This is a genomic window from Enterovibrio norvegicus FF-33 (genome assembly GCF_000286835.2).
In the GTDB taxonomy this organism is placed as follows: domain Bacteria; phylum Pseudomonadota; class Gammaproteobacteria; order Enterobacterales; family Vibrionaceae; genus Enterovibrio; species Enterovibrio norvegicus_A.
In genome coordinates, this window is sequence record NZ_AJYD02000038.1 from 453,795 (window position 1) to 511,465 (window position 57,671).

Sequence of the window (57,671 nt, forward strand, 5' to 3'; positions counted from 1 at the left end):
CATAACAGGCGCATATCAAACCACCCAATACCGCTTAAACCATTGTATTCACGATGTTTTGAAAAACACCGAACCGAAATTGCGTCCTGTTGATAGCCTTGTTAGCGCAAGATTCGATTGTTCGCGGCTTGCCGCCAACCACCCTTTTGAACAAAAAGAATGACTTAAACACAAACCAAATGACTTGAGTGAACCACCAAGAAAAAGCCCTTTGATTTGAATTCTGCGCTTCAACCGATAAAACAAACACTTTAACCAACAGACGATTTGAAATCTAAAGTCAGACCCATTTAAACCACCTGCTATAAAAAGCAGGTTTAGCTACCAAACTTCGTACCAAGTACATCAAGAAAGAACAGGCAGCTAACGTCGTTTTAAGGGGCGAAAAACATTAGCTTCACGTACAAAAGCCACCTTAAACGCCAAAAGTTGATTTAACAAAATTTGCGGAGATGTTTTGCGTCCGCCTTGAAAGCCTTTGTTATAAAGCTGCCACCCAATCCAATTGATTAGCCACATCTCGCCTTTTGCCTTTGCAAACAGCCCGCAGGATGCTTGGTCTTTTCTGGCCATTGATGGCTTGTTTGCAACACTTTCAATGGTGAGCGGCGATCCAAAACCAAACCGCTTTTTTGTTGAGAAAACCACTGTGGTTTGGCGCTCAAAGTCGCTGCTTACATGTAAGTAAAATTACAGCGTATAACATTTTAATAGACATCAAAGTGGTGCATTTAAACACCCCAACATGTCCCATAATTACGGATGCCCACTTTTCCTTAGTGAGCAACATATTGTTTTCAAAAACCTTATCGCGCACATCTCAAAGTTGGCAAGAGGAAACACCCCAAAACGGCGTCGGTGAATATTATGCACCGTCATTAGCTAAACTGGATGCATTCACAGTATCCAAAAGGCAGTAAAACAACAATGACGTCCCCCTTTCTTCAAATGATAAGCGAGAAAATGTATGTTCAACGCTACGCGAAGCGGACCATACAAGCGTACCTTCATTGGATCTCAACTTACATCCGGTTTCATCAAATGCGTCACCCTTCAACAATGGGCGATAAAGAAGTCGAAGAGTTCCTCAATGATCTCGTGAACAAAAAAGATGTAGCGGCAAACACACAAGCGCTGGCTCTAAACGCCTTGGCCTTTCTTTACAAAGAAATTCTTGATAGCCCACTGTCACTAAAGCTGAATTTCGTTTCAAGCCAAAAAAAGCAAAAGCTTCCTGAAGTGCTCACACACAGTGAAATAAAACGCTTTTTAGATTGCTGCCCGCCCACGCACCATCTCGCCTGCTCGCTCATGTATGGCAGCGGTTTACGCCTGATGGAAGCGGTGCGTCTGCGCGTAAAAGACGTTGATTTTGATTTTCGCTGCATCAAAGTTATCGATGGTAAAGGCGGCAAGAACCGTGTCGTCACACTCGCCCCCGAGCTATTCAATGCCCTTCGTGCTCAAATTCAACACGTCGATTACGTACTAAGCCTTGATAATAAAAATCCGAGTTTCTCTGGCGTTTGGATGCCACATCGACTCAGGGAGAAATACCAAACTCAATCTCGTGCACTGCCGTGGCAATATCTGTTCCCTTCGCAAAAACTCAGTGAAGACCCAGAAAACGGCCTTGTGCGTCGCCATCATATTGACGAAAAGCAAATTCAACGCGCCGTGAGATCAACCACCAAATTGGCCGACATACAAAAGCACGTCACGCCGCACACGTTAAGGCATTCATTCGCGACGCACTTACTGCAATCAGGGGCAGATATTCGTACAGTCCAAGCACAGCTAGGTCATTCTGACGTGCGAACCACACAAATCTATACGCATATTCTACAGAACGGTGCGCAGGGTGTGACCAGCCCACTCTCTCGTATATAGCCCTGTATTTTGCCACGCTACCGCCCCTGAATAGACCTTCAGTAATGGGAAGTTAGACAATGTAATAATGTTATCGCCATGTGAGTAAGAATGGAGCACAGGAAAGTATTTTTGCAGGGAAGGTCTTGAACATGAGACACGCTGTTAATGTTGACTCAGTAAGCCTTTGCGTTGACAGGTAATGATTATAGAAAGAAGCCGCAACACTCGCTGCGGCTTTGACACTAAATATTGATGGCGTTAACCGTCCATCTCAGCGATTTTCACTTTCCACGTATCCGGGCCAATTTGGTGCGCGTTGTCACCGCGTGAGTCAACGGCTACGGTCACTGGCATGTCCACAACGTCGAATTCGTATATTGCTTCCATACCCAAATCTTCAAACGCGACAACGCGCGCTTTCTTGATGGCTTTTGAAACAAGGTATGCAGCGCCGCCAACGGCCATCAAATAGACCGCTTTATGCTGCTTGATAGATTCAACCGTCGCGGGGCCGCGCTCGGCTTTACCGATCATGCCAATAAGGCCAGTATCACCCAGCATCATCTCGGTGAACTTATCCATGCGCGTTGAGGTTGTTGGGCCTGCCGGGCCTACCGCTTCGTCGCCCACTGCGTCAACAGGGCCAACGTAATAGATGAAGCGACCATTAAAGTCGACGCCTTCTGGCAAGCCTTCACCGTTGTTCAACATTTCTTGAATACGTTTATGCGCGGCATCGCGACCGGTTAAGATCTTGCCAGACAGAAGCACAGTTTCCCCAGTTTTCCACTCTTGGATATCATCTTTACTGATGTTATCTAGGTTAACGCGACGCACGTTGTCGCCCACTTCCCATGTCACTTCTGGCCATTCTTCTAGCTTTGGTGGCACCAATTCCGCAGGGCCTGAGCCGTCAAGGGTGAAATGCACGTGGCGCGTTGCCGCACAGTTCGGGATCAAACAAACGGGTTTAGACGCCGCATGGGTCGGGGCGGTTTTGATCTTCACATCAACCACGGTGGTCAAGCCACCAAGGCCTTGTGCGCCAATACCGAGTCGATTTACACGGTCAAAAATATCTAAACGAAGTTCTTCTTCCGCATTTTGCGGGCCGCGATCGATAAGCTCTTGAATGTCGATGTGTTCCATCAACGATTCTTTCGCCAGTACTGCCGCTTTCTCAGCCGTACCGCCAATGCCTATACCCAGCATACCCGGTGGACACCAACCCGCCCCCATGGTTGGCAGCGTTTTTTCTACCCACGCCGCTACATCGTCAGAAGGGTTCAGCATTACCATTTTGGTTTTGTTTTCTGAACCGCCGCCCTTGGCTGCAATTTGAATTTCTACCGTGTTACCTGGCACCATATTGATGTGCACAACCGCTGGCGTATTGTCTTTAGTATTAAGACGTTTGCCTGCAGGGTCAGCAACCACAGACGCACGCAGAGGGTTATCGGAATTGTTGTAAGCGCGGCGTACACCTTCATCGACCATTTGCTGCACGGTCATGTCGCCTTCCCACTGAACATTCATACCAATGTTCACGAAACACGTTACGATGCCGGTGTCCTGACAAATAGGACGTTTTCCTTCAGCGGACATACGCGAGTTGATTAGAATTTGCGCGATGGCGTCTTTAGCTGCTTGGCTTTGCTCTTTGTTGTAGGCCTTTTCAAGGGCTTGAACAAAATCGATAGGGTGATAGTAAGAAATATACTGCAGGGCGTCAGCGACACTGTCGATAACGTCTTCCTTACGAATGAAGGTCATAGTTGCCTCTTTCATTGTTATGATTCCTTGGCGCTGCTTACTCGCTTATTGGTGCGGGCTAAACAGAGCTTCCAGTAAAGCGTTCTTATAGTCAAAGCGTAGGCCGCTTTTGGGGGAGCGACCTAACTGTATCTTTGTATGTGTCAAACACATGATAGACAGGCATCATGCCCGAAACCGTTCGTGTGTTTTGCTTTCCACGTTGTGCTAAATGCAAAAACTGCCTGTTGGCGGCTTGAGTATAAACCCCGCGAATATGATACTCTTACGACCCAATCAGCGCCAATTGACGCATCAATGCCGATCACAAAAACACGAAAATGACAGAATCCAGACGAACGCCTATCTCTTTGCAGTTTCTTGAGTACTCTCCGTCAGCGCTCACGTCCTTATTTTCTCGAATCGAACATTTGCCTTGGGCCATGCTGCTGCAATCTGCTGCGCAGTCACACCCCGACAATCGATTCGACATTCTCGTTGCCGATCCCATTGCCACTTTGTGCAACGAAAACGGCATTAACCTAATTCGCTATCGTGATGGACGAACATCTGCCAGCGAGACAGATCCGTTTGAAGAACTTCACGCACTGCAAACAGCACTGCTTCCGAAACTTGACCATATCGCCCCTTGGCCTTTCTTAGGCGGCGCGTTAGGGTATTTCAGTTACGATTTAGGGCGTCAGGTCGAAACACTGCCAGCATTAGCCATGCGGGATATCGATATCCCCGATCTAGCAATCGGCATTTATGATTGGGCGATCATTGCTGATCATCAGGAAAAGAAAATGGTTGTCATTCAGCCTGCAGGTGAGCAGCGTTTGGTTTGGCTGAATAAACAATGTGCGCCTGAGCAACAAGACTTTACGCTTGAAGGCCAATGGCAAGCGAACATGACGCCGCAAAGCTATACCGAGAAGTTCAATTGCGTACAGGCATACCTCACATCCGGGGACTGCTATCAAATTAACTTAGCACAACGTTTTGAAGCCCCTTATCTTGGCAGCGAATGGGAAGCGTATCAGCGTCTTGCCCACATTAATGGGGCGCCATTTTCTGGGTTTATGCGCATGGAAGACAGCGCCATTCTTTCTGTGTCGCCAGAACGTTTCTTGCAACTGCATGACCAAGCCATCGAAACCAAACCGATTAAAGGGACGCGTCCTCGAAGCGACGACCCAAAAGTAGATGCAGATAACATCCACTGCTTACAACATGCAGAGAAAGATCGCGCAGAAAACCTGATGATCGTCGACCTACTTCGTAATGATATTGGCCGTGTTGCCTCGCCAGGTTCAGTAAATGTGCCTAAACTTTTTAATATTGAGACATTCCCAGCCGTTCACCACATGGTCAGTACCGTAACGGGAACGCTCTCGGAAGGAAAACATGCCACGGATTTGCTCCGCGCGTGCTTCCCTGGCGGTTCCATTACCGGCGCACCAAAGGTCAGAGCAATGGAAATCATTGAAGAACTCGAACCTCACCGTCGAAGCATTTATTGTGGCAGCATGGGATATATCAGCCGTTGCGGCACGATGGACACAAGCATCACGATTCGCACGCTTGTTTGTCATAAACAACGTATCTATGCATGGGCAGGCGGTGGCGTTGTTGCAGACAGTGAAGCCGCATCGGAATATCAAGAAACATTAGACAAACTCAGCAAAATCCTGCCGACCTTGTCTAAGTAAAATAGCTTTCGTCAGTATGGTCTTCCCATACGTAGCCTTCATACACAGTATTGGCAAACACAGTCTTAGCAAGCACCTAGGAAGTACGCATGGAAAATGCAGCAAGGATGAACAGTACAATCACGTTGAATCAATCTGCTATTTTGGCGCCTCAGACGCGCCAAAGCCCCATGCGCCCCCTTTCTCGAAACTGGCTGGTTCAACGCTTTAGCCTCAGCCCCAGCCACAATTACGACGAGCGCGTGATACAACGCGCCACCGACGCCATGAAACGCCAGGTAGGGAGTGAGTTACGCCCTGCAGCCGTGATGATTGCGCTGGCAGAGAGAAACGGTGAATTGCATGTCTTGCTAACCAAGCGCGCCACGCATTTGAAGCATCACCCCGGCCAAATTAGTTTCCCTGGCGGCAAAGTCGAAAATTCAGACCAAGACATCGTTGAAACGGCGATCAGAGAAATGGAAGAAGAGATCGGTGTCTGCACAAATCGCGATGATCTTCTCGGCTGTTTGGCGTCATTACCTACCGTGAGTGGGTATCTCGTCACACCGGTTATAGCTTTTGTTGATCCTTCTTACACCCCCGTCATCGATTCCAACGAAGTCGATACGCTCTTTGAAGTACCACTCGCTCAGTTTTTGAGACGAAAAGCCATTCGCAAGCAACCCTTCCTCGTTCGCGGGAATACCTACGATATCTATGCCATGAGCTACCAAGAACACCTGATTTGGGGGGTCACCGCACAAATCCTTCATGCGCTCAGTCGGCAACTTTCTCTAAACTAATTTTGATTTAATAAACTATTTTTAGTGTGTTTAAACATAGTTTTTAAACCATAAAAATTGATAACGGGGTCAGATCAATTAAATTCGTTGCACGAATTATTATTGCTACAAAAAGTGATCCTCATCACTTTATAGTCTGCAAAAATGTAAATAATACGCATCAAATTCAGATCCGTTCCGTATTATTTTGGTGACTAATTGATGAATACTCACTCCACCGTAACTTCCAGCGCAGACAAAATGAAGTGGTCAGCGCAAGACACAACTTGGATGCTATCGCTGTTCGGAACAGCTGTAGGTGCAGGTATCCTCTTTCTTCCAATCAATGCAGGCTTAAACGGATTCTGGCCGCTGGTTGCTCTCGCTGTTCTGGTAGGTCCTATGACTTATCTGGCTCACCGTGGTTTGGCACGTTTTGTACTGTCATCTAAAAAACCAGGTAGCGACATTACTGAAGTTGTTGAAGAGCACTTCGGCGCGACAGCGGGTAAACTCATCACTTTGCTATACTTTTTCGCGATTTACCCAATCGTTCTGATTTACGGCGTTGGTATTACCAACACGGTTGACTCTTTCATGGTTAACCAGCTAGGCATGGAATCACTTCCACGCGCTGTACTTTCAATTGTTCTTATCCTTGGCATGATGTCTGTCATGCTGGCGGGTGAGAAACTGATGTTGAAAGTGACTCAGTTCTTGGTTTACCCGCTAGTGACCATCCTACTGTTCATGTCTGTTTACCTTATCCCTGATTGGAACATGTCTGCACTGCAGCAAGTGCCTTCAGCCGGTGACTTCATGACCACCATCTGGATTTCTATTCCTGTATTGGTCTTCGCGTTTAACCACAGCCCTGCAATTTCTGCATTCTCTATGGCACAAACGCGCAACTACGGTGACGACGCAGAACGTAAAGCGAAACAAATCCTGATTCGCACGTCTGGTATGTTGCTTGGCTTCGTTATGCTGTTCGTGTTCTCTTGCGTACTAAGCCTAACGCCTGCTGACCTTGCAGAAGCAAAAGCTCAAAACTTGGCGGTTCTGTCTTACCTTGCGAACAAGCACGACAGCCCATTCATTTCTTACTTGGGTCCTGTTGTTGCTTTCGTTGCTATCGTCTCTTCTTTCTTCGGTCACTACATGGGTGCACGTGAAGGTCTGAACGGTCTCATCATCAAGCAACTGCGTTCACGCAACAAAACAGTTAACTTGAAGAAAATCGACATGTTCACCGTGACGTTCGTTATCATCACTAGCTGGATTGTAGCAACCATCAACCCAAGCATTCTGGGCATGATCGAGTCACTGGGTGGCCCAATCATCGCAACGATTCTGTTCATCATGCCGATGTACGCAATCAAGAAAGTACCCGCGATGCAGAAGTTCGGTGGCAAGGCGAGCAACATCTTCGTCACCTTCATGGGTCTAGTAGCAATTTCAGCGATTATGTACAGTTTCGTATCGTAATAAATCGTGTAGAATAGCCACGAATTATAGAGCAGGATGCTTTTCACGCATCTTGCTCTTTTTGCTTTCTAAATCAGTAACCCCAGACTTCCCCTACGGTACTGATTTACGTCGCCTCCATGGATGGATAAACGAAAAACTAAATCCAAATGTTCGCTTTGTGTAAAACGCGGGCATTGACTGAGGTATGACTAATGATCAGCGTTTTTGACATCTTCAAGATCGGTGTAGGCCCTTCAAGCTCTCACACTGTCGGCCCAATGAAAGCCGGCAAATCTTTCATCGACGATTTGCGTAGCAAAGAAATGCTCCGTGACACCACCAAAATCACCGTTGATGTCTATGGCTCACTCTCTCTTACAGGTAAAGGCCACCATACCGATGTCGCGATCATCATGGGTTTGGCGGGCAACACCCCTGAACATGTAGATATCGATAGCATTCCGGGCTTTATCGCACGCGTTGAAGAAACCGAACGTATGCCGGTTGGCATGCATTGCCATACGGTGGATTTCCCACGTGAAGGCGGCATGAACTTCCACAACACCAATTTGCCATTGCACGAAAACGGCATGCAAATTCATGCGTGGAACGGCGAAGAGAAGATCTACACCAAAACGTATTACTCTATCGGCGGTGGTTTCATCGTTGATGAAGAAAACTTCGGCAAAGAAGACGCTAACAAAATCAAAGTCCCTTACGATTTCAACAGCGCTGAAGAACTGCTGAGTCATTGTAAAGAAACCGGATTGTCGATCAGTGCCGTTGTCATGGCTAACATGCACGCCATGCACTCTGAAGAAGAGATCCAAACCTATTTCGGTAACATTTGGCGCACCATGCGCGAGTGTTTAGATCGCGGCATGAGCAACGAAGGTGTTCTACCTGGCCCTCTGCGCGTTCCACGTCGTGCTGCAGCGTTGCGTCAACAGCTTATCTCGTCTGAGAAATTCTCAAACGATCCGATGGCAGTGATTGACTGGGTAAACATGTTCGCGTTTGCAGTTAACGAAGAAAACGCAGCGGGCGGTCGCGTAGTCACTGCACCAACAAACGGCGCATGTGGCATCATCCCTGCGGTTTTGGCGTACTACGACAAGTTCATCCAGAACGTTGGCCCACGTGAATATATTCGCTACTTTGCAGTAACTGGCGCGATTGGTGGCCTTTACAAGCAAAACGCGTCTATTTCAGGTGCGGAAGTTGGTTGTCAGGGTGAAGTGGGTGTTGCTTGTTCTATGGCTGCAGCCGGTCTTGCTGAACTGATGGGCGGTAGCGCACAACAGGTGTGTATTGCTGCTGAAATCGGCATGGAACACAACCTTGGTCTCACGTGTGACCCTGTCGCTGGTCAGGTACAGGTTCCTTGCATCGAACGTAACGGCATTGCTGCAATGAAAGCAATCAACTCAACGCGTATGGCGCTTCGCCGTTCGTCTGAGCCTCGTGTTTCTTTGGACAAGGTTATTGAGACCATGCTGGAAACCGGCAAAGACATGAACGCGAAATACCGCGAAACGTCTCAAGGCGGTCTAGCCATTAAAGTGATTTGCTAACACTCTCAGATCTGCCAACGCGCGTATTGCTAGGCTGAATGAAACAAGAAAACCGCCAATTTGGCGGTTTTCTTTTATTAATGGTAAACGTTTAATGTCTCTCGCTTTATATACCTGAGTGACCTCGATATACAGAATCACCCGCATGTTGAGGTGACTCGGGTATAAATCTACTCTCACGCAATCGCGAGCAGCCCCTCTTCTCTCACCACATGTTTCTCAGCCGCATCAATCGCTCGGTATAAACGCATTTTCGTTGCGCTTAACCCCAGCCCCAATACATTGCTGATCTCTTCCAACGACAAGTCATGCTCAAACCGGAGCACAAGAATTTCCTGCGCCGTTTTCGCTAACGATTTCACCGTATGTGAAATGCCATCTTCTGTTGTGACCGGACATTTTTCTTCACTGCCCGCTTCTTCTTGTGTCTCGTCGGAGACAAAGCGCTGTGCATGAGTCGCGCGCTTTTTTAAATAGCTTCTGCACTGGTTGTCTGCAATTGCATATAGCCAGCTTCTGAATGCTGCTTCGCCGCGGTAGGCATGGATGTAGCGGTAACTCCGCACTAAGGTTTCCTGCAATACGTCATCCGCATCATAAGGACACCCCAACCAAGCCATGCATCGACGATGTAATGGTGACAAATAGCAAGCGACCAGCTGGTCAAAGTAATTGCGGGCTAAGGGATGCCCCGCCTGAATCTTGTCTATTTGTTCACGCTCACTGTTCACACAGGTTGAATCCACTGAATGCATGTTAATACCCTCCTGGTATTCGGTGGTGAACACAACCTAGCCAATGCGGGATCAACAATCAAACGCTGTTTTCTATTCAGGCGTATCTAAAAAAACATACAAAAAACCGACAGGTCTAACCACCTTTAATGAACACTGTTTTATTTTCAGTGACTTACTGATGTCTATATAGAACGACGTTCAATTACACTAAAGAATGTAGGTATTTATCATGTCTCATTAATTCTCACGGGTGGAACACAATATTAGAATCGAACACTGGTCAGACCATAAATTCAACCCTTCTAAATACTGACAAAATGCTGGAAATGGGGAGAAAGCATAAGAAAAAGGTTAGAGGGGACAATCAAGTGTTGAGGGGGAAAGACGCGAAGTTCTTGGTCAATGAGACATTCTTCAGGCATTAAAAAACCCGCTCAATGAGCGGGTTCTTCGAAACGTATTAACGTCTGCCGTTACGCGGCAACTTGCTGTTCTTGTGTTTCCGTCGCTTTCACTGGTTTAGTGATAACTGACAGAACAACCGCAACACCCAGCATAACGGCACAAACAGTGTAAGCCATCACGTAGTTACCGGTCATGTCTACTGCTGTTGCAGCAACAACAGGACCAATGAAGCCACTCACACCCCAAGCAGTGTAAAGCACGCCATAGTTACCACCGTAGTTTTTCAAACCGTAGTAATCAGCAGTGATAGATGGGAATACCGCCAGAAGCGTACCGTAACCAACACCGGCAACAGCAGCGCCAACCATCAGGGTGAACTCAGTGTTGTAGGTTGCAAACATCATCATGTTGATGCCTTGCATGATGAACGCCAGCATCAGGGTTTTTAGACCGCCGATTTTGTCAGACAAGATACCTGCTGCAACACGGCCACCAGAGTTAAAGATAGCCAGAACAACAACCAGGAAGGCCACTTGCGTCAAATCAGATTGGTTGATCGCGATAGAGGTAATGTTACCAATGACCATCAGACCCGCAGAAGACGCCAATGCGTACATCAGCCACAGTGAGTAAAACTGTGGCGTCTTAACCATCTCACGCCAACCTACGTTCATATCACCCGCGCCTTTCTTAGCCACGTAGCCAGCAGGTGCTTCTGGGGTGTAATCCGCAGGTGGGTTGTTAATAGTGCAAGCCAATGGCACAGCAAGAACCAAAATACCCACACCGAGGATCAAGAAACTGGTGTTAACACCGTAGTTAGTGATCAGAGTCGATGTCAGTGGCGCAAGGTAAACCGCAGCCAAACCAAAACCCGCAGCAATCAGGCCATTAACCAGACCTTTCTTCGAAGGGTGGAACCACTTCATTGCAGCAGGAGCAAGACACGCGTAACCGAAGCCGATACCACAACCTGTGATAACACCAAAGCTCAGCAGTAGCGTCATTGGCGTGGTAGCAAAGCTAGAAACGATCATGCCGATACCAACCATAACAACACCCAAGATCAACACTTTACGTGGACCCATACGGTCTTGAAGGTTACCCGCTACCAACAAAGAAATGGCGAAACAGATGGTTGCAACGGTGTAAGGCATTGATGCATCGGCGTTTGACCAACCCTGCTCTACCAAAGACTGTTTGAAAACAGACCATGCGTACAGAATACCAATACACATATTGATAAAGAAACCGGCAGCAAGAACGCCCGTAGCTTTGTTCAGTTTTTTCATGTTACAACTCAATAAAATCACGACTAAAAGGTGTCGCTGGAAAAACCCAAGTTCCAAGACCTAACTGCGTCACCTATAACAACAACCAAACCGTGTTAACGCTATGACTAATAAAGACATACGGCTAAAAATGGTTCAATTCCATAAATTATTTTTGGCATTTCTCAAATCGAGTGAGAACAACCAAAGCGCGCGGAGTCTATCAGGGATTCATAACGTGATCAAAATCTACTTTTATTTAACGCGAAAAAAGATTTTCGAATGATGAAGAAGTAGACAAGAAATGTAACATAGACAGCTTTATTACGATGCGTAAAATAGATATAAGCCATTGTTATAATTAAATTTACATGAAAAATATCTTGTTACACCCTGACACATGTTAATGCCATTCGCACATAAAGTTACCGTATCGTAACAAGCAAAATGACTACTTAACGGCGAAGCCTTTACTGTGTAAAAAATCACGCATAAATGGGCGTGATTCTTTGTCCAACGTAGCTGAAATCTGTTCACTCCAGCTCATCGTTCTATTGCCACCTGTGCGCGTTGAATAGTATTCACGAACCACGTCGTCATATTCGGCTAAGCGTGTTTTATCCATCGGCTGATATTTATCTTCGTGGACCATCAAATCAACAGGCAAACGGGGTTTAACTTCTGGGTCTTGCGCCGGATAACCTAAACACAAACCAAACAAAGGGACGACTTGTTCAGGAAGTTTAAGAAGATCACTGACTTTGTCAGGATTATTACGAAGCCCACCAATATATACGCCTCCCAACCCCATCGACTCTGCAGCAACCAATGCATTTTGCGCCATTAGCGCAGCATCCACCGCCCCGATTAACATTTGCTCCGCAAATCCGACTTTGGCATCCGGCTTTATCTGTAAGTGGCGATGGTAATCCGCACAGAAAACAAAGAATTCAGCCGCCTCCATCACATAGGCTTGATTGCCCGCATACTCAGCAAGCAAGCGACGTTTCTCTTTATCTACGACTCGAATGATGCTGGTGCACTGAATGAAACTCGATGTCGATGCTGCACGCGCACAGTCAATAATCGTGCAACGCTGTTCATCTGAAATTGGCGTGCTCTCAAATTGACGAATCGAACGATGGGCTAAAAGCGTCTCTATGGCAGCATTCATGTTCTCATCCTTATCATTAGGGTCGGTATTATTCTAATCCGGTTCGGTCCTTACTATACCCAAACACGCACCTCAACATGCTTGTTTACGTATACCTGCGTGTTTCTCGCCATCGAACGGTCAAAATTTCATTGATAGCTTTCTCCGATTGGAATAAAAGTTAAAACCTTCTTTTATCTTACAATCGCATCAGGCATAGTTTGCACAAGTCAGATGATGAAGCCGCATGGATGTGTTTGGCACCATCACTAAAAGTTTATAAATAATAGGATCGTAGATTATGTTCGTAGTTATTTTTGGTCGTCCTGGTTGCCCATTCTGTGTGCGCGCGAAAGATCTGGCAGACAAATTGAAAGAAGAACGTGATGATTTCAACTACCGCTATGTTGATATCCACGCGGAAGGCATCAGCAAAGCCGACCTAGAGCAAACCGTCGGTAAGCCTGTTGATACAGTGCCACAGATTTTCGTAGACCAAGATCACGTCGGCGGCTTTACTGAGTTCGAAGCCTATGCAAAAGCAAACCTAGGCCTGTACGACTAATCAATCGACACGCTTCTGGCTGAGCAACCTCAAAATGCTCCGCTATATCGCTTTCAAAAGCCAGCCACGCGCTGGCTTTTTCTTGTTCAAAATCAGCGAAATAACCACACACCTCTTTCACCTCACACTATTCTGTTCAAATTCTGACAAGCACCTGAAATAAAATGCCATTTTTCTCACAACTTTAAATTACATTTGATGGCAAATGCGTATAATGCCCGCCAAGAAATCCCCCTTCCTCCCGCTGCGGATAATGGTTCAGTGAACATAGACGTCAACAACCTGCTCGTTCAAAACGATATACTCCTCCTATTCGTCGTACTGGCGATTGGCCTTGGTATCGGAAAAATCCGAATCGGTAGCTTTCAATTTGGAAACTCTATTGGCGTGCTGGTCACCGCACTTAGCTTTGGGCATGCAGGTTTCTCTTTTAGCCCTGAAGCACTGAATATCGGCTTTATGCTGTTTATCTTTTGCGTGGGCATTGAAGCGGGGCCGAACTTTTTCGGGATCTTCTTCCGTGACGGTAAATCCTATTTAGTCCTCGCTCTGACGGTATTGATCGCGTCGGTAGGCATCACCTTATTGATGCGTTATCAATTCGGTTTAGACAGCAGTATCGCAACAGGCATGATGGCAGGGGCGTTGACAGCAACACCCGTTTTAGTTGGCGCAAAAGACGCACTGAATGCGGGACTTGCAGGGGTCAATTACTCACCGCAAGAAATAGCCGCCATGATTGATAACCTAAGTGTTGGCTATGCCTTGGCCTATTTGGTGGGTTTGGTTAGCCTCATCGTGCTTGCCAACCTAATGCCGAAATTGCAAAAAGAAAACCTCGAACATTCTGCGCAACAAATCGCCATGGAACGTGGTTTGGGGGGCTCGTCACAGCGTAAAGTCTATTTGCCTATTATTCGCGCCTACCGTGTCGGCCCCGAACTCATTAACTGGGTCGATGGGCGTAACTTGCGTGAACTCGGTATTTACCGCCAAACAGGTTGTTACATCGAACGCATTCGCCGCAATGGCATATTGGCCAACCCTGATGGTGATGCCATTTTGCAAGAAGGTGATGAAATCGCGCTAGTGGGCTACCCCGATAGCCACGCACGTCTTGATCCTTCTTTCCGAAACGGCAAAGAGGTATTCGACCGCGACTTGCTCGACCTTCGCGTAGTGGAAGAAGAGATTGTGGTGAAAAATGACGCCATCATCGGCAAGCGCCTGTCAGATCTGAATCTGTCAGAATACGGCTGCTTCTTAAACCGTGTCGTACGCGCACAAATTGAAATGCCCATGGACCACAATATTTTGCTATCAAAAGGTGATGTATTGCAGGTCAGCGGAGAAAAACGACGCGTACTGGGTTTAGCGGAGCGAATCGGCTTTATCTCTATTCATAGCCAGGTTTCGGACATGCTGGCGTTCTGCTCGTTTTTCATATTCGGTTTGATTTTCGGTCTAGTCACGATGACTTTCGGCCAAATGACACTAGGTCTGGGTAATGCGTCAGGCTTACTTATCGCAGGTATTTTGCTTGGCTTCCTTCGTGCCAACCACCCAACCTTTGGTTATGTGCCGCAAGGGGCAATCAACATGGTGAAAGAGCTTGGCCTGATGACCTTCATGGTCGGCGTGGGCCTAAGCGCGGGTGGCAACCTTTGGGAATACCTCCAACAAATGGGTTTCACCATTATGTTAGGCGCATTGGCCATCAGTGTTATTCCAGTGATTCTCGCCTATCTTGTAGGCGCCTATATCCTAAAAATGAACCGTGCTTTGTTGTTCGGGGCGATCATCGGTGCGCGTACCTGCGCACCTGCGATGGACATGATCAACCAACATGCTCGCAGTACCATTCCTGCACTAGGTTATGCTGGCACTTATGCCATTGCGAACGTTCTACTGACATTTGCAGGTACCCTGCTCGTCATACTCACCTAATTCGCTCGCATTCTCAGCCTGCGAGTCAGCTCAGATTCAGCGAACAGCGTTACACTGTTCGCTGGGTCGGCTATCAATTCTCACGCATTTCCCTGCTGACCCTTAATCTGTTGCCAAATATAGCTCTAGAGCAAAACGACGAACGGCATTGCCATGCTTCGTTTTGCCGCGAATAAAAAAGGTGCCTCGTTATGCGAATCCTGATTGTCGAAGATGACCCCTTGTTGAGTCATCACCTGAAAACAGAACTGCAAGCGCTTGGCAATCAAGCACATTGCGCCGCTACTGCCACCGAAGGCCTCTATATGGCCAAGGACTATCCGAACGATATTGCGATTGTCGACCTAGGTTTACCTGACCGTGATGGTGTTAGTCTCATCAAAGACATTCGCCATGCAGGTATTCGTATGCCCATTCTCGTGCTCACTGGTCGCGCTAACTGGCAAGACAAAGTATCAGCGCTAGACGCTGGCGGGGACGATTACCTAGTCAAGCCCTTCCAGAAAGAAGAGCTAGTTGCGCGTTTGAACGCACTAGTGCGTCGCAGCGCAGGCTTTATCAAACCGGAAATCAAAGCAGATAAAATCGTTGTCGACTTGCTGGCCAAGAAAGTAACCGTCGACGAAACGCCGCTCGACTTGACGGCCTTCGAATATGATTTACTCGAATATCTTGTCCGCCATAACCGTCAAGTGGTTTCTAAGCAGCGACTGCTTGACGTGCTTTATCAAGATCAAGAAGGCGACCCAAATACCATTGAAGTCATGATGAGTCGTTTGCGCAAGAAGCTAACACAAGCAGGACAAGACAACCCCATTTCCACCATTCGTGGTCAAGGGTACATTTTTGAAGTGCAGGTCAACTAACCGTCACACAACATAAAGCGGCGCGTGTTAAACAAACATCTTGAGGATACTCGGATATATGGCCACCAAAATAACACCACCGATCCATAAACGGGTCATTTCTACGTCAATCGCTATTATTCTGGTGTTTTCTTTGGCGTTTGGATTGTTGCTCAATCAACTCTACATCAATAGCTATATTGCGATCTATTCCGCCGATTTAGTCTCCGCCGTCCCTAATATTTTTAGTGAATTACGACGAGATAGAATTTTAGATCTCGATAAAGACGATCCATCAGATACGTTGTTAGCAAAGGATGCTAACTCAAATTATCTTGCATTTATCTGCGAAAAAGACCAACGCATGTTCTGGATGTCATCGGAAGCAAAACGCGACGGCATGGGCGATATCTGCGCCCATATCCCTTATGAAATGGGTGAGCCCGATCTTATCACCTATCGCGACAAGCCTTATGTGGTCCATTTCATCTCAGATGCAACCTACAACGACAGCAAACACTTCTTTTTACTGCGGGAAGTCTCGACACAACTTAACAGCTTGTCAGCGCTAAAACGTAAAACTTGGCTTTATGTTGCCTTGCTGTTTATAGGTGCAACGGGTTTACTTTATGCAGCATCCTACTGGAGCTTCAGCCCACTGCGTAAACTCGCTGATGAACTCAATGAAATTGCAGAGTCTCGACGGGAAAAACTCGACCAAGATTACCCCTCTGAACTTGAAGACGTGACGGAAGCGCTAAACCGAATGATCACACTTCGCAAAGAGCAAACGCTTCGTTATCGCCATGCCATGGATGATCTTGCACACAGTTTAAAAAGTCGCCTAGCGGCCACCAATGCGCTTTTGGATGACTCTACACTAGCGCGTGATGCGATGAGTAAACGCATCGTCGAACAAGTCAGCCAAATGGATGACATGGTGCAGTATCAACTAAAACGTGCCTTGTTAGGTCAACAAGGTCTCGTGCGAGAAAGTACTTTATTGCAACCTCAAGTTGATAGCCTGACGGGCATGTTCATCAAAATCTATAATGACAAATCTGTCACTGTTACTACTGAGTTTACAGGGTTACCTTCCCTGCCACTGAACAAAGACGATCTGACTGAATTACTGGGTAACTTATTGGAGAATGCATTTCGATATTGCATCAGCCAAGTTCGTATTCGAACGATGGAAACCTCTGACAGTTATCTGCTGATCATCGAAGATGATGGCCCTGGCGTAGCTGATGCGTTCCGCGATTCCATCTTTCAGCGCGGCGTGCGGGCTGATCAATTGAATCCAGGCACAGGTATTGGTCTTGCCGTGTGTGATGACATTGTCCAAAGCTATGAAGGCTCAATCACTGTCAGCACATCAGATCTTGAAGGTGCCGCATTTTCTCTGTCGTTTCCAAAGCATCATTAATATGGATCGAGATAGTCTGCTTTACGTTCTAGGTTCTAGTCGCTAGCTTCATACAAAAAAAGGCCGCATCATCATGCGGCCTTTCTTGTTGAATCTCGGTTTAGTTCTAAATGCGCTGTTAATCTGCGTTCAACAGATCATCTTTCGCCGCCAGTAAATACTGATACATCGACCAATACGTCAAACCCGTTGCAACATACAGTGCTGCGTAACCAATATAGGTAATGATTTCATTGTCATGCCAAAGCAGCATGGTCAGCGCAAACATTTGAGCTGCTGTCTTGAATTTACCCACCCACGAAACTGCAACGCTAGCGCGTTTACCCAGCTCTGCCATCCATTCTCGCAATGCTGAAATGATCACTTCTCGCGCAATCATAGTCGCAGCAGGAATTGTCACCCAGAACGAATGGTAATGCTCTGCAATAAGGACCAATGCAATCGCCACCATCACCTTGTCTGCAACAGGGTCAAGAAACGCACCAAACCGCGTGGTTTGGTTGAGCGTTCTCGCCAGAAAGCCATCAAGCCAATCAGTGAAGCCCGCGATAACAAAAATAAGTGCAGCAGCAAACGCCGACCACTCATAGGGTAAGTAAAACGCGACAACAAAAACGGGAATTAATGCGATGCGTAGTAGAGTCAGGATAATGGGGATATTCAGTCGCATACTTGTAATAATTTGTGAGTGTCGGCGTTATGGTGCTTGAAAGTCACTGCTGTTGCAATGAGGAATGAATTTTCTCTGCCAAAACTCGGCTAATTCCTGGCACTTTGGCTATTTCTTCAACAGATGCTCGCTTAAGTTCCTGAATTCCGCCCAAGTATTTAAGCAAAGCTTGTCGACGCTTCGGCCCAACACCTTCGATTTCTTGCAACACACTGCTTTTTCGCACTTTCGCGCGCTTGGCTCTGTGTCCAGAAATCGCATGGTTATGACTTTCGTCGCGAATATGCTGAATCAGGTGCAGTGCGGGCGAATCCGACGGCATAGAAAACTCTTCGCCGCTAACCTTTATCAACGTCTCGAGCCCAGGGCGGCGTGTGGTGCCTTTTGCGACCCCTAACAGTAGCGGATGCCTTGGCCAATCATCTAGAAGCGGTCTAACGACCTCCCACGCTTTATTCAGCTGCCCTTTACCACCATCAATAAGAATGATGTCTGGGATTTTGTCAGGATCGGTTTGCTTACTGTAACGACGCTCAAGCACCTGCGCCATCGCAGCATAATCATCGCCACCCGTGATACCGGTGATGTTATAACGACGATATTCTGGTTTTACTGGGCCGTCTTGATTAAATACCACGCAAGATGCCACTGTCTGCTCACCCATGGTGTGGCTGATATCAAAACATTCCATCCGTTTGATCGGTTCAAGATCTAGCGCATCCGCCAGCACGGAGAAACGATTATGTATCGTCATTTTTTGGTTGATCTTAGTCGTTAACGCCGTGGCGGCATTGGTTTGTGCTAGCTTCAAAAAACGTGCGCGCGCACCTCGAGGCTTGCTCTGCAAATGCACTTTTCGACCTGCGATCTCCGACAAGGCAGTGGCAAGGGATTCTATCTCGTCACCTAAATCCTGCCCTATCAAAATGCTGGTAGGAATAGTGCGCCCTTCTGCTTGATTAAAATAAAACTGACTAACGAAACTCGACACCAGTTCATTGATATCAGTATTGGCGGGCATTTTCGGAAAATAGCTACGGCTGCCAAGCACTTTACCTTGGCGCAAAAACAACACGTGGATACACGCAATGCCATTCTCAATAGACACGCCAATCGCATCCAAGTCATCTTCACTGTTTTGAGAAACAAATTGTTGTTCCTGAACACGACGAAGCGCCTGAATTTGATCTCGGTATTGGGCGGCTTTTTCAAACGCCAACTCTTTGCTGGCCAGCTCCATTTTTTCCACCAGCGTAGAGAAAACCTGTTGGTCTTTGCCTTGCAAAAATAAGCGCGTGAAGTTGACCAACTCTGCGTAGTCGTCATCGGAAATAATGCCACTCACGCAAGGTCCTGCACATCGCCCAATTTGATACATCAAGCAAGGTCGTGAACGGTTGGCATACACCGAGTCTTCACATTGGCGAACAGGAAATATTTTCTGGAGAAGATAAAGACTTTGTCTTACCGCGCCCGCATCAGGGAACGGACCAAAATATTCACCTTTTCGCTTTTTCGCACCACGGTGAATCGACAAGCGAGGATGCTTGCTGGCAGACAGGAAAATATAGGGATATGACTTATCATCACGCAGCAATACGTTGTAGCGCGGTAAGTGCTGCTTGATGAGATTATGCTCAAGAATGAGCGCTTCGGTTTCGCTGTGAGTGATCGTCACTTCTACATTGGTGATATTTTTCACCAATGCACGCGTTTTCTCCCCCACCACATTTGTGCGAAAGTAGCTAGAAAGTCGCTTTTTCAGCGACTTTGCTTTACCGACGTAAATGATCTCTCCAGAAGCGTCCATCATGCGATAGACGCCCGGTTTGTCAGAGACGGTTTTTAAGAAATTTTTGGCATCAAACACAGCGAACAGTTTTGGTTAGAGAGCTTCTGTGTCTAGCATACCATGGCGAATTGCCAAATGGGTCAGTTCAACATCACCATTAATAGCTAACTTGCTGAACAAGCGGTACCGGTAGCTGTTAACTGTTTTGGGGCTAAGGTTCAATTGCTCAGAAATATCTGTCACCTTCTGCCCTTTCGTAATCATCATCATAATCTGCAGCTCGCGCTCAGAAAGATTCTTAAAAGGGTTCTCTGCATCCGGTGTAAATTGACTCAACGCCATTTGTTGTGCGATTTCTGGTGAAATATAGCGTTGACCGCTATTCACCGCGCGTATCGCATTCACCATTTCGTTCGCCCCCGCCCCTTTGGTCAGGTAACCTGCGGCACCGGCCTGCATGACTTTGGTCGGAAATGGGTTTTCTGTATGAATAGTAAGAACAATAATCTTAACATCGGGGTTATAACGCAGAAGCTTTCGTGTCGCTTCTAAACCTCCAATACCAGGCATGTTCATGTCCATCAAGATAATGTCTGCATGATTACTACGACACCACTTGACTGCTTCCTCACCGCTTTCGGCTTCCCCTACCACTTTTACACCACGTTCATCTTCGAGAAGACGACGTATCCCTGTGCGAACCAGCTCGTGATCATCTACAAGGAAAACACTAATCAAGCTTGTTTCTCCACTATGATTTTGGCTCGCCATGCGTCAGTATGACGCTCGACTTTGTGCTGCATCTTACTTGAGTTTAACCTAACAATAAAAGACCGAACACATTGAATCTGTGTAAGAGAGCATGTTTTTGAATTCAATGAGTCAAAAAATAACCAGCCTAGTCGTTAAAATTAGTCTTTCAGAAAATGACCAGATAAAAAACTCATCAATGACAAATAGTTAGAATGTGAAACCATTATTTGAGTGAATCAGTATATATCTAGTAATTCGTACATTAACTTATACTCAAAAGACATAATATATGCTTGGTCTACTATGAGTACTATTCATTGGAATGCCATAACGAGCAAGGAGCACGGATAAGGTTATGAAACTTGGCATATTGTTGTGTGACGATCACTACCCCGAGTCCATTCCAACTTATGGTCACTACGACGATGCGTTCAAGCGTCTTTTTCAGGATAGCGCGATCAATAGCTATTCGACCTTTCGCTGCTTTGAAGAAGAGTATCCAAATAGCCCTGACGATTGCGATATCTGGCTTGTCACAGGCAGTAAATGGGGAGTCTACGACCCAGATTCGTGGATAAAAGCCGTCAGTGAATTCGTAAGACGCTGCGATGAAGCAAAACGCCCTTTGCTCGGCGTATGCTTCGGCCACCAGCTCATTCACCAAGCACTTGGTGGACGAGCAGATAAATCGAACAAAGGCTGGGGGATGGGTGTTTATCCCATCGAAAGCATGAACCGTGATCAAGGCTCCATGTCTTCACGGCCTACCGCACTCAATCTGATCGCATGCCATCAAGATCAGGTGCAATCTCCTGCACCTGACTTTAGTGTCATCGCGGGATCCACATTTTGCCCGTTTGCGATAACAGCAAAAGAGAACCACATTCTAACGATGCAGTGCCATCCGGAATTCACGCCTGACTTTTTAATCCAGCTAGTTGAGCGATTAAGAGAAAAAGCAGGCGATAAGGTTGTCGATAATGCCATTCGCTCTATCAAAGAACATGGCGGCGGTGATCGTGACTATGTCATCGCGTCAATGTTTGCTTTTGTCGAACATCAAACGCTTGAGCAATAATCGATTTCTGCGACATTTGCGTTTTCAATTTGCAACTCAAGTTGCCATGCCGCACAGCATCTAGTAACAAATCCTTGATTCTACTGGCATAGATCACTGGCATCTAAATTGCTCCTTCTTAGGTAACCCGTTGAAGGAGCATCAGAATGAACGACACCTCATCTGCGTTAAATAAACCGCTGATTTTTGTTGGCCCTCCTCGATCTGGGGTAACCTTCATTTCTGATCTCATCTTTCATCATCGCGATCTGTGCTGGCTCGATAAGAACTTTGAAAAACACCCACGATCTGATTGGCAACATCGACTCTTTCACCATGCGTCGGGTTGGCGAAACCATGCGGCACAATCATCTTCTCTTCTTGGAAGCCTTGCGAAAGAGTTTTCACCGGTGCCTTCTGAAGCGATTTCTTTTTGGGACGAATCAACCCGTGACGACATTGATTTTGATCGCGGTTTTCTGCGTGGAAAACACGCCACGCCGATGGAAATTACAACCATAAAAGACGTATTGGCGAAACGCTTAATCCTTTCACAAAAAGCGCAACTCGGTTTGCGTTTTACTGGCCCCGCCAGACTCTGCTTTTTGCACAGCATTTTTCCCGATGCTAAATTCGTCAATATCGTGCGTGATCCCGCCTCCACAGTGCACTCCATGATTTCGACGGAAGAATGGGAGTATTTAGGCAGACATTTACTCTGGTGGCGCGGCGCGTACTCTTTGCAGGAGCTGGCGCAATACGACATGCTGCGCGACCATGCCGTCGCAGGCACTGCTTTTCAATTAAACAAGTTAATGCAAACCACCAAGCAGGAAGTACAAGAGCTTGATCTCGATTTAATCACGATCAATTACGAAGATTTCGTCAAACAGCCGCAAGACGCTGTCTCGCAGATTTTGTCTCATGCAGGACTGCCCGCCAGCAAAACGATTGATGCGGCGCTAAAACAAAACGAGATCCGTGGCAGCAACAAGGTCCTAAAAATGCCCGCAACCGACATCAATACGGTTTATACCTGGTGCCCCGCTCACTGAGCAGTTTATTCTCCTCTCAATCTTCCATTTACTACTCTCGGCAAGTGTATCAAAAGGTCATGCATTTTATGCATGACCTTTTTGCGTTCAATTCATTTGCTTCATAGTGTTGATGCCACTACTCTACGCGCCTTTCAATCTCTGGGATCGACATGAACTCGCAATCACTTTCCGCCCAGTTAACACGTTGGCTAGCTGTGCTGATTATTACCCTGATCGGTGTTCATCATTGTTCGCCACTACAACGTGCGCTCTCAGATTACGCCGTGGATGGTGGCTGTCACCAGCGACACCACATGGAATCACCAGAGTAAGCTGAACAACCGCCCTTGATATCAAACACTTTTATTAACACCCACTTTTTATACTCAATTTTAAGGTACATCTATGAGCATTTTCCGGTTCCCACTAATGGTATGGCTGGGGATAGGGATTTTGATTATCAGCCTAGGGATCAGGCAATCTTTCGGCATTTTCATGATGCCTATCAGCGACACGTTCCAATCAGGACGTGAATTTTTTAGCCTTGCCATTGCCGTGCAAAACCTCATGTTTGGCATGTTCCAACCTTTTATCGGTATGGCAGCAGATCGCTTCGGCGCTAAACGCATTGTCGCCTTAGGCGGTATTGCCTACGCTCTGGGTCTGTATCTCACATCTATCGCCACCAGCTCTGGCGTTTTGTTCTTGTCTATCGGTGTTTTAGTCGGTCTTGGTCTGAGTGCAACCAGCTATGTCATCGTGCTAGGCGCTGTGGCGAAAGTCGTGCCGGCAGAGCACACAGCCAAAGCGTTTGGTCTGACAACCGCGGCAGGTTCGTTCGGCATGTTTGCCGTGATCCCCGGCGCGCAAAGCATGCTGGCAAACTACGATTGGCAAACGGCCATGCAAGTATTCGCCGTGCTGTGTACGGTGATCATCGCCTTTTCAGTATTCATGAAGAGTGCAACAAGTGAAGGACAATCACAAACCACGGCAGACACCCAAACCTTGCGTCAAGCGCTGGCAGAAGCTTTTCGCCATCCGGGCTATTGGTTTATCCATGCAGGCTTCTTTGTATGTGGTTTTCAGGTGATGTTTATTGCCACCCACTTGCCTAGCTACATTGCGGATAAAGGGTTACCGGGCAATACCGCAGCGATGGCATTGGCTTATGTGGGAATATTCAATATTTTTGGCTCCTATTTTTGGGGCGTGATGGGTGACCGATTCAACAAGCGCTATGTGATGACGAGCCTTTATCTGATGCGAGCCGTTGTGCTTTCTTTGTTTGTGACACTGCCACTGACAACAGAAACCGCGATCGTATTTGGCGCGGCTATCGGTTTTTGCTGGTTAGGCACAGTGCCGTTAACCTCTGGCCTAGTCAGACAAATCTTCGGCCCGCGTTACATGTCTACCCTCTATGGTTTGGTGTTCTTTACCCACCAAATTGGCAGCTTCTTGGGTGCGTGGGCAGGTGGCCGTATATACGACTTCTATGGTTCGTATACGCCAATCTGGTGGGCAACGGTTGTGCTAGCACTTGCTGCAGCACTGCTTCACCTTCCAATCAACGATAAACCGTTGGTTCGCGCGTCGCTGCAACCAGCGTAACTGTTGCAGGGGTTGGCTATAATTTGTGCCAACCCCTCAATGCCTCAATGCCTCAAACACACCTCCCGTAATAAACTGACTTGCCAATCTGTGCGTCAACAAGCAAAACACAAAAACGAACATGTTATGCTCTTTTTTGCTTACATTTTATTCAGCGACACGTTAGAAAAATGCCTTACGGAATGCTAAGTTTTTAATATGGCGCGAACAAATGTACTGCGCCCGTTTCAGGGAATTTTGACACAGAGATAGACGTATTGAGATGATTTCGGTATTTCGGTCGAAGTAAGAAACAGAGGTGATAACGCATGGGAAAATTGACGACACATGTTCTCGATACCGCGAGAGGTGTGCCAGCAAAGGGCATCAAAATCTCACTCTACCGTATCGGTGATGACGGGCTTCAGCCGCTGGTTTCAACCGTGACCAATGATGATGGCAGAACACATGCTCCCCTGCTAATCGATGATGACTGTGCCCCAGGTCTTTACCAGCTTGTCTTTTCAACTGCCGCTTATTTTCGTTCGACGAATACGCCTCTTGAACCCATTCCTTTTCTGGATGACATCGTGATCCGATTTGGTGTATCCGATGCCACGAAACACTTTCATGTTCCTTTACTTGTTTCTCCTTATGGCTATTCCACATACCGAGGAAGTTAAAAAACCAGCCAGGGTGGCTGGTTTTTGTCTTATGGGTGGATGTTAATCACTCAAGACAGAGTAAGCCTCGGTGGATCTCCAATCCTTATCTTTAGCTGGTATATGACAACCCAAGCAATTCGGTTTCACATCCGGCAGACATTCGACAAAAACAAAAAGAGAAGGCGTATAGCCTTCTCTTTTACATAAATCGGTCCTCGCCTGTCTGCGTTCACATAATGCAAACTCGTCAAACGTTGTTCGTGTCTATCCTTGATATCCCATTAGGCGCGGAATCCACAACACCACGTCGGGAGTCAAAATCATGATGACCAAGGCCACCAGCAATACACAAATAAACGGGATCACTTGTTTAATAATGCCCGCTAACGGTATGCCTGTGGTTCCATTTATCACGAACAACAGCACACCATAAGGCGGTGTTATCAGCCCGATCATCAGGTTCACAATCGTTATCACGCCAAAATGAACCAAATCGATACCTAACTCACGACACGCAGGAATAAACAGTGGAACGATAACCAAAATAACGGTTGTCGCATCCAGCAAGAAGCCCAGTGCAAGATAAATCAGATTAACGATGATCAGGAACGCCATTGGCGATAAATCAGCGGCTTCAATCATATTCGCGATAGAAGTTGGCACATTTTCCGTCGCAATGATGTAATTGAAGATTAGCGCTGAGCCAATCACCAAACCCACTGATGCTGATGAAAACGCACTTTCCTTCAGTGCCGCATACAGTTCTTTCAAACTAATAGAACGGTAAACGACTGCCGCCAGTATCAACGCATACGCTGCTGCGACTGCTGCTGCTTCCGTTGGTGTCGTCACACCACCATAAATACCAAACAACAGAATACCTGGCATTAAGAGTGTTGGTAACGCTCGGAAAGTTATCCCAGGAATGTCTTTCGTTGGTGTTTTAGGCTCTCTAGGAATATTCATTTTGGTCGCAAGATAGGTGTTCATTCCCATCAATACAGCGCCCATCAATAAACCCGGTAACAAGCCTGCGATAAACAAATAGCCAATCGAGGTATCCGACACCAAGGCATAAATCACCATCGGGATCGAAGGCGGGATAATAGGACCTATCGTCGCAGAAGCCGCCGTCACCGCAGCGGCATAAGCAGGCGGATAGCGTCCATCTTTGGTCATCATGTTAATGATAACTCGCCCGACGCCTGCCGCATCTGCGACCGCAGAGCCAGACATACCCGAAAAAATCAAACTGGAAACGATATTCACGTGACCCAGTCCACCTCGGAAATGCCCCACCATAGCCACACAGAATTGAAGCAGTCGATCCGTAATACTGCCCGCATTCATGATATTGGCAGCGGCAATAAACAGAGGAACCGCCAACAGGATAAAGCTGTTGTAGAAACCTTGAATAATCTGCTCACCAGCCAGTGCTAAATCTTGACCGCTCACCAAGAGATAAACGATAGCACCAATGATCATTGAAAATGATACTGGCGTACCGAATGCAGCCAAAAGCAACACAGTGACCAAGCATAGTGTTAACGCCAAACTCATTCTTCCACCTGCTCGTCCTTATCATCGTCTTGCACTTTGTAATTCGGATTCAAATACTGAATCAGTGCAATACCGTAGCGGAGAATAATGACGCCCAGAAATACCCCGTAAATGCTGAATACATAGTCGAGGCGCCATTTTAAGATCGCGCTCTTCTTGATCTTATAGAAAGTGATGTAGTCCCATGTCGGCAGAAAGCTGATGCCAAAACCGATGATGATGCCCAATGCAGACAAAATAAGAAAAATACGTTGTACCTTTCCCGGAACACTTAAAAAAAGAAGATCAAAGCGAATATGATCTTTGTTACGCAAACAAAATGCGCCCGTCCAAAAAATCACCCACAGCCAAAGTGTCAGCAGAAGCTCTGAAGACCAGCCAATAGGAGCATTAAGGACATATCGGGAGAATATTTGCGCACAAAAAATCAGGAACATTGCGGCCAACATAATGACCGCAACCCCATCTGCTATTCGCTGAAACCAAAGCAGAATAGTTTTCACGCGTTAAACCTCACAGGTTGTTGATGTTTTCCACCATGCCTTTCGGCCAGCTTTCAGAAAACTCAGACTCAAGGTACGCTTTTTGAACGTGTGAACGGAAAGCCTCTAGATTAGGCTCATACACTTTCAAACCTTGCTCGCGGAAGAAATCCACCAACTCAGCTTCCAATGCCAGTTGGTTTTTGCGCCCATAAGCCGCAGCATCATCAGCCGCTTTCTGCATTTGGGTTTGCTGTTCAGGCGTTAAGTCATCCCACACTTTTTTCGATACCGCTAAATAGTTCAAATCCACTAAGTGATTCGTCAATACAATCTGCTTAGTCACTTCGTAGAACTTGGCATCTTTATCGGTTGGCAATGGGTTGTCTTGTCCGTCAACCGCGCCAGTCTGCAAAGCGGTATACACTTCGGTAAAGGCCATTGGTGTTGGGTTTGCGCCCAGCGCTTTACCCAAGAACTGCCATGAATCTGAACCTGGCATACGCAGTTTCACACCCGCCAAATCTGCCGGTGTTTTCACTTCCTCATCAGTACGAAGGTTCAACTGACGACGACCTAGATAAATGACGCTAAGCAGTTTCACGCCCAGCAGATCTTCCACTTCTTCTTTCAAAGGGTCCATGGCATCAGAATTAAACACCGCGACCTGATGGTCCGCATCACGGTGCATGTAGCCCGCTGCGAAAATAGAAAAGGCAGGAATGAATTCGGCCAATTCTTGCGCCGATGCCATCGCCATATCAAGGTTGCCACGAGCAATGGCTTCTAGCTCTGTGCCTTGCTTAAACAATGAAGCATTCCAGTGCGGTTCAAACTCCGCAAAACTCGCTACGCCTGGCCCAAAGACTTCCGTTAATGCAATTGCACGTTGGTCAGTTTCCGAACTTGGCGCCGATAAGCGCAACTTCATATCCGCAGCACTAGCAGCCGTTACAGAAAGCATCGCAATCGCCAACGTTGTTGCTTTCGTGACGTTGCTCAGCCAGCTTGCCGAGGATCTGGACAACAATTTCATACACCACTCCTTTGTATGGGCCCTTGTGATTCAAGTACCCAGCATTTGGTTTGCTTAATGACCCCCTTGGTCAAAAAATCAGCGCACCGTTTAACATGAACATAGCGTAGACGATCCGATTACGTCGTTGTTACCCAAATGTGTCTCATTTGTTAAAACATCACCCATTATTCATTTTGAGGGACATTTTTTGACTTATAGTGAATTCATAAAAATAAGACATATTCTTCGTTTTATTAGGACGAGAATGTGGATGTAGGTTAATCCAACGCTTGAGGCCAGAGGCAATGAACCTCTATGAAACGTTAAGAACAGATTTATTAAGAGGCGACTATAAACCCGGAAGCCGTCTGCGTATGGAGTCGCTAAAAACACGCTATGGCAGCGGTGTGAACTTATTACGCGAATGCCTGACGCGACTAGCCAGCGATGGTTTAGTGATTGCTGAAGGGCAAAAAGGGTTTCACGTCGCTAGCTTCTCAACCAAGAAGATGGAAGAGCTGACGCGGCTGCGCATTCTTCTTGAATCCAATGGCGCAGAGCAATCTTTTGTTAATGGCGATATGGAATGGGAAAGCAATCTGGTTGCTGCCCACCACAAGCTTGAGCATGTAGAGAGCAAAATGCGCAACAACATTGAAGACAACTTCATGATGTGGCATCGCTGCGATTACGAGTTCCATGCGGCATTGATTGGTGCCTGCGATTCGGAATTACACATGCACTACCACCGACAGATCTACGATCAGTTCCGACAGTTTGTGATGATGGAACTGCGCACTAATGGCTTTCGAGGCTCACATATTATTGACGAACATCAGGTGATTTTAGAGGCCGCACTAAATCGTGACCTTCCGGCCTGTGTTCACGCATTGGAATCGCACTTAGGTGGATTTGTTGAGCGCTTACGTGAGTTTGGTGAACAACGCTAACTCGTCTTCATCTGCGACACGCTCCCTGCATATCGCTATTAACTAATAAGGATATTCGCCCCACATGGAACCATTAAACCTTGCTGTCGTTGGTGCTGGTCTGATTGGCAAAAATCACATTCAGCTCATCCAAAGCAGCGAAGTCTGTCAGCTTGCAGCCATTGTCGACCCTTTTGAAGCCAGCATTGAACTCGCAAAAAAATGTGGCGTCCCGCACTTCTCTGATCTGAACGACATGCTTGCTACTTTACGTGTTGATGGCGTTATCCTTGCCACCCCTAACAACATGCATGTCGAGCAAACCAAAGTGTGCATGGAATACAAGGTTCCCGTCTTGATTGAAAAGCCCGTGGCACATTCAGTGGCAGAAGCGACGGAATTACTCAACATTGCAATGCGCTCTCCAGGTATTTGGGACACCCTATTGGTTGGACACCATCGTATGCATAGCCCCATCATCAAGCGGACACGAGAGCTAATTGACTCCGACGTGCTGGGAGCCTTGGTCGCCGTACAAGGTTGCGCACTGTTCTGTAAACCCGATGATTACTTTGACGCCGCACCATGGCGCACCAAAGAAGGCGGCGGCCCTATTCTGATTAATCTCATCCATGAAATTGGCAACCTTCGCTATTTATGCGGCGAAATTGTTGCGGTACAGGCCATGGCATCAAACCGTCGCCGCAACTTTGATGTGGAAGACACGGTGTCGATTAACCTCAGCTTTGCCAATGGCGCGTTGGGGACATTTTTACTCTCAGACACGGCAGCTTCTGGCTCTAGCTGGGAGCAAACCTCGCAAGAAAACAAAGCGTACGCCACGAGCACTGATGAAAATTGCTACCACATTGCAGGCACTGACGGCTCTATTTCAGTGCCTACCATGCGCCTTAAACATTATCCGATAAAAGCTGATCGTTCTTGGTGGAAACCCTTTACCAGCGAAACCATTACCCTTGAGCGCAAAGATCCTTTGGTTGAGCAGCTTAATCATTTTTGTCGAGTGATACGCAAGCAAGAAAAACCCTTGGTAACAGTGCGAGATGGACTTCAGAACCTTCGTGTCACCGAAGCCGTTTTAGAGGCCGTGAAAACGGGAAGAACCGTATATATCGATGATATTGGTTAATATTTTCGGATTGGACAAGGAAGTAAATGATGAAATCAATACTGGTAATGAATGGCCCAAATCTCAACTTGTTAGGCCAACGTGAACCCGGCCTGTACGGCAACACAACGCTCGCGGATGTCGAAACACTCTGTCACGACGCCGCCCAAAAACACGGCGTGGCGATTGAGTTTATGCAAAGCAACCATGAAGGTGTCCTGATTGATGCTATGCATGATGCGGGAAGAAAAATCGCAAACGGTGACATGATCGGCGTGGTGTTTAATGCCGGTGCGTTCACCCATACGTCAGTGGCCTTACAAGATGCCATTAAAGGCGCACAAGTCCCTGTCATTGAAATTCATATTTCCAATATCCATGCCCGTGAGGAATTTCGTCATCATTCTTATCTTTCCCCCGTTGCAGCAGGCATTGTTGTTGGGTTTGGCGTAAAAGGTTATGCACTGGCCATCGACGGACTCATGGCGACATACGGAGACGAGGCATGATCTACTCCATTGCAACTGTATGTTTGTCAGGCACCTTTCGTGAACGTATTGAAGCTATCGCAAAAGCCGGCTTTCGTGGCATCGAAATTTTCGAAAGTGATCTGATCACCCACAACGGTTCTGTGAAAGAAATCCGCCGTATGTTGGACGATCACGGTTTAGAAGTGGTGACCTATCAGCCCTTTCGAGACTTTGAAGGTTTACCTGCTCCTTATCGCCAAAAAGCCTTTGATCGCGCTGAGCGAAAATTCGACCTAATGGAAGAGTTGGGTACGGATCTGTTAATGGTCTGCAGCAATACATCACCGCATGCCTTGGGTGGTATTCAACGAGCAGCCGATGATTTTCATGAGTTAGGCGAGCGCGCATCGAAGCGTAATATGCGGATTGCTTATGAAGCGCTGGCATGGGGGAAATACGTCTATGACTATCGCGATTCGTGGGAAATCGTGCGTCGAGCAAACCATGATGCCGTTGGGCTGTGCCTAGACACCTTTCACATCTTCTCGCGCCAAACTGAGCTTGATACCATGCTCAACATTCCCGGTGACAGAATATTTCTCGTGCAAGTTGCGGATGCGCCAAGTTTGTCAATGGATCACCTAAGCTGGAGCCGACATTACCGTTGTTTCCCCGGCCAAGGTGATTTGCCGATTGACCACTTCGTCGCCAACATGCATGCAACAGGCTATGACGGTCCTTTCTCGCTGGAAATATTCAACGACCAGTTTCGTGCGGGATCAGCAGAGAAAACAGCGCGTGATGGATATCGTTCATTAGTGTTCGCCAACCACGCTGCGGAAAAAACACCCGACGAGGACGCAACGTCTATTCCCGTCGTGTCGCCACCTCGTGACATCGAATTCATTGAGTTTGCACTGAACGATACCGAGAAGAAAAGTCTCACCAAGCTGCTTTCTCAACTGGGTTTCAGCCATGCAGCGACACACAAAAAGAAACATGTTGAGTTGTGGCGACAAGGCAATATCAATCTGGTGATGAACATGGAGCCAGATAGTTTTGCACAGAACTTCCACCAGCATCACGGTGTTTCAGTCTGTGCGGTCGGCATGACCTGCGATAACGTGAAAGACATGGTGGAGCGCGCCAAGAAACTGGAATTCACCCCCGTTTATGGCAACCCAAACACCGACACACACGGTATTCCTGCCATTTATGGCCCAGGTGAAAGCTTGCTTTATATGGTGGATGGGTCAGAAAAACCGGCTCATTGGGAGCGTGAATTTCAGTGGCATAGCGATGTCGAGGCGCAGGCGTTTTTGAATAAAGTCGATCATATTGCGCTCTCGATGAGCTACGAAGAAATGCTCCACTCTGTGCTGGTGTTCCGTTCGATGTTCAGCATGAGAACCATGCCAACCGTGAATGTTACCGATCCCGGCGGTCTGATTCGAAGCCAAGCCCTACAAACGCCTGATCGCGGCGTGAGCTTTACCTTAAACAGCAGCCAAGCTTCACGCACGGTATCTAGCCGTATCCTCGATCAATACGCAGGCACGGGCGTTAACCATATTGCGCTCTCCACCAAAGATATTTTCGCGACGGCCGCGTTTATGGATGCCCAACAAACCACGACCTTACCGGCAACGGTCAATTACTACGACGATTTAGCGGCACGATTCGACCTGTCGGATGAAACTATTGCCAAGCTCAAGCGCTTTAATATTTTGTATGACGAAGATGAAAACGGCAGTTTCTACCAACTCTATACCACTTTGTTTGCAGGCAGATTCTGCTTTGAGATTGTCCAACGCAATGGATACACAGGGTTTGGTGCGGCAAATAGCCAAATGCGCCTGGCCATGCAAGCAGGAGAAATGGCCAAATAATCTCGTTTGGGGATAAATACATAGAAAATCAAAAAGGGAGCCATTTGGCTCCCTTGGTTTTAGGTTTTAGGTTTTAGGTTTTACTTCTTAATCAGCTTTACTGTATTCACTCTGTTGCACTAACAAACGCGATCCAGTCTATCTGCTGACTATTCGCGGTCTTGGTCGAAATCACCATGGAAGTGACCATGATCAGACACTTCACGCGATGCAGATTTAATTTTCTGACCAATACGGTGTTGATTGCTAGATTCTTGCACCGACAAAGAACGCAGCAGTGTGCGCTGTTCAGGTTCATCTTCACGTCCATCCGCATAGAGATCATCACTCATCGCATAGAAGGTCGCCACGTAAGCTAGCGCTTTCGAGTTCACTCTTAACGCTTTGTTGCTCACGTTATTGAGATCATCACAGGCTTGGTGATAGCACTTGTCGTAAGCGACATCTACATCACCGCCAAATTGCTCGGCTTCCTCTGCGGATTTGATTTGTTCAGCCCCTGTAAACAGACCACCAAACGCAATTCCCCAATCGGCAAAGCCCGAGTAATCCGAACGTTTTGATAAGGCTTGCGGCACAGTGGATTCATCTTTATCAGTAAAGAACTCGTTGAACAGACCTTCGATGTGCGACGTACCTTCTGGTGGCTCAAAGTCACCTGGGTATGCATTGTCTGGGCTGTCTTTGGTATCTGACAAATCACCATCCATCACACCAAACACATAGTTTGGCGAGCCGATCATGTCGAAGTTGAGGTACATTTTAATCGGGTTGATTTCAAGATAACGCGCATCGACCAATTCACGCTGTGCCGCGGTGAGGTCTGCCGGATCAGTGACACCTTCCTCTTCCATGATTTGTGCTTGTGCATCGTTGTAATAACCGCCTAACACCTCTTCGGTGTAGTAGTTAGAACCGACCAAGCCAGCTTCTTCTGCCGCCCACCAAGCGAAACGGACTTTGTTCTTTTGGTTAACCGGAAGTTGCCTCATTTTCTTCTCTAGGCGAATCGCGTATTCCAAGATCCCCGCACTACCGGAACCGTTATCGTTAATGCCCGGTCCTTCTTGCACAGAATCCAAATGTGCGCCCAGCATCACGATCTGATCAGGGTTACCTTTTTTGGTTTCTGCTAGGAGGTTTTGTGTCACAACAACTTCGTCTTCAACACCGATATTCAACGCCGCAGCGACCGCATTCGATTGCGCAAGGTCATACCAAGCTTTACCGAGATCATAGCGAGCACCAAACGCAGGTATACCCGCTTCACTGTCACTGCCCAAGGTGCCGTTGACCACGGCTTTACGACCGTCATTATTACCTTGGTTAAACACAATAGCGCCAACCGCACCTGCGTTTTCCGCATTCACGACTTTCGCATTGAATGTACAGCCACCACGCTGGATCACCGCCACTTTTCCGGTCACGTCTACGCCATCAAAATCGGCGGCTTCACAACCATCAGTATCATCGTAGTCTGGGGATTCAAAATCAAAATCGGGCGTCACAAAGGCAATGTCAGCGTTCAACGCGCCATCAGAACCACCAGAGTAAGACATGGCAGCATAGTCCGCCGGAATATCGTCCGTTGCATCACGTACATGAACAAGCGCTTGCCCATTGACGCTTAACGTTGTGCCATCTTGTTCAGACCAGCTTCTAAAATCGAAAGGTTGGAATGTGACATCGTAGCCATTCGCTTCCAGCGTGGCTTTGATATAATCCGCGGAATTAGCGTAACCTTCAGTCCCCGCAGCGCGTGTTGTTGAACTGCCATCGGGCGTTGGCACGGCCGCTACTTCCATGGCCTCAAGATGATCAACAAGATTCTTTTCCTTGATTGCCTTGCTAACTTTATTTGCAACCCACCTTGGATCTTCACAGCCTGCAAAACCCGTCAGCAATGCGGCACTCATTGCCACGACCAACAGCTTTCTACCACTAACGTTGAATGTGTTCATAGATGTCGTCCTTTTTATTTGACTAGATCAGTCAAACACTCAGGACTATATTCTTCCACACAATGTAAATGTAAATATTTGTTAACGGAAACAGGATCACAGTTTATTAAAGGAAAGATCATTGGTGTTAAATGGAATTAAATGACTCACCCAAGAGACGATATCTCAATTCGAAATATCCAATGTAAAAGAAAAAGAGAATAAGAGGGTTTTAAATTTAGAATATTTATTAATACAAGAAACCAATATTAACCAACAAAGGCAGATGATCAACAGAAAATATAAACATAAGACTGAATAGGCATTCACTTTACGCGTTTTCTGGTGCTAGATCTCAAGCCTCATAATGTGCTGTGGGCCATTGGGTCCACCAAGATAGCGCTCATGTGTGTCTTCAAAGCCACCCTTGAGATAACACTGATATGCAACTGTATTTTTGCAGTTCACGGTCAAGTACAACCAATCTGCTTCTGGGAAATACTCCTTCGCCATCTTCCCCAACAATAAGACCGCCGCTTTGCCTAATCCTTTCCCTTGCTGATTTAGATCAATCGCAAATTTCCTAAGCCCAATAGCATTCTCATCACAAGCATTACGTTGAGTAGAAAAATCTCGTTCAATTTTGAAGTACCCAACGACAACGCCATCAAGCATGACAACAAAATGTTCGGCGCTTCCTCTATCACTAGAAAGAAACGCATCAGGAAGGGCTGTATATTTCGCTTGTTCATCACCAAGTGTGATTTTCCGTATTTCATTTTCATGATCAGGTTTTAATTTTTCCAGACTTACCATAACCCCTCCTAATTTAACGAATAGTTATTGCCATTAGAATTCAATAAGAATGGTTTACACCCTGGCAAAGCATGACAGTAAGAGCCTATCCAATTTAAAATAAAAGCCATTTCAAAGACACAGAAAAGTACATTTTTGCTATTCATCCACCAAAATCAAACCCTAGGTCGAAAAAGCAAAACTATTGATACCCAAGTCATTGCTATTCCATTAATAAGAATGCTGTCAAAAAGCCAAGAGATAGCGCTATCACTTCCTGATGAGACCAAGGTTTAGTGCCATCTCATGGTACTATTTTGGTGAAAAACCAGCCCCAATCATTGTTCAATTTGCAAAGCAGAAAGCACGGCTCTCACCGTGTCTATTTATCACTTCTGCATGCTTGAAACTGTCTGAATTGATGACATTTGCGTTTAGAAATTAAGTCTACGCTTAAATTGGAAGAGCCTGACGACATACGGATATGAAAACAAATATATTTTGGCGTATACGCCCCATCCTTTTTACCATTTTTGGCTTTGCCATCAGCCATAACCTTTTCTTCATCATGCTCCCTATACGCATGAAGGAAACAGGCTATGAGACCTCAAACATTGGTCTCGCCATGAGTATGTTTGCCGTAGGCGCAATTTGTGCGGGGCTATTTGGTTCACGTGCCGTGCTGCGTGCAGGTCATATTCGGGCATTTGCATCCATGGCGGCGATGCTGTCGATTGTGTCCGTGATCCACAGTTACACCACGGACATTTGGCTCACTGGCGCGCTTAGGATGATCGCCGGTTTTTGCTATGTGACTTCATTCATCACGCTGGAAAGCTGGCTCAACGTTTTAAGTGACCGAAGCAATCGAGGGCGCGTTTACGGCACGTATCAGATTTGTTTTGCGATTGGTTTTGGTACTGCGCCCTTTCTGTTCAGTATGTTCAACGAACAAGATCCGCGTTTGTTTGGCTTAATCTCTGTTTTTCTGTGTTTCTCGCTCATCATTATGTCCATGAGCCGACTACCCGCGCCTGAATTACCGGCGAGAAGCACACCGATTACGTTAAAGAAACTCTGGGATTATTCCCCCTCGGGAACACTTTTGTGTTTTTGTGCGGGTTTGATTAACGCGTCAAGCGTGTCACTCATTTCGCTATACGCATACAGCAAAGGTATTTCGGGGATTTGGCTATCGCTTATTTTGGGTTCGTATCAAATGGGCGGGTTGCTTACCCAGTTTCCCACCGGATGGTTAGCGGACAGATATGACAAACGCGTCATCGCATCAGGGCTAATGGTGATGGGCGTGGTCAGCAACAGTTTGATCGTATTCGATAACTTCCATCCCTACCCAATAGAGTTATTGGCGGTACTGTTCTGGATTTCCGGTGGTTCTGGCGTGGCATTGTTTCCGTTAGCAGTGACACAAGTGTTTGACCACATCGATCCAAAAGAAGCGATGCCCGTTACCAGCACTATGCAAATATTATTGGGCGCTGGCGGAGTGATCGGCCCGATTGTCGCCAGTTCTTTGATGAGCGAATTTAGCGTGGTGTGGCTCTATTACTACATCATTACGGTTCATGTTTTTGTGTTTGTGTTCCTCATGATCCGGAAGCTGTACGTCCGAACAGAAAAAATACCCTCAACCAACACGTTCAAGGTCAGTGTCCAACCTATTCCTGGGGCATCTGAGCTTGATCCTATGCTCGACTTTAAAGACACCAACACCACCAATCCAGAACTGAAACTCTTGATTGCTGCCCTGGGACAAAATCCCTCTGATCCGGGTTTGTTGATTAAACTCGCTCTGCAAGGCTCGGCATTGAATGCCAATGACGTCGCCAAAAATATTGTCATGGCCTATCCAAAACGTTCCGGAGAGATTCTGCGCCATCTCATCGAACAATTCCCTAAACGTCGTTTGGAAGTGGCGTATTCACTGCATGATTTGTTTCTTTTAAGGAAGGAACGCATTAATTCACTACTTCAAGATGCATTGCTCGATGGGGCGACACCTGATGAAGCCGCTTCAATTATGGATTTGATTGATGAGATCAAAGCAAAGCTGGACGAAGATCTGAACGTGGGAAGTACGGAGAATTTGAAACGAAACTGATGTGCCTATAAAGGTAAAATTTATATTCTATAGATACTTACAATGAAAAAATATTCATTTGAAAGTGTTGTAATTCCCATCTTTGGACTACGCTTTAACTATGCATATGCACTTTGTTGTACAGAGGTAGTACTTGGTGAAAGTTGTTTATCAAGGTTTCATCGTTTTGTTGTGCTTGCATCTCGCTGGATGCAATGGCGATTTTATCTGGATCGGCAGCAATAGTGACCAAAGTACAGATACAGCGCAAACGGCTCCAAATTCCATTGATATTCAGACCGATGGAGAGACTGGAGCTCAAATACTCCTGCAACTTTCTCCCGGTCAAACGTTGCAGTTAAAAGTCATCACTTCTTCCGCTCCCCTCTCGAAATCGACACTCAATAATGGCGTTGTTTGGACATCTTCAGACAACAGTGTGCTTTCGGTCTCTTCGACGGGCTTAGTTAAAGCTCTGTCGCTTGGCTCTGCTTTCATCACAGCCACAGTCGGAGGCAGATCAAGTAATGCCTTTGGCTTAGATGTTGTTCCACCCTACATAGTCTCTCTTGAATTGACGCCCGAGCTTAATGGAATTAACCCTCAAGTCGGTGGAAGTAACGCCATAACCTCAACGATGGAATACGATGCTTCTCAGACATTTACTGTTACAGGCACCTATAACGAAGGAACGGTCAGTGATGTTTCCAATAGCGTCACAATGAACATTTCTGATTCAGGCATAGCGACGTTTTCTGGCCCACAAATGAATGCGATGGCCGCCGGCACGTCGGAGGTGACTGCCAGCATAGGATCAATTACGAGCAATATAGTGACGGTGACGACAACGGCTTTGTCGCTGTGCGGTGGTGCTGTTGACGACGCCAGCTCGAACACTGCGACGGGCGTATGCCTCAAAGTCATCGCAGAAACGGTCACAGAGAATTTGTTTACAGGCACCCCTAGCGAAGCACTGATGCTTCATTTGGGTTACACAGCAGACACCACGTCAACAAACTCAGGGAAAACCTACGAATCGTTTCAAAGTGATTCTTCAGTGACGGGTAGCCCCGAAAATTTTGCAAGATTTCAAAACACTGGCTTAAACTGGGATGATGATTTTGACAGCTCAACCTATGGAAAAGATGGCGCTTACGACCGTTACTGCTCTCACCTCGCGAGCATCAGATTTAATTACAGAGACAATTGGCGCAGAACCACAGTGAATGAAATAACATCCTTGAGAACAAAGATGGGAAATTTGACTTCGGGTTATGGGTGGGCGGGGGCTTTACGTTACGGTTCGTCGACAGAAACAAACAGTGGTAAATTGTTCGCGCGAAGTTTAACTGGGACACACAGAACCAGTTTCAGTCCAAGCGTATCCGTTTATGCATCCTGCATCAGCGTCCCTTAGCGCACTAACTTGGTCCTGATACTTATCGAAAACGTTCATGTCTTCACTCTGGCGAAGGCAGTTTTTTTAGCGTCGCAGGCACTATCAGTTTGTGGATGGGGCCGACGAAAAACATATATACATTGCCGAGTCGATTTTTAACATGCACCACGGTGCTTGCTGTGACAGTCGCACGGTTGCCATTTGGCGTAATGTGAAACGAGACTTTCACATCAAGATGTTTATCTTGGTCTTCCATGATCACCTCAACGGGTGAGTGGTAGATCATGGTAAAAATCCCTACACGATCACCGACCTTGTAATCTGTTTTAACGGGAGCAAAATCATCGAAGTTCCCGAGGTGTTTTAGGCCGATTGCAGAAGTGATGCGGTTGCGCAACCGCATTAACGCCCCCACCCACTTAGGTGTGTTGTTCATGACCTGCAAGTAAATATCCATCGCCGTTTCCCCTTGATAAGGGATCTCACGAACGTGATTATCAGAAAATGAAGCTTGGTCACTATATTGTTTGAGCATGACATGGTTTGGTATCCCATCCATTGGCGCTTCCTCTAAGTGTTCATATCGAAAATCAAAAAATTTATGCTGTTTTGACCTTACGAATTACCATGCCCAGATTCAATGGCAAAAACCCTTCAATCGACTACATAACCACCGCATTTAGTGGAAACCTTGAGCACACCTCATAAACACTGTCGAACAATACGGATGTGTTACATCATTGAAAAACCATTCAGTGGTACGCAATGGCATTAGAACATTCCGTTTTTTCTGACTTAATGATTGACTTACTTTTAGTGAGTCTTTAGTATCCGCTCCCAGCAAAAAGACAAGCCGCAACGACGAGTTTTTTCAACAAGTTACCCGCCAAACGTCAGCTGATCCCGGTCAGTTGTTTTTCTTTTTTTATAAAGAGAGAGACAACAATTTTTGGATTCGGCATGACAACGCAAACGATTACTCAAAACACCCCTACAACGTCTTGGCAAAACAAGGCCATTCTTAGCGTCGCATTCCTTATGGCTACAACATCAGTTGGCCCTGGATTTCTTACGCAAACTGCCGTATTCACCAACATCTACAAGATGGACATGGCCTTCCCTGTTTTCGCATCGATGTTTATCACCTTCGGTATTGTGATGAACCTTTGGCGCATCGTGGGTGTGTCTGGTCTACGTATTCAAGATATCGCCAATAAAATTGCACCAGGTGCAGGTTACTTTATCGGTATTTTGCTCGCGCTTGGCGCCGTGGCGTTTAACTTTGGTAATGTCAGCGGCGCGGCATTGGGCATTAATGTCCTCACTGGCGTAGATACAACATGGGGCGCGTTGTTCACAGGCTTGGTCGGTTGTTTGTTGTTTGTGGTTCATAACGCCTCGAAGCGCATGGACCAGATGGCGCGTTATCTCGGCCTGTTCATGATTGTGTTGATCGCTTACGTAGCCATGACCAGTCTGCCGCCAATCGGCGAAACCCTCACCGCTGCGGTCATGCCAAGTGACGTCGGAAGCTTACTACTGCCCACTCTGACCATCGTCGGTGGTGCTGTTGGCGGTTACTACACTGGCGCACAGCGCTTGGTCGACATCGGCTTGCAAGGCAAAGAAAACGCAGCCGCGATTAAAACCGCCGCATGGGCAGGTATTTCGATTGCGGTGGTCATTCGTATTCTGCTGTTCTTCGCCGTGTTTGGTGTGATTGCTGCGGGCGCGGTACTGGATACTTCAAATCCTGCTGCGGATGCCTTCCGTCAAGGCGCTGGGGACGTCGGCTACTTCATCTTCGGCCTGGTGCTGTTTGTTGCCTCTATCACTTCAGTGGTCGGCAATTCCTACATGGCGATTTCACTGATTAAAACCCTATTCCCTGTCGTCGCACGTAACGAAAAACGCTGGTGTATTGCTTTCATTATCATCACCAGCGTCGGTACGGTGTTGATGAACATGCCTATCTTGCTGCTGATGCTGGCAGGTCTGGTCAACAGTATTATCCTGCCTGTGGTATTGGGATTCGTGCTTGCTGCAACACGCCGTAAAGACATTGTGGGTGACTACAAACACCCTGTGTATTTGTCGGTCATGGGCGTACTGATTGTGGTGGTCATGGCTGGCGCAAGCTTTGGCAATATTACGAACTTTGTCGGTAAATTTATCGGTTGATGGGCAAGCAGTTTGATAGATTGACAAGTTGCTCTTCAAGTTCAGTCATCAAGCTTACCAAAACGACAAAGCCGTCTGCATTCAGACGGCTTTTAGGGTCAAATCTTTTGTGCCACTACCAACACATTGCACCCTAGTTTCTGTCTCGCTCAGAGTCCATGACTTTCATTTGCCTGTCGTTGTAACGCGCGCCAATGACCTTATCATCGTCAATCAAGCTCGACACATATTCAGCCACATCAAGCGGTAAATTCACATTCATTGCCGCGATATTTTCACGCATGTACGCAATATGTTTGGTGCCAGGAATAGGAATGAGCGTTTGCTTACCGGCCCGGTTTGGTAACGCAATAATCCACGCTAACGCCAACTGTGCCAACGAGCAGTTGAATTCTTGCGCCACTTCTCTAAGCGGTTCGAGCAGTTTACTGTTTTGGGCAAACGCTTCGGTTTCAAACCGTGGACGTGCATTGCTGGTGCGAATATCTCCCTCCGTTAAGCACGACGCTTCTTGGGCTTTACCCGTCAAAAATTGACGACCAAGGGGTGAAAAAGGCACAAAGGTGGTTCCTAAACTTTCACACACATCGAGCATTTTAATTTCTGGTAGACGTGTCCATAGGGAATATTCAGATTGCACCGCCGCAATGGGGTGAATGTCGTGCGCGCGACGCAAAGTATCTGCGGAGACTTCAGACAAGCCAATTTCACGGATCTTTCCTTCGCGGACCAAATTCGCTAAGGCACCCACGCTTTCTTCAATCGGCACTTTTGGGTCGAGTCGATGTAAGTAGTAAAGATCAATCACATCGGTTTTTAACCGTTGCAGGCTCGCTTCACACTGCGCTTTGATAGTCTCTGCTCTACCGTCAATCGTCGGCTTACCGTCTTGGGAAAACAAGGCGCATTTACTCGCCAGCACGTATTCCTGTCGGCGCGTTTTTAGCGCTTTTGCCAGCAGTTCTTCGTTTCTTCCGCCCCCGTACATGGTGGCGGTATCGAGGAAGTCATAGCCCACATCGAGCGCTTCATTGAGCAGCTGAATCGATGTTTTTTCATCGCTTGGCCCATAGCCATGAGACATGCTCATGCAGCCCAACCCAATCGGTGACACGCTTAGCGATCCAATGTTGCGCTTTTCCATGTAATGACATTCCCCTTAATAGTACCTAACGAATGAAAATGATGACCTATAGCAAGCTAGTGACTCAGCACTTGTTCAATTTTATCAAGCACTTTCATCGCTACCAACGCTTGGCACACACTGGCATTAGGTTCGCGCCCTTCACGAATGGCGGCAATGAACTCTCTGTCTTGCAACTCGATGCCATTCATTGACACATCGACAGTGCTGACATCAATCGGATTCTCACGTCCATCAACCAAATCGTCATAACGCGCCATGTAGGTGCCGTTATCGCAAATATAACGAAAGAATGTGCCGAGAGGGCCATCGTTGTTGAACGACAAAGACAGCGTACACAAAGCACCAGACGCCGTTTTCAACCCAATGCTCATGTCCATAGCAATGCCAAGCTCAGGGTGCTTTGGCCCTTCCATGGCTTGCACTTGCACAATGTCTTCGCCCGTTTGATACGCAAACAAATCCACCGTATGACACGCGTGATGCCACAACAGATGATCCGTCCAACTGCGCGGTTGTCCCAAGGCATTGAGATTCTGGCGACGGAAGAAATAGGTCTGCACATCCATTTGCTGAATCGTCAGTTCACCCGCGCGAAACTTCTTGTTCAAGTATTGATGGCTCGGATTGAAACGGCGAGTGTGCCCTGCCATCGCGACCAACCCGGTGGCACGTTGTACCGTGCAAATCGATTCTGCATCGGCCAAAGAATCGGCCATTGGGATTTCGATCATCACATGCTTGCCTGCTTCCATCACATCAATGGCCTGCGCGGCATGAATCGGCGTTGGCGACGTGATAATAGCCGCTTCAACGCCCGGTTGCGACAAGGCTTCTTGAAGGTCTAGCGTCCAATGCGGAATGCCGTATTTCTCTGCGGTCTCGCGGGTGCTTTCTTCCACACCACCCGCAATAGAGACCACTTCCACATCATCAATATTTTTCAACGCATCGAGGTGCTTGTGTCCGAACGCGCCCTCACCCACCATGACTATTTTCATTCTTCACTCCTTGAATGTGAGCACATCAGATGTGACCCTGTCACACTTGTTTTCTAACAATGTCAAACCATAATGGGAGTTCGACACTGGGGCGTGAGTAAATCGATACACTTCATCGACCTTTTCATCCATCGCGCCGCGCATCACCAGCCACATGATGGCCTCGATACCTTCTGATCCGGCTTCACGAATGTATTCGGTGTGGGAAATGTCTTTCACCGCCATTGGGTCTTCGACCATTTTGTCGAGCCAGTTGCAATCATATTCGGTATTAATCAGCCCAGCGCGTTCGCCTTGCAGCTGATGTGATAACCCGCCCGTCCCAAAAATGGCGACCGTGATATCGTCAGGAAAGGATTCCACCGCTTTACGAATCGCTTTGCCCAGATTGAAACAACGGTTGCCCGTGGGTTGAGGATATTGCACCACGTTGACCGCCAGCGGGATCACTTTACACGGCCACTCACTCGGCTGCCCATACATCACAGACAAGGGCACGGTAAGGCCATGATCCACATCCATCTGATTAACGATGGTCATGTCGAACTCATCAAGGATCAACGATTCCGCAATGTGCCACGCAAATTCACTGTGCCCTTGACAAGAAGGCACCTGACGCGGGCCGTAACCTTCATCAGCAGGGTGAAACTCTGGGGCGACACCAATCGAGAATGTCGCGACAGATTCAAGCGAAAAGGCAGACGCATGGTCATTAAATACAATCAAACACACATCGGGTTTGACCGTTTCCATCCAATCGCGGGCGACCTGAACACCGCCCACGAAACGCTGCCAATATTCGCCATGCATACTGCCGTTATCCATGGCAGCGCCAATCAATGGAATATGCGATGTGCCAATCCCTGCAACCACTTTAGCCATTTGCTTCATCCTTGTTTTCCGGACGCGCGTAATATTCCGCCCATTCCGCTTTGCTGCGATTACCTTCAATGGAACGACCACCCGACAGCATCATTTGACGAAAATCATCCACTGTCATGCCATTTCCCGACATGCCTGCGCCTGCATCTTGCATGGTCAATCCATCAAAAATGGCGAGTTTGAAGGTGTAATAGATATTGCCACCCAAACGCAACATGCCCAGCCAATCTCGCGCCAATACCGCTTTGCGCTGTGCCTCCGTCATGGGGTATTTGTCGAGGTACTCAGCTTCGCTCTCACGAAACACATCGCGATTTTCAGCTTTGTTCAGCGACATGCAAAACATGTTGAGGTGATACCCTTGGCGCGACTTTTGTCCATCAAACACGTAGGTGCCGGGAATGTCGTCATAATCTCTTTTTTCACGCATTATTTACTCCTTAAATAACGCTCAAATAACGCTCAAATAACGCACATTAAATCAAACCAACTTCTTTCAGTCTGGCATCTAATCGAGAGAATACTCGGCGCGTATTTCCATTGAAAATCTTGGCTTTGTCTTCATCGCTCAGTGTTGAACCATCGATGTAACGTTTGGTGTCGTCAAAGAAGTGACCCGTTTGCGAGTCTATCCCACGCACCGCGCCAATCATCTCAGAGGCAAACAGAATGTTTTCCGTTGGCACGACTTCAAGCAGCAAATCGATACCTTCTTGGTGGTAGACACAAGTATCAAAGAAGATGTTGTTTTCCATGATGTCATTCAGTGCTGGCAAGCCGAACATGTCACACAGACCACGGAAACGCCCCCAGTGATACGGCACTGCGCCACCGCCGTGTGGCACGATGAACTTCAACTCAGGGAAATCTTTGAACAAGGTTTTCGACATCATCAACTGTTGGAATGCCGTGGTGTCAGCACCAAGGTAATGAGAGCCCGTGGTGTGGAAACACGGGTGACAACATCCACTGACGTGGATCATCGCTGGTACATCCAGCTCACACATTTTCTCGTAAATGGGGTAGTAGTATTTGTCATCCAGCGGCGGCGCTGTCCAGTAGCCACCTGATGGATCTGGGCTGAGGTTACACCCCACAAACCCAAACTCTTTCACGCAACGCTCAAGCTCTGCTGCACTCACAGTTAAGTCTGCCTCAGGCGATTGCGGTAATTGCGCCGCACCAATGAAGTTTTGTGGATACAGCTCTGCAATACGATGAATCAGTTCATTGCAGTGCTCAGTCCAATATTTGCTCGTGGTTTGGTTACCAATGTGGTGCCCCATCCAACTTGCACGCGGCGAGAAAATGGTCACGTCCGTGCCGCGCTCGTTTTGCAGTTTCAGTTGCGCACCTTCAAGGCTGTCACGGATTTGGTCATCGGAAATGTTCACCACGCCTTTGACGTGGTCGAACAGAGGATCGGTTGCCAGTTCGGCTTTCTGTTGATCACGGTATTCACCCAGCGCATTCGGTGCTGTGGTGTAATGACCATGACAATCAATAATCAGCGTATCCTTGCTCATTCCAAATCCTCCAAACCATCTACATAGCGAAAGCCGGCTTGATCCAACTTAGGGCGCATGTTGTACATGTCTAACCCCAAAATGCCGCTCTCAAGCATTTGTCGTTTTTCTTCTTCTAACGCCACTCGTGATCTCGCTGCGGCTAGAACCGTTTCTGCATGGTCTCTTGGCACCACACACACGCCGTCGTCATCGGCCACAATCACATCACCGGCATAAATCGGTTGATTGCCACAAACCACGGGCACGTTCACCGACCCCAATGTCGCTTTCACTGTGCCTTTGATAGACACCGCTTTTGACCACACGGGGAAATTCATTTCTGTTAGATCTTTGGTGTCACGTACACCCGCGTCAATGATCAGCCCTTGCACGCCACGCGCTTGGGCAGACGTTGCTAACAAATCACCGAAATAGCCGTCTGTGCACGGCGAGGTGGTTGCGATCACCAGCACATCGCCGGGCTGACACAACTCAATCGCCACGTGCACCATCCAGTTGTCGCCAGGTTGTGCCAACACCGTCACGGCACTGCCCGCGATTTGCGCACCAGAATAAATAGGACGCAGGTTAGGGTTAAGGTTGCCTGTGCGCGCTTGGGCTTCATGCACAGTCGCGCTGCCGCATTCGGCGAGCCCTTCCAATACCGCGTTGTCAGCACGTTCAATGTGTCGAACGGCGACGCCTTGGATTGTTCTCATAGACATACTGCTTTCCTTACTCGTCAAAACCGTAAAGGCGTGCTGGGTTATCCACCAAAATCTTCTTCTGCGTGGCTTCGTCACGCGCAATCAATGGCACGAGATCCAACAAATCCGCATCATTTGGCATGTGCTTTTTGATGTTCGGGTGCGGGTAATCCGTTCCCCATAGAATGCGATCAGGGGCGACTTCTACTAGCCCTTGTGCATATGGCACAGCATCATAAAAAGGCGGCGCGATAGCGATGCGCTCAGAGCCGCACACTTTGACCCACCAGTTATCACGCTGCATAAAATCGAGAAGAATTTGATACGCCTTTTGACCGACACCTTCAGAGGTTGGCACGCGCCCCATGTGATCAACCACGATGTCCATGTCGAATCGGTTGAAGAACGCCTCGTAACGAATAATGTCTTCTGCGTTGACGTGAATAACCAAATGCCAACCAAACGGCTTCACTCGGTTCAACACACGTTCCATCATTTCAAGGTTGGGTGCGCCACCAAGATGGGTCACGAAATTGAAGCGAATACCGCGAACGCCACCTTCATGAAGATCCTGAAAGTCATTGTCTGTAAACGTATCGTCAGCCATGCACACGCCGCGGTAAGCGCCGTTACTGGTTGCAATCGCGTCCATCATGGCGCGGTTATCTCGCCCGTGGCAGCTCGCTTGCACCAACACAGCGCGGGAAATACCCAGCGTGTCATGCACACGTTTCAGCGTATCTTTGCCCGCATCAGGCGGCCAATAGGTTGCGGTCTCTGCATAAGGGAACTGCGCATGAGGGCCGAACACATGGCAATGGGCATCGCAGGCATTGGCGGGTGCCACAAATCGCGGAGTGCGTGTGTTGTTATCCGGTGGCATACAGCTGGGTTTGGTCATTCCGTGACTCCTGTGCAGCACTTAAAAAAGCTGCGTTTTCGTTATTAATTAAGGCGCTTATGTATTAAAACGCTGGCTTTGATGCGCTAACTGTCAGCGCCTAGCTAAATGACTGTCTTGGGCAAATAAAGCTCACCTTTCGCGAGCAAACGCGCCGTCCTGACCAATCCAGCACTCTGCACTGCGCCAGATTGGTCAAACGTCAACGTCATGGAGAATTCCCCTGAAGGGTGTTCAACGGACAAGGTTTTCACCAAGCCGTCAGGGATTGAGGCAATCCCCTCTGCGACCGAGCCAGATAACGCACACGCCGTCGCAACGGACACTGCGCCCAGCACGCCAATGGCAGAGTGGCAAACGTGAGGGATAAAAGTACGGGAGGAGACATTGCCGCCAGCAACGGGGGACGCAATCAAACACATTTTAGGCACGACTTTGTCAGTCACATCACCGAGGTTCATCGCAACACCCGCTTTTAATCGAACAGCTTCAATGCGTGCTTTCAACTCAACATGGTTGTTCAGTTCATCTGCACTTTCGTACCCTGTCACACCGAAATCTTCTGCACGCAGCACAACAACAGGCATGCCGTTATCAATGCAGGTGACGTCGTATTGACCGTCGAGGCCTTCAAACGTATCGCGGGTATTGCCCGTGGGCAGTAATGCGCCAGTGATCGAGCCGGCAATATCTTGATAATGACAAATCACGGGAGATGCGGTGCCTGGCACGCCATCAATCGCAGCATCGCCGTCATATTTCACGTGACCGTTAGGTGTTTCGATTTCCAAATCACAGCGATTGCCGCTATTGGTCATCAACACACGTACCATGGTTTTCGGATGGGTCGCTTCAACAAGGCCAGATTCAATGGCAAAGGCACCCACGCCCGCCAAAATGTTTCCGCAATTGGGTGTGGTATCAACGCGATTGTCACCGACAACGACTTGAACAAACAGGTAGTCAACATCGTAATCAGCATGTGCAGAAGCAGACACCACCGCCACTTTACTCGTTAACGGGTTTGCACCACCCAATCCATCGATTTGTCGCGCATCACGACCAACAGCATCAAGAATGATCTGGTTTCTTTCTTCAGCATCGTCCGGCAAGTCACTTGCAAGAAAATAGATGCCTTTGGAGCTTCCGCCTCTGAGCTGCATATAAGGGATCGAAACCATGTCTTTCTGACCTTCGCATGAGAATTAGGATCAGAATAGTCATGATGTCGCTCGCAATAAATTCAACTTTTTTACATTTTGTTGTACATTTTTAACATTACTAACTTTTGAAGCGCGAGTGTGATGTCAAACATCCCCCATTACTTTCTTTACGGTGAAGAACAGCCAGAAGACTCACCGGATTACATGCACATCGCGCGGCTTGAGCAATCTCTGCCAAAACATAACTGGGAAATTCACCCACACCGACACGATGATTTGCATCAGTTGATGATTCTTGAGTCTGGCTCAATGACGGCTCAAATCAGAGAGAGCAGCGCCGAATATCGAGGGGGTTGTGTCCTTTCCATTCCCGCTAAAGAGGTGCATGGCTTCATCCACCAGCCTGGGGTGACAGGGTTTATTCTGTCGATCTCCCAACCTTTCATATTGAGCTTATTCAACGAAACCGAGCGACAAGCACTCTCTTCACTGTTTCGTGAACCCATGGTGCTCCCCATTACAGATGGGCGGAATGTTGTGGAGTTGAAGTTATTAGGCGAACGCTTATTGGCAGAATACCAAGGGCGCGCTGTGGGGCAAGCATCTATGATTGGCGCGTACTTGAAGATAGTGTTCGTGCTGCTTAATAGACAGGTGAAACACAGAGAATCTTCGCAAGTGTCAGACGCTAAGACCATCTTGTTCGAAAAATTCACGGCTTTGGTGGAACAACATTACAACCAGCACTGGAGTGTGAGTGAATACGCCGCCGCATTGGGCTTAAGCCAAGGACAACTCAACCGCACATGCCAGCGCAGCGCTGATCAGCAAGCGTTAGAGATTATTCACGGACGGATTATCGATGAAGCCAAGCGATTGCTGATTTTCACCCAACTCTCATCGAAAGAAATTGGCTATCAACTCGGCTTTAAAGACCCTGGCTATTTTTCTCGCTTCTTTACTCGCCATGTGGGTCAAGCCCCCAAACAATTCCAACAACAATTGCTAAGTGAGCAAGTACAGTAACGAGTAAAAAAGCAGCTTGTTTTGGGGGAGGAGTAAACAGGATAACGGTGGGTTAGATCCAAGCAACAGCCGCAATCGCGGTGGAAAGGCCGACGCACAGCCCTACGATGACGTCACGCCAGTGGTGCTTTAAGGCTTTTACTCGACCTAGCCCCACCAGCATGGCCAAGCCGTAAGAAAGTAAACCGATGATCCAGCCATAACTCATCGCAAGCACGGTCGACGCAGCAAAGGCATTGGCGGTGTGGTTCGAAGGGAAACTGTCATTGCCGCTTTTATCAGGGCGTTTAGCATCAATCAGCAATTTACCGATTAAGCCAATACCAGAAGCCATCGCGATGATGTACCCCGCGAACTTAAACTCGCCCCATTCACCATGAAACACAGGAAAAGCCACTGCGGTGGCGACCAAACCATACACACCGACATCACTCACCATCTGCCAGTTCAACGAACTAGAGAAGTGAACAAAAAAGCACACCCACAGGGTAACCAGCAGCAGAGCAGGATAGAGAATTGTCATTAGCGCGTCAGTTTGTCCTAAACACATCAAATAATGGACATTGAGTATCTCAGACTCTGGTCACCATTAGCCATACAGAATGTAAGTAAATATTGCATTTGACAGCGATTAACGGGAAAAGCCCTACAAATTAACGTGATAACACTTGGTCTGAACAGTCTCGTTATCGTCGCGCGCGACATGCTGTAAACAAGGTTTGATTCTAAATCACAACGCAGACAGCGAAAAACCCAACGCCGCATAAGTTGACCGAACGGTCAGTAACCACTAATTTTTATAAAGGTATGCATACGGAATACATGCGCTATCTTCTTTCCATCAACCAGCATTGAACGCCAAGGCTGCGGCCAGTGTGGCAACAACGGTCGCCGTACAAATCGTCATATCGCACTGGCAATGTGAAAGCACCACCTCTCTGGTGACGAGAAACCACCCAACGTGTAAGGGAGAATCTTATGGAAGACTTTATCCGACACTTACCCAAAGTAGAGTTGCACCTTCATATTGAAGGCTCATTGGAACCAGAACTGATGTTCGAGTTGGCGGAGCGCAATGGTATCACCCTGCCCTACGCCAATGTTCAGGAGGCGCGCGCGGCTTACCATTTCAATGATCTTCAGTCTTTTCTCGATATCTATTACCAAGGCGCCAACGTACTGATCACAGAGCGAGATTTTTTCGATCTGACTTGGGCCTATTTGATGCGCTGCAAAGCGGACAACGTGATGCACACGGAGATCTTTTTTGACCCACAAACTCACACTGACCGTGGTATCGCGTTTGATACCGTGATCAACGGCATCTACCATGCGCTGCGTCAGGGAGAGAAAGAACTCGGTATCACCAGCAAGCTCATTATGTGTTTCCTACGCCACCTTTCTGAAGAAGCGGCGTTTGAAACGTTGGAACAAGCAAAACCCCACCTGCACCGTCTTATCGCAGTTGGACTGGATTCTTCCGAGCTTGGGCATCCACCTGAAAAATTCACGCACGTCTTCGCTCAAGCACGTGCACTGGGATTGAAAGCCGTCGCACACGCGGGCGAAGAAGGCCCAGCAAGCAATATTTGGGATGCGATTCGCTTGCTCCATGTGAATCGAATCGACCACGGCGTTCAATGCGTGCAAGACCCTACACTAATGATAGAACTGGCAGAAACACGTATGCCACTGACGGTATGCCCGCTTTCCAATATTAAACTGCGGGTATTCGACCGTATGGAAGATCACAACATTCTCAATCTTCTGGACGAAGGGCTTTGCGTGACAGTGAACTCCGACGATCCCGCATTTTTTGGCGGCTACATGAATGACAACTTCCTTGCGCTGAATCAGGCACTTTCCCCTAACAAAGCACAGTTAGTGCAATTCACACGAAATGCCATTGAGGCCGCTTTTTTAACAGACGATGAACGTCATCAATTGCTTCAAAATCTAGACGACTTCTGGGCGAGCCACGGCATACACTAGAGATGACAAGCGGGCTTGAACCGCTTTTTTCTTTATTGAAGGAGCCACTATGAAAGCCTCGTTGTTGACGCTGACGGCACTCGCCGCTTCCTTTCCTGCGCTTGCAGATAGCCCTAAAATGCCCTTTGCAGACACCATTTATCACAATGCGCAGGTCATCACGGTCAACGATAAACAACCAGATGCCAACGCTGTGGCGATACTCAATGGCAAAATCCTTGCCGTTGGCGACAACGAAGACGTACTTAAGTTAGCCAGTAACAGTACCCACGTGGTCGATTTGAAAGGCATGACGATGATACCGGGCTTTATCGATGCCCATGGTCATGTCATGAATACCGGTCTTCAAGCGGTGTCTGCTAACTTATTGTCACCGCCAGATGGCCCGGTGACCGACATCATCAGTTTACAGGAAGCCCTGCGTATTTGGGCTGATAAGCCAACCAATAAAGCGCAAGACTTCATCATCGGTTTTGGTTATGACGATTCTCAGCTAAAAGAGCAAATTCACCCAACCCGCTTCGATTTGGATGCCGTGTCGACCGAGGTTCCCATCCTCATTATTCATCAGTCTGGGCATTTGGCTGTTTTGAACAGTAAAGCGCTCGATATGCTGGGCTTCAACGCTGACAGCAAGAACCCTCCAGGCGGTGTGATCCGCCGAGTCCCTGACAGCAACGAGCCTAATGGTGTGCTTGAGGAGTCCGCGTTTTTCGGTGCACTGATCCCTTTATTTACGCAAATCAGTCCCGACGAGAACGAATTGCTGTTTCAGGCAGGCATGGAGTTGTACGCCAAATATGGCTACACCACGGCGCAAGAAGGCCGCACCATGTCTGACAGTGTCAAAACCATGTACGACATTGCGCAGAAAAAGAAACTGCTGCTGGACGTGGTGGCCTACACGGATATTCAGCTCGGCACAGACATCATGAAGCCGCCCTACCTTAGCCAAAGCTACAACAATGGTTTCCGGGTCGGCGGCGTCAAACTGACGCTAGATGGTTCGCCACAAGGCAAAACCGCATGGCTAACCAAACCCTATCTTATCCCGCCTGAAGGCCAAAAAGCAGGTTATCTCGGCTACCCCATCATGCCGGATGAAGAAGCGGAGAAATATGTCGGTATGGCGATGGAAAACGGCTGGCAATTACTCACACATGCTAACGGTGATGCAGCCATCGACCAATATATCCGCGCCGTGAAAAACGCGACGAAGAAATATGGTGAAGGCGAGCGACGCTTTGTCGCCATTCACGCGCAAACCGCCCGAGAAGATCAGGTGCAGTCGTTTAAAGAACTCAACGTTATGCCGTCTTTCTTCCCTATGCACACCTTCTATTGGGGTGATTGGCATGCACAATCTGTACTCGGCGATGAACGGGCTGAAAATATTTCACCCACTGGCTGGGCATTGGATCGCGACATGATATTTACTTCTCACCACGATGCGCCCGTTGCGTTCCCTAATTCGATGCGGGTCTATTCCGCCACCGTTAACCGGATCACTCGAAGTGGACGCGTGTTAGGCAAAGACCAGCGCGTGCCATCTATGACGGCGTTGAAAGCACAGACCATCTGGGCGGCGTATCAGCACTTTGAAGAGAAGACCAAAGGCTCGATTGAAACAGGCAAAGTGGCCGATTTGGTCTTGTTGTCTGACAATCCATTGAAGGTTAACCCAATGGAGCTTGCTGACATCACCGTGGTTTCAACCATTAAAGACGGGGAAGTGATATATACCCAGCAAGCCGCCATTGCCGACAACAGTTGCGCGGCGTCCAGAAAATGTCAGGCACTGGCGACACACACTTTTATGATTGCCGGATTGATTCCGCACCGTCACTGAATCTCTAAGTCGTTAAATCGCCAAATTAGTCACTACAAAACAACAGAGTGCATTATGCGCTCTGTTGCGTTTCTTCTACACTCATTGATAGGGGATTGAATAGCCGGGCCTTTTGTCGCCGTGCTTCGGCATGAACACTGTTTGAGGACCGCTATGCGTTTTTTTACTGCGTCATTTGAAAAGTCTGCGTCTTTGCAAAAAGGCTGGCATCTAGTCTTATGCTCGTCATCTTTCTTATTTTCACTCGTCTTCATCTACTGTGCTTATCGCCTGTTCCAAACCTACGATTGGGGACATCCGTTCACCAAGTTTCTCTGTTTCAGCGGCTTGTTTGCGCTGATCCTGACCCTTTTCAATCACAGAACACAGTCTGATGATATCGGTAAGACGATGCTGATGACTGAAGCTGTTTTTGCCATGGCGGTGCTGGCCTTGATTTTTGCCCGCATGGTGCCCGCTTATGGTGACTTCATCTTTGCTGCACCCACGGTCGATATTGGCTACACCACTGAACATGCCGCCAAGCTGCTATTTCTTCAGGGTGAAAACCCCTATCTAAGTGAAAGTATCAATATTCGCCCTGAGCTCGCGCCTGAACACCGCGGCTTTCACTATGGTCCTGGCATGATATTGGGGTACGCCGCCTCAGCCTACTTCCCGGGCATCGGCTATAAGTTAACGAGTGTTGCCTTTCTTGCTATTTCAGCCCTTGCGCTGTGTTCGTTGGTGGCGGGTTGTTTAACTTCACGCAGCCAGATTGAAACCAACGGATGGCAAGTTCGAAGCGCTATGTTGGCGTCGATGGTATTGCTATTTCTACCTGAGAGGCTGTGGTACGAAGTGTTTCACGTCGGCGCGAACGATATTTACCCTGTCGCGCTGCTATTAGTGGGTTTGGTGTGTGTTCAAAAAGAAAAGTGGTTGCTCGCGGGTGTGTTAATGGGCCTCTCATTCGCGACCAAATTCTCGCCTGCCGCCTTCCTGCTCGCGATGTTTTTGCGCAAAGATATTCGGCTGAATTTTTTGATTGGTTGCGCCATTGGTGCATCACCCTTACTGATTTTCCTCGCGTGGGATCATCAAAGCATGATTGAGAACGTATTCATTCTGCGCTTTAGCCTGAATTTCGATTCCACCAGCCTCTACTCCATCACGCCAGACGTACTGCATGTGCTGTTCCCCCTCACCCAGCTTTGCGCGCTGATCTACTTTTTGGTGCGCAACGCCAACAAAACCTTGTCCATTGAAGAAACGGTGGTGTGCTTTACCTTGCTGCTGATGATCATTGAGGTAACCTTTAAAGAGATCCACGCCAATCACCTCATTTGGTTCTATCCGCTTATTGCGTTTATCGTGGCGATTTATCGACACAAACTCTTTCCATCAAGGTGAATACTCTCATGTAAACCAAAAGCGGACACTGCAAATTGGTGGTCCGCTTTTTTCATTCCAAATTGTTACATTCGCGACAATCACACCCCCCTTTTCCTTCTTAAGCTTTCTGAAAAGCACATGCCGCTACAAAGGCTTGATAACCTTTTCGGTGCAGCTCAACCCAAAGTGGTTAAAATGACACCGAAAGTGAATATTTTTGCAGTCGGGTACTGTGTTTAATGCACGCAATGTGAGATAACAACGCCCCGAAATGAGCGTGTCGCGCTGTGAGCAAGCCAAGAAGGCTCAGCGCTGTCGCGAATTCTTTCGAACCGAAGATAAATCAAAATAAGAATCTCATGCATTACGGAGGATGATGAGATCACAGAGGCTATATGAATCAACTAATTTCAGTCGGCGCACTCGAGTCTTTTCTTATCGCCATTTTCGTGCTGTTTCTTGGGCATTTTATCAATGCCAGAGTTCCCCTTCTAAAGCAGTTCAACATCCCTGAACCCATTGTCGGCGGTTTAGTTGTCGCCAGTGCGATCACGGTTTTACACTTCAGAGGCATAGAACTCGAGTTCCACTTGCCCCTACAACACACCTTTATGCTGATGTTTTTCGCCACTGTGGGCTTGGCAGCTAACTACACACAACTCATCAAAGGCGGTGCAAAGGTATTCATCTTCCTGGGTGTGGCCTCGCTCTACATCATGATCCAAAACGGGATTGGCGTATCTTTGGCTACCGTGCTTGGCCTTGACCCGCTAATGGGGTTGATTGCGGGTTCTATCACTCTGTCTGGCGGACACGGTACTGGCGCTGCGTGGGCGCAAACCTTCCAAGACGTTTACGGCATGAATAACGTGCTGGAAATCGCGATGGCCTCTGCCACCTTCGGTTTGATCATGGGGGGTATTATCGGCAGCCCTGTCGCGCAGCGTTTGATTGATAAAAACAAGCTGCAATCGCAATACGGCGCGACCAACAAAACCCATGACCAATTCCCTGAGTTGGTGACCTACAGCGAGAACGAAGAAGATAACGTGACGGCGAAAAAGGTCATTGAAACCCTGTTCATTTTGCTGATCTGTGTCACTGGCGCTAAGTACCTCGAACAATGGGTAAGCAGCTTCGACATCAAATGGCTGATGATCCCTGATTTTGTGTATGCACTCTTCATTGGTGTGGTGATCACCAACTTCGTTGAAGTGAGCAAAGCAAAGAAACTGGACGTGGACACCGTGGATATTCTCGGCACTGTGTCACTCGCGCTGTTTCTCGCCATGGCCTTGATGAGCCTAAAGCTTTGGAACATTCTCGATCTGGCTGTGCCTTTCCTCATCATCCTGATTGTGCAATCTATGATGTTGGCGATGTTCACTTACTTTGTGACTTACCGAGTGATGGGGCGTAACTACGACGCCGCCGTAATAGCCAGTGGTCACTGTGGCTTTGGCTTGGGGGCAACCCCAACAGCCGTGATGAACATGGGCTCGGTGGTCAATCGCTTCGGCCCATCACCACAAGCTTTCATGGTAGTGCCAATTGTCGGCGCGTTCTTCATTGATATCGTTAACTTGATTATCTTGCAGGCCACGCTCAGCATTATTGGTTAATGCGTGCTTGTTACCGTTCTCCCTGTTTAGGGAGAGCGGTAATGAGCCCAGGCCCAAACATCAATCTCTTGCGGGCTAAGTCGAAAGTTCTTTGCGGATTATCTCTGCACCTGCGTTAAGTGCATTTAGCTTCGCGTTTGCGACTTCATGAGATAAGGGTGCCATGCCGCAGTTGGTGCAAGGGTAAAGGTTCTCTGCATCAACAAACTTGAGCGCTTTTCGTAAGGTTTCCGCGACTTCTTCAGGCGTCTCGATGGTGTTGGTGGCGACATCAATCGCCCCGACCATCACTTTCTTACCGCGAATAAGCTCAAGTAGCTCGATCGGCACACGGGAGTTGTGGCACTCGAGAGAGATAATATCGATGTTGGATTTTTGCAGCTTAGGGAAGATTTCTTCATATTGTCGCCACTCTGATCCCAAGGTCTTTTTCCAATCTGTATTGGCTTTGATGCCATAGCCATAGCAAATATGGACGGCGGTTTCGCATTTTAGGCCTTCAATGGCCCTTTCTAACGTGGCGATCCCCCAGTCATTGACCTCATCAAAGAAGACATTAAATGCGGGCTCATCAAATTGGATAATATCTACACCAGCCGCCTCTAACTCTTTCGCTTCTTGATTAAGAATTTTGGCAAATTCCCATGCGAGCTTTTCTCGGCTTTTGTAGTGCGCATCATAAAGTGTGTCGATCATGGTCATAGGACCAGGTAAAGCCCACTTTATCGGTTGCTTGGTTTGTTGACGTAAGAACTTAGCATCTTCAACAAAAATGGACTTCTGACGGCTCACCGCGCCGACGACAGTTGGTACGCTTGCATCGTAACGATCACGAATCTTAACAGTTTCACGTTTTTCAAAATCTACGCCATTAAGGTGCTCTATGAATGTCGTGACGAAGTGTTGGCGTGTTTGTTCGCCATCACTGACAATATCAACCCCTGCGTGTTGCTGCTCTTGCAGTGATAAACGTAACGCATCGTGTTTGCCCTGCGCTAACTCCTCATTTTGCAATTTCCAAGGAGACCAAAGCGTCTCGGGCTGCGCCAGCCATAAGGGTTTAGGCAGGCTGCCCGCGGTCGAGGTAGGTAATAATTTTTTCATCATAAATTCTGCTGTCTAATGGGTTATACCCAAGTAACCTGAAGATGCTCGATTTCAGAGGCCCTCAGAGTGTTCAATTCAAGGCAAATTCTTGTAGGAATAGTCATTCTATTTCACAGGAATTTAACGATGAAGTGGACGCTCTGAGGGCCTCCCTTCGGGCGAGTTTACTGACGCTATGCTCGGTGTTGTCCCTTTTTGATGGAGCTCACTACATCGGCAAAGGGACGCCTTGATCATAACGTCAGTAAAGCTCGCTGAATCCTGCATCTTCAGACTACTTGGGTATAATCAAAGCGTATTGCGCTGACCAATTCTCAAGAATCGATTGGTAAGGCTTAATGAAATGCTCTTGTGCAAACTTGCCTTGCTCAATAGCTAACTGACCACGCTCTTCACGGTCATAAACAATTTGAGTGAGCGAATGGTCTGAGTTTTTCAA

Annotated in this window: 51 protein-coding genes (1 of these 51 only partly in view); 26 read left to right on the top strand and 25 right to left on the bottom strand. The window is 47.6% G+C overall.

Going from position 1 to position 57,671, the window contains the following annotated elements; translation table 11 throughout:
- Positions 1-363: 363 nt before the first annotated feature.
- Positions 364-648 carry a hypothetical protein gene (locus A1OO_RS10310; RefSeq protein WP_017002969.1) on the bottom strand — a complete coding sequence of 95 codons (285 nt, stop codon included), beginning with the start codon at positions 646-648 and terminating at the stop codon, positions 364-366.
- A gap of 279 nt (positions 649-927) precedes the next feature.
- On the opposite strand from A1OO_RS10310, the gene A1OO_RS10315 reads away from it, so the two are divergent.
- Entirely contained in the window at positions 928-1,890 is a 963-nt protein-coding gene (locus A1OO_RS10315; protein WP_026023802.1) for an integron integrase, read from the top strand.
- A gap of 240 nt (positions 1,891-2,130) precedes the next feature.
- On the opposite strand, the gene A1OO_RS10320 is transcribed toward A1OO_RS10315, so the two are convergent.
- Complete coding sequence (locus tag A1OO_RS10320; protein ID WP_026023803.1) at positions 2,131-3,645, bottom strand: fumarate hydratase; 1,515 nt, start codon at positions 3,643-3,645, stop codon at positions 2,131-2,133.
- Positions 3,646-3,965: 320 nt separating this feature from the next.
- Here A1OO_RS10320 and pabB point away from each other — a divergent pair, with 320 nt between their 5' ends.
- The 4 genes from pabB (at position 3,966) to A1OO_RS10340 (ending at position 9,144) form a co-directional block, all read left to right on the top strand.
- Complete coding sequence (gene pabB / locus A1OO_RS10325) at positions 3,966-5,336, top strand: aminodeoxychorismate synthase component I (RefSeq protein WP_026023804.1); 1,371 nt, start codon at positions 3,966-3,968, stop codon at positions 5,334-5,336.
- Positions 5,337-5,443: 107 nt separating this feature from the next.
- On the top strand, positions 5,444-6,121 hold the full coding sequence (locus A1OO_RS10330; RefSeq protein WP_241819091.1) for a CoA pyrophosphatase: 678 nt from the start codon (positions 5,444-5,446) through the stop codon (positions 6,119-6,121).
- Between the two features lie 201 nt (positions 6,122-6,322).
- Positions 6,323-7,588 (top strand): serine/threonine transporter, encoded by a 1,266-nt coding sequence (locus A1OO_RS10335; protein ID WP_017002973.1) that lies wholly within the window; start codon positions 6,323-6,325, stop codon positions 7,586-7,588.
- A gap of 194 nt (positions 7,589-7,782) precedes the next feature.
- Positions 7,783-9,144, top strand: coding sequence for an L-serine ammonia-lyase (locus tag A1OO_RS10340; RefSeq protein ID WP_016958052.1), 1,362 nt, complete (start codon positions 7,783-7,785; stop codon positions 9,142-9,144).
- A gap of 176 nt (positions 9,145-9,320) precedes the next feature.
- Here the strand turns inward: A1OO_RS10340 and A1OO_RS10345 are convergent, their stop codons facing one another.
- From A1OO_RS10345 to nfsA, 3 genes are all read right to left on the bottom strand, one after another.
- Entirely contained in the window at positions 9,321-9,899 is a 579-nt protein-coding gene (locus A1OO_RS10345; protein ID WP_016958053.1) for an RNA polymerase sigma factor, read from the bottom strand.
- A 455-nt stretch (positions 9,900-10,354) separates the two neighbouring features.
- Positions 10,355-11,578 carry an L-lactate MFS transporter gene (locus A1OO_RS10350; RefSeq protein WP_016958054.1) on the bottom strand — a complete coding sequence of 408 codons (1,224 nt, stop codon included), beginning with the start codon at positions 11,576-11,578 and terminating at the stop codon, positions 10,355-10,357.
- A gap of 430 nt (positions 11,579-12,008) precedes the next feature.
- Entirely contained in the window at positions 12,009-12,731 is a 723-nt protein-coding gene (nfsA, locus tag A1OO_RS10355) for an oxygen-insensitive NADPH nitroreductase (RefSeq protein WP_016958055.1), read from the bottom strand.
- Between the two features lie 280 nt (positions 12,732-13,011).
- On the opposite strand from nfsA, the gene A1OO_RS10360 reads away from it, so the two are divergent.
- The 4 genes from A1OO_RS10360 (at position 13,012) to A1OO_RS10375 (ending at position 17,496) form a co-directional block, all read left to right on the top strand.
- Positions 13,012-13,275, top strand: coding sequence for a GrxA family glutaredoxin (locus A1OO_RS10360; protein ID WP_016958056.1), 264 nt, complete (start codon positions 13,012-13,014; stop codon positions 13,273-13,275).
- A 261-nt stretch (positions 13,276-13,536) separates the two neighbouring features.
- Positions 13,537-15,222 (top strand): aspartate:alanine antiporter, encoded by a 1,686-nt coding sequence (locus A1OO_RS10365; RefSeq protein WP_026023805.1) that lies wholly within the window; start codon positions 13,537-13,539, stop codon positions 15,220-15,222.
- Positions 15,223-15,413: 191 nt separating this feature from the next.
- Positions 15,414-16,088, top strand: a complete 675-nt coding sequence (locus tag A1OO_RS10370) for a response regulator (RefSeq protein ID WP_016958058.1) — start codon at positions 15,414-15,416, stop codon at positions 16,086-16,088.
- A gap of 58 nt (positions 16,089-16,146) precedes the next feature.
- Positions 16,147-17,496: an ATP-binding protein gene (locus A1OO_RS10375; protein WP_017002974.1), complete on the top strand. Its 1,350-nt coding sequence runs from the start codon at positions 16,147-16,149 to the stop codon at positions 17,494-17,496.
- 118 nt (positions 17,497-17,614) lie between these two features.
- On the opposite strand, the gene pgsA is transcribed toward A1OO_RS10375, so the two are convergent.
- The 3 genes from pgsA to uvrY are packed head-to-tail and all read right to left on the bottom strand — an operon-like array spanning position 17,615 to position 20,696.
- Positions 17,615-18,166: a CDP-diacylglycerol--glycerol-3-phosphate 3-phosphatidyltransferase gene (gene pgsA, locus A1OO_RS10380; protein ID WP_016958060.1), complete on the bottom strand. Its 552-nt coding sequence runs from the start codon at positions 18,164-18,166 to the stop codon at positions 17,615-17,617.
- Between the two features lie 43 nt (positions 18,167-18,209).
- The gene (gene uvrC, locus A1OO_RS10385) at positions 18,210-20,045 is read right to left on the bottom strand and encodes an excinuclease ABC subunit UvrC (protein WP_277814531.1); all 1,836 of its coding nucleotides are present in this window, start codon (positions 20,043-20,045) and stop codon (positions 18,210-18,212) included.
- A 6-nt stretch (positions 20,046-20,051) separates the two neighbouring features.
- Positions 20,052-20,696 (bottom strand): UvrY/SirA/GacA family response regulator transcription factor, encoded by a 645-nt coding sequence (gene uvrY / locus A1OO_RS10390; protein WP_026023806.1) that lies wholly within the window; start codon positions 20,694-20,696, stop codon positions 20,052-20,054.
- Positions 20,697-21,066: 370 nt separating this feature from the next.
- Here uvrY and A1OO_RS10395 point away from each other — a divergent pair, with 370 nt between their 5' ends.
- The 5 genes from A1OO_RS10395 (at position 21,067) to uraH (ending at position 25,081) form a co-directional block, all read left to right on the top strand.
- Complete coding sequence (locus tag A1OO_RS10395; RefSeq protein WP_016958063.1) at positions 21,067-21,789, top strand: glutamine amidotransferase-related protein; 723 nt, start codon at positions 21,067-21,069, stop codon at positions 21,787-21,789.
- A gap of 146 nt (positions 21,790-21,935) precedes the next feature.
- The gene (locus A1OO_RS10400) at positions 21,936-22,823 is read left to right on the top strand and encodes a sulfotransferase family protein (protein WP_017002976.1); all 888 of its coding nucleotides are present in this window, start codon (positions 21,936-21,938) and stop codon (positions 22,821-22,823) included.
- A 152-nt stretch (positions 22,824-22,975) separates the two neighbouring features.
- Positions 22,976-23,137: a hypothetical protein gene (locus tag A1OO_RS23570; RefSeq protein WP_198928789.1), complete on the top strand. Its 162-nt coding sequence runs from the start codon at positions 22,976-22,978 to the stop codon at positions 23,135-23,137.
- Between the two features lie 73 nt (positions 23,138-23,210).
- Positions 23,211-24,419, top strand: coding sequence for an MFS transporter (locus A1OO_RS10405; protein WP_017002977.1), 1,209 nt, complete (start codon positions 23,211-23,213; stop codon positions 24,417-24,419).
- 308 nt (positions 24,420-24,727) lie between these two features.
- Positions 24,728-25,081: a hydroxyisourate hydrolase gene (uraH, locus tag A1OO_RS10410; protein WP_017002978.1), complete on the top strand. Its 354-nt coding sequence runs from the start codon at positions 24,728-24,730 to the stop codon at positions 25,079-25,081.
- A 246-nt stretch (positions 25,082-25,327) separates the two neighbouring features.
- On the opposite strand, the gene A1OO_RS10415 is transcribed toward uraH, so the two are convergent.
- From A1OO_RS10415 to A1OO_RS10425, 3 genes are read right to left on the bottom strand one after another with little or no spacing between them, the layout of a single operon-like run.
- Complete coding sequence (locus A1OO_RS10415) at positions 25,328-26,623, bottom strand: TRAP transporter large permease (protein WP_016958068.1); 1,296 nt, start codon at positions 26,621-26,623, stop codon at positions 25,328-25,330.
- A complete protein-coding gene (locus tag A1OO_RS10420; protein WP_016958069.1) occupies positions 26,620-27,126 on the bottom strand; it encodes a TRAP transporter small permease in 507 nt (168 codons plus the stop codon). The genes A1OO_RS10415 and A1OO_RS10420 overlap by 4 nt, the downstream gene beginning before the upstream one ends.
- Before the next feature lie 10 nt (positions 27,127-27,136).
- Positions 27,137-28,141 carry a sialic acid TRAP transporter substrate-binding protein SiaP gene (locus tag A1OO_RS10425; protein ID WP_017002979.1) on the bottom strand — a complete coding sequence of 335 codons (1,005 nt, stop codon included), beginning with the start codon at positions 28,139-28,141 and terminating at the stop codon, positions 27,137-27,139.
- Between the two features lie 287 nt (positions 28,142-28,428).
- Between A1OO_RS10425 and A1OO_RS10430 the strand changes: the two genes are divergently transcribed.
- From A1OO_RS10430 to A1OO_RS10445, 4 genes are all read left to right on the top strand, one after another.
- Positions 28,429-29,073, top strand: a complete 645-nt coding sequence (locus A1OO_RS10430; RefSeq protein ID WP_026023807.1) for a GntR family transcriptional regulator — start codon at positions 28,429-28,431, stop codon at positions 29,071-29,073.
- 64 nt (positions 29,074-29,137) lie between these two features.
- Positions 29,138-30,202: a Gfo/Idh/MocA family protein gene (locus A1OO_RS10435; protein ID WP_016958072.1), complete on the top strand. Its 1,065-nt coding sequence runs from the start codon at positions 29,138-29,140 to the stop codon at positions 30,200-30,202.
- Between the two features lie 29 nt (positions 30,203-30,231).
- Positions 30,232-30,690 carry a type II 3-dehydroquinate dehydratase gene (gene aroQ / locus A1OO_RS10440; protein WP_017002981.1) on the top strand — a complete coding sequence of 153 codons (459 nt, stop codon included), beginning with the start codon at positions 30,232-30,234 and terminating at the stop codon, positions 30,688-30,690.
- A complete protein-coding gene (locus A1OO_RS10445; RefSeq protein WP_017002982.1) occupies positions 30,687-32,540 on the top strand; it encodes a bifunctional sugar phosphate isomerase/epimerase/4-hydroxyphenylpyruvate dioxygenase family protein in 1,854 nt (617 codons plus the stop codon). The genes aroQ and A1OO_RS10445 overlap by 4 nt, the downstream gene beginning before the upstream one ends.
- Positions 32,541-32,689: 149 nt before the next feature.
- Here the strand turns inward: A1OO_RS10445 and A1OO_RS10450 are convergent, their stop codons facing one another.
- Positions 32,690-34,501, bottom strand: coding sequence for a M28 family metallopeptidase (locus A1OO_RS10450; RefSeq protein ID WP_017002983.1), 1,812 nt, complete (start codon positions 34,499-34,501; stop codon positions 32,690-32,692).
- A gap of 327 nt (positions 34,502-34,828) precedes the next feature.
- A complete protein-coding gene (locus tag A1OO_RS10455) occupies positions 34,829-35,296 on the bottom strand; it encodes a GNAT family N-acetyltransferase (RefSeq protein ID WP_017002984.1) in 468 nt (155 codons plus the stop codon).
- Between the two features lie 463 nt (positions 35,297-35,759).
- Here A1OO_RS10455 and A1OO_RS10460 point away from each other — a divergent pair, with 463 nt between their 5' ends.
- Together A1OO_RS10460 and A1OO_RS10465 are read left to right on the top strand one after the other, a co-directional pair.
- The gene (locus A1OO_RS10460; protein WP_017002985.1) at positions 35,760-37,397 is read left to right on the top strand and encodes an MFS transporter; all 1,638 of its coding nucleotides are present in this window, start codon (positions 35,760-35,762) and stop codon (positions 37,395-37,397) included.
- 136 nt (positions 37,398-37,533) lie between these two features.
- Entirely contained in the window at positions 37,534-38,793 is a 1,260-nt protein-coding gene (locus A1OO_RS10465; RefSeq protein ID WP_241819092.1) for an Ig-like domain-containing protein, read from the top strand.
- A gap of 43 nt (positions 38,794-38,836) precedes the next feature.
- Here the strand turns inward: A1OO_RS10465 and A1OO_RS10470 are convergent, their stop codons facing one another.
- Entirely contained in the window at positions 38,837-39,334 is a 498-nt protein-coding gene (locus A1OO_RS10470) for a DUF2867 domain-containing protein (protein WP_016958079.1), read from the bottom strand.
- 401 nt (positions 39,335-39,735) lie between these two features.
- Here A1OO_RS10470 and A1OO_RS10475 point away from each other — a divergent pair, with 401 nt between their 5' ends.
- On the top strand, positions 39,736-40,956 hold the full coding sequence (locus A1OO_RS10475; RefSeq protein ID WP_017002987.1) for an NRAMP family divalent metal transporter: 1,221 nt from the start codon (positions 39,736-39,738) through the stop codon (positions 40,954-40,956).
- A 133-nt stretch (positions 40,957-41,089) separates the two neighbouring features.
- Here A1OO_RS10475 and A1OO_RS10480 read toward each other — a convergent pair whose 3' ends face one another.
- The 8 genes from A1OO_RS10480 to A1OO_RS10515 all read right to left on the bottom strand — a co-directional run bounded on the left by A1OO_RS10480 (position 41,090) and on the right by A1OO_RS10515 (position 48,280).
- A complete protein-coding gene (locus tag A1OO_RS10480) occupies positions 41,090-42,100 on the bottom strand; it encodes an aldo/keto reductase (RefSeq protein WP_016958081.1) in 1,011 nt (336 codons plus the stop codon).
- Positions 42,101-42,156: 56 nt separating this feature from the next.
- A complete protein-coding gene (locus A1OO_RS10485; protein ID WP_016958082.1) occupies positions 42,157-43,101 on the bottom strand; it encodes a Gfo/Idh/MocA family oxidoreductase in 945 nt (314 codons plus the stop codon).
- 3 nt (positions 43,102-43,104) lie between these two features.
- Positions 43,105-43,983 carry a class III extradiol dioxygenase subunit beta gene (locus A1OO_RS10490; protein ID WP_016958083.1) on the bottom strand — a complete coding sequence of 293 codons (879 nt, stop codon included), beginning with the start codon at positions 43,981-43,983 and terminating at the stop codon, positions 43,105-43,107.
- Complete coding sequence (gene ligA, locus A1OO_RS10495) at positions 43,976-44,413, bottom strand: protocatechuate 4,5-dioxygenase subunit alpha (RefSeq protein ID WP_016958084.1); 438 nt, start codon at positions 44,411-44,413, stop codon at positions 43,976-43,978. Before ligA ends, A1OO_RS10490 begins: the two co-directional genes overlap by 8 nt.
- A gap of 46 nt (positions 44,414-44,459) precedes the next feature.
- On the bottom strand, positions 44,460-45,509 hold the full coding sequence (locus tag A1OO_RS10500) for an amidohydrolase family protein (protein WP_016958085.1): 1,050 nt from the start codon (positions 45,507-45,509) through the stop codon (positions 44,460-44,462).
- Positions 45,506-46,216 carry a 4-carboxy-4-hydroxy-2-oxoadipate aldolase/oxaloacetate decarboxylase gene (locus tag A1OO_RS10505; protein ID WP_016958086.1) on the bottom strand — a complete coding sequence of 237 codons (711 nt, stop codon included), beginning with the start codon at positions 46,214-46,216 and terminating at the stop codon, positions 45,506-45,508. Before A1OO_RS10505 ends, A1OO_RS10500 begins: the two co-directional genes overlap by 4 nt.
- A 10-nt stretch (positions 46,217-46,226) precedes the next feature.
- Positions 46,227-47,099 carry an amidohydrolase family protein gene (locus A1OO_RS10510; RefSeq protein ID WP_016958087.1) on the bottom strand — a complete coding sequence of 291 codons (873 nt, stop codon included), beginning with the start codon at positions 47,097-47,099 and terminating at the stop codon, positions 46,227-46,229.
- A 104-nt stretch (positions 47,100-47,203) separates the two neighbouring features.
- Entirely contained in the window at positions 47,204-48,280 is a 1,077-nt protein-coding gene (locus A1OO_RS10515) for a 4-oxalomesaconate tautomerase (protein ID WP_016958088.1), read from the bottom strand.
- A gap of 123 nt (positions 48,281-48,403) precedes the next feature.
- Here A1OO_RS10515 and A1OO_RS10520 point away from each other — a divergent pair, with 123 nt between their 5' ends.
- A complete protein-coding gene (locus A1OO_RS10520; RefSeq protein WP_017002988.1) occupies positions 48,404-49,288 on the top strand; it encodes a helix-turn-helix domain-containing protein in 885 nt (294 codons plus the stop codon).
- A gap of 52 nt (positions 49,289-49,340) precedes the next feature.
- On the opposite strand, the gene A1OO_RS10525 is transcribed toward A1OO_RS10520, so the two are convergent.
- Positions 49,341-49,811, bottom strand: a complete 471-nt coding sequence (locus A1OO_RS10525) for a phosphatase PAP2 family protein (protein ID WP_017002989.1) — start codon at positions 49,809-49,811, stop codon at positions 49,341-49,343.
- 455 nt (positions 49,812-50,266) lie between these two features.
- Between A1OO_RS10525 and A1OO_RS10530 the strand changes: the two genes are divergently transcribed.
- From A1OO_RS10530 to gltS, 4 genes are all read left to right on the top strand, one after another.
- Positions 50,267-51,280 (top strand): adenosine deaminase, encoded by a 1,014-nt coding sequence (locus tag A1OO_RS10530; RefSeq protein ID WP_017002990.1) that lies wholly within the window; start codon positions 50,267-50,269, stop codon positions 51,278-51,280.
- Positions 51,281-51,329: 49 nt separating this feature from the next.
- Positions 51,330-53,129 (top strand): amidohydrolase, encoded by a 1,800-nt coding sequence (locus A1OO_RS10535; RefSeq protein WP_017002991.1) that lies wholly within the window; start codon positions 51,330-51,332, stop codon positions 53,127-53,129.
- Between the two features lie 153 nt (positions 53,130-53,282).
- Positions 53,283-54,521, top strand: a complete 1,239-nt coding sequence (locus A1OO_RS10540) for a glycosyltransferase family 87 protein (protein WP_017002992.1) — start codon at positions 53,283-53,285, stop codon at positions 54,519-54,521.
- A gap of 377 nt (positions 54,522-54,898) precedes the next feature.
- Positions 54,899-56,125 carry a sodium/glutamate symporter gene (gene gltS, locus A1OO_RS10545; protein WP_016958093.1) on the top strand — a complete coding sequence of 409 codons (1,227 nt, stop codon included), beginning with the start codon at positions 54,899-54,901 and terminating at the stop codon, positions 56,123-56,125.
- Between the two features lie 75 nt (positions 56,126-56,200).
- On the opposite strand, the gene A1OO_RS10550 is transcribed toward gltS, so the two are convergent.
- Positions 56,201-57,229 carry a methionine synthase gene (locus A1OO_RS10550; RefSeq protein ID WP_026023809.1) on the bottom strand — a complete coding sequence of 343 codons (1,029 nt, stop codon included), beginning with the start codon at positions 57,227-57,229 and terminating at the stop codon, positions 56,201-56,203.
- Between the two features lie 277 nt (positions 57,230-57,506).
- A protein-coding gene (locus tag A1OO_RS10555; protein ID WP_017002994.1) for a DUF1852 domain-containing protein crosses the window boundary here: on the bottom strand, positions 57,507-57,671 show its final stretch. The gene runs 825 nt beyond the window's last position; the window shows 165 of its 990 coding nt (coding positions 826-990); its start codon lies off the right edge, out of view; the stop codon is at positions 57,507-57,509.

Bases quoted from the DNA above. Each gene is read 5' to 3' on its own strand.
- A1OO_RS10315 (WP_026023802.1), top strand. From the start codon at position 928: ATGACGTCCCCCTTTCTTCAAATGATAAGCGAGAAAATGTATGTTCAA.
- A1OO_RS10320 (WP_026023803.1), bottom strand. From the start codon at position 3,645: ATGACCTTCATTCGTAAGGAAGACGTTATCGACAGTGTCGCTGACGCC.
- pabB (WP_026023804.1), top strand. From the start codon at position 3,966: ATGACAGAATCCAGACGAACGCCTATCTCTTTGCAGTTTCTTGAGTAC.
- A1OO_RS10330 (WP_241819091.1), top strand. From the start codon at position 5,444: ATGAACAGTACAATCACGTTGAATCAATCTGCTATTTTGGCGCCTCAG.
- A1OO_RS10335 (WP_017002973.1), top strand. From the start codon at position 6,323: ATGAATACTCACTCCACCGTAACTTCCAGCGCAGACAAAATGAAGTGG.
- A1OO_RS10340 (WP_016958052.1), top strand. From the start codon at position 7,783: ATGATCAGCGTTTTTGACATCTTCAAGATCGGTGTAGGCCCTTCAAGC.
- A1OO_RS10345 (WP_016958053.1), bottom strand. From the start codon at position 9,899: ATGCATTCAGTGGATTCAACCTGTGTGAACAGTGAGCGTGAACAAATA.
- A1OO_RS10350 (WP_016958054.1), bottom strand. From the start codon at position 11,578: ATGAAAAAACTGAACAAAGCTACGGGCGTTCTTGCTGCCGGTTTCTTT.
- nfsA (WP_016958055.1), bottom strand. From the start codon at position 12,731: ATGAATGCTGCCATAGAGACGCTTTTAGCCCATCGTTCGATTCGTCAA.
- A1OO_RS10360 (WP_016958056.1), top strand. From the start codon at position 13,012: ATGTTCGTAGTTATTTTTGGTCGTCCTGGTTGCCCATTCTGTGTGCGC.
- A1OO_RS10370 (WP_016958058.1), top strand. From the start codon at position 15,414: ATGCGAATCCTGATTGTCGAAGATGACCCCTTGTTGAGTCATCACCTG.
- A1OO_RS10375 (WP_017002974.1), top strand. From the start codon at position 16,147: ATGGCCACCAAAATAACACCACCGATCCATAAACGGGTCATTTCTACG.
- pgsA (WP_016958060.1), bottom strand. From the start codon at position 18,166: ATGCGACTGAATATCCCCATTATCCTGACTCTACTACGCATCGCATTA.
- A1OO_RS10395 (WP_016958063.1), top strand. From the start codon at position 21,067: ATGAAACTTGGCATATTGTTGTGTGACGATCACTACCCCGAGTCCATT.
- A1OO_RS10400 (WP_017002976.1), top strand. From the start codon at position 21,936: ATGAACGACACCTCATCTGCGTTAAATAAACCGCTGATTTTTGTTGGC.
- A1OO_RS23570 (WP_198928789.1), top strand. From the start codon at position 22,976: ATGAACTCGCAATCACTTTCCGCCCAGTTAACACGTTGGCTAGCTGTG.
- A1OO_RS10405 (WP_017002977.1), top strand. From the start codon at position 23,211: ATGAGCATTTTCCGGTTCCCACTAATGGTATGGCTGGGGATAGGGATT.
- uraH (WP_017002978.1), top strand. From the start codon at position 24,728: ATGGGAAAATTGACGACACATGTTCTCGATACCGCGAGAGGTGTGCCA.
- A1OO_RS10415 (WP_016958068.1), bottom strand. From the start codon at position 26,623: ATGAGTTTGGCGTTAACACTATGCTTGGTCACTGTGTTGCTTTTGGCT.
- A1OO_RS10425 (WP_017002979.1), bottom strand. From the start codon at position 28,141: ATGAAATTGTTGTCCAGATCCTCGGCAAGCTGGCTGAGCAACGTCACG.
- A1OO_RS10430 (WP_026023807.1), top strand. From the start codon at position 28,429: ATGAACCTCTATGAAACGTTAAGAACAGATTTATTAAGAGGCGACTAT.
- A1OO_RS10435 (WP_016958072.1), top strand. From the start codon at position 29,138: ATGGAACCATTAAACCTTGCTGTCGTTGGTGCTGGTCTGATTGGCAAA.
- aroQ (WP_017002981.1), top strand. From the start codon at position 30,232: ATGAAATCAATACTGGTAATGAATGGCCCAAATCTCAACTTGTTAGGC.
- A1OO_RS10445 (WP_017002982.1), top strand. From the start codon at position 30,687: ATGATCTACTCCATTGCAACTGTATGTTTGTCAGGCACCTTTCGTGAA.
- A1OO_RS10450 (WP_017002983.1), bottom strand. From the start codon at position 34,501: ATGAACACATTCAACGTTAGTGGTAGAAAGCTGTTGGTCGTGGCAATG.
- A1OO_RS10455 (WP_017002984.1), bottom strand. From the start codon at position 35,296: ATGGTAAGTCTGGAAAAATTAAAACCTGATCATGAAAATGAAATACGG.
- A1OO_RS10460 (WP_017002985.1), top strand. From the start codon at position 35,760: ATGAAAACAAATATATTTTGGCGTATACGCCCCATCCTTTTTACCATT.
- A1OO_RS10470 (WP_016958079.1), bottom strand. From the start codon at position 39,334: ATGGATGGGATACCAAACCATGTCATGCTCAAACAATATAGTGACCAA.
- A1OO_RS10475 (WP_017002987.1), top strand. From the start codon at position 39,736: ATGACAACGCAAACGATTACTCAAAACACCCCTACAACGTCTTGGCAA.
- A1OO_RS10480 (WP_016958081.1), bottom strand. From the start codon at position 42,100: ATGGAAAAGCGCAACATTGGATCGCTAAGCGTGTCACCGATTGGGTTG.
- A1OO_RS10485 (WP_016958082.1), bottom strand. From the start codon at position 43,101: ATGAAAATAGTCATGGTGGGTGAGGGCGCGTTCGGACACAAGCACCTC.
- A1OO_RS10490 (WP_016958083.1), bottom strand. From the start codon at position 43,983: ATGGCTAAAGTGGTTGCAGGGATTGGCACATCGCATATTCCATTGATT.
- ligA (WP_016958084.1), bottom strand. From the start codon at position 44,413: ATGCGTGAAAAAAGAGATTATGACGACATTCCCGGCACCTACGTGTTT.
- A1OO_RS10500 (WP_016958085.1), bottom strand. From the start codon at position 45,509: ATGAGCAAGGATACGCTGATTATTGATTGTCATGGTCATTACACCACA.
- A1OO_RS10505 (WP_016958086.1), bottom strand. From the start codon at position 46,216: ATGTCTATGAGAACAATCCAAGGCGTCGCCGTTCGACACATTGAACGT.
- A1OO_RS10510 (WP_016958087.1), bottom strand. From the start codon at position 47,099: ATGACCAAACCCAGCTGTATGCCACCGGATAACAACACACGCACTCCG.
- A1OO_RS10515 (WP_016958088.1), bottom strand. From the start codon at position 48,280: ATGGTTTCGATCCCTTATATGCAGCTCAGAGGCGGAAGCTCCAAAGGC.
- A1OO_RS10520 (WP_017002988.1), top strand. From the start codon at position 48,404: ATGTCAAACATCCCCCATTACTTTCTTTACGGTGAAGAACAGCCAGAA.
- A1OO_RS10525 (WP_017002989.1), bottom strand. From the start codon at position 49,811: ATGACAATTCTCTATCCTGCTCTGCTGCTGGTTACCCTGTGGGTGTGC.
- A1OO_RS10530 (WP_017002990.1), top strand. From the start codon at position 50,267: ATGGAAGACTTTATCCGACACTTACCCAAAGTAGAGTTGCACCTTCAT.
- A1OO_RS10535 (WP_017002991.1), top strand. From the start codon at position 51,330: ATGAAAGCCTCGTTGTTGACGCTGACGGCACTCGCCGCTTCCTTTCCT.
- A1OO_RS10540 (WP_017002992.1), top strand. From the start codon at position 53,283: ATGCGTTTTTTTACTGCGTCATTTGAAAAGTCTGCGTCTTTGCAAAAA.
- gltS (WP_016958093.1), top strand. From the start codon at position 54,899: ATGAATCAACTAATTTCAGTCGGCGCACTCGAGTCTTTTCTTATCGCC.
- A1OO_RS10550 (WP_026023809.1), bottom strand. From the start codon at position 57,229: ATGAAAAAATTATTACCTACCTCGACCGCGGGCAGCCTGCCTAAACCC.